The 54,805-nt window shown below is 56.0% G+C and carries 44 protein-coding genes and 1 tRNA gene; 8 read left to right on the top strand and 37 right to left on the bottom strand.

All coding sequences use genetic code 11. The features are described from left to right. The 3 genes from ffh to RUH64_RS14630 form a co-directional block, all read right to left on the bottom strand. The coding region (gene ffh, locus RUH64_RS14620) for a signal recognition particle protein (RefSeq protein WP_313814366.1) at positions 1-1,090 on the bottom strand (1,090 nt) is incomplete at its 3' end. A 399-nt stretch (positions 1,091-1,489) separates the two neighbouring features. Then, positions 1,490-2,968 carry a peptidoglycan DD-metalloendopeptidase family protein gene (locus RUH64_RS14625; protein WP_313814367.1) on the bottom strand — a complete coding sequence of 493 codons (1,479 nt, stop codon included), beginning with the start codon at positions 2,966-2,968 and terminating at the stop codon, positions 1,490-1,492. A 327-nt stretch (positions 2,969-3,295) separates the two neighbouring features. Further along, positions 3,296-4,537 carry an ammonium transporter gene (locus tag RUH64_RS14630; RefSeq protein ID WP_313814369.1) on the bottom strand — a complete coding sequence of 414 codons (1,242 nt, stop codon included), beginning with the start codon at positions 4,535-4,537 and terminating at the stop codon, positions 3,296-3,298. Positions 4,538-4,802: 265 nt separating this feature from the next. On the opposite strand from RUH64_RS14630, the gene RUH64_RS14635 reads away from it, so the two are divergent. After that, positions 4,803-5,453: a DNA-3-methyladenine glycosylase gene (locus RUH64_RS14635; RefSeq protein ID WP_313814371.1), complete on the top strand. Its 651-nt coding sequence runs from the start codon at positions 4,803-4,805 to the stop codon at positions 5,451-5,453. A gap of 329 nt (positions 5,454-5,782) precedes the next feature. Here the strand turns inward: RUH64_RS14635 and RUH64_RS14640 are convergent, their stop codons facing one another. Together RUH64_RS14640 and ftsY are read right to left on the bottom strand one after the other, a co-directional pair. Beyond that, positions 5,783-7,930 (bottom strand): acyltransferase family protein, encoded by a 2,148-nt coding sequence (locus RUH64_RS14640; protein WP_313814372.1) that lies wholly within the window; start codon positions 7,928-7,930, stop codon positions 5,783-5,785. Between the two features lie 350 nt (positions 7,931-8,280). Beyond that, positions 8,281-9,471 carry a signal recognition particle-docking protein FtsY gene (gene ftsY / locus RUH64_RS14645; protein WP_313814373.1) on the bottom strand — a complete coding sequence of 397 codons (1,191 nt, stop codon included), beginning with the start codon at positions 9,469-9,471 and terminating at the stop codon, positions 8,281-8,283. Between the two features lie 177 nt (positions 9,472-9,648). Between ftsY and RUH64_RS14650 the strand changes: the two genes are divergently transcribed. Beyond that, positions 9,649-10,884 carry an MFS transporter gene (locus RUH64_RS14650; RefSeq protein WP_313814374.1) on the top strand — a complete coding sequence of 412 codons (1,236 nt, stop codon included), beginning with the start codon at positions 9,649-9,651 and terminating at the stop codon, positions 10,882-10,884. An 86-nt stretch (positions 10,885-10,970) separates the two neighbouring features. On the opposite strand, the gene RUH64_RS14655 is transcribed toward RUH64_RS14650, so the two are convergent. Then, on the bottom strand, positions 10,971-12,446 hold the full coding sequence (locus RUH64_RS14655) for a glycosyltransferase (protein WP_313814375.1): 1,476 nt from the start codon (positions 12,444-12,446) through the stop codon (positions 10,971-10,973). A 79-nt stretch (positions 12,447-12,525) separates the two neighbouring features. Continuing rightward, positions 12,526-16,098, bottom strand: coding sequence for a chromosome segregation protein SMC (gene smc, locus RUH64_RS14660; RefSeq protein ID WP_313814376.1), 3,573 nt, complete (start codon positions 16,096-16,098; stop codon positions 12,526-12,528). Between the two features lie 153 nt (positions 16,099-16,251). Here smc and RUH64_RS14665 point away from each other — a divergent pair, with 153 nt between their 5' ends. Continuing rightward, a complete protein-coding gene (locus tag RUH64_RS14665; protein WP_313814377.1) occupies positions 16,252-17,064 on the top strand; it encodes a serine hydrolase in 813 nt (270 codons plus the stop codon). Positions 17,065-17,156: 92 nt separating this feature from the next. Here the strand turns inward: RUH64_RS14665 and RUH64_RS14670 are convergent, their stop codons facing one another. From RUH64_RS14670 to RUH64_RS14690, 5 genes are all read right to left on the bottom strand, one after another. Next, positions 17,157-17,738 (bottom strand): class C sortase, encoded by a 582-nt coding sequence (locus RUH64_RS14670; RefSeq protein ID WP_313814378.1) that lies wholly within the window; start codon positions 17,736-17,738, stop codon positions 17,157-17,159. An 84-nt stretch (positions 17,739-17,822) separates the two neighbouring features. After that, a complete protein-coding gene (gene mutM, locus RUH64_RS14675; RefSeq protein WP_313814379.1) occupies positions 17,823-18,743 on the bottom strand; it encodes a bifunctional DNA-formamidopyrimidine glycosylase/DNA-(apurinic or apyrimidinic site) lyase in 921 nt (306 codons plus the stop codon). An 8-nt stretch (positions 18,744-18,751) separates the two neighbouring features. Beyond that, a complete protein-coding gene (gene rnc / locus RUH64_RS14680; protein WP_313814380.1) occupies positions 18,752-19,450 on the bottom strand; it encodes a ribonuclease III in 699 nt (232 codons plus the stop codon). A 3-nt stretch (positions 19,451-19,453) separates the two neighbouring features. Further along, on the bottom strand, positions 19,454-19,657 hold the full coding sequence (gene rpmF, locus RUH64_RS14685; protein WP_141363176.1) for a 50S ribosomal protein L32: 204 nt from the start codon (positions 19,655-19,657) through the stop codon (positions 19,454-19,456). Positions 19,658-19,659: 2 nt separating this feature from the next. Further along, positions 19,660-20,181: a DUF177 domain-containing protein gene (locus RUH64_RS14690; RefSeq protein WP_313814381.1), complete on the bottom strand. Its 522-nt coding sequence runs from the start codon at positions 20,179-20,181 to the stop codon at positions 19,660-19,662. 356 nt (positions 20,182-20,537) lie between these two features. Here RUH64_RS14690 and RUH64_RS14695 point away from each other — a divergent pair, with 356 nt between their 5' ends. Then, complete coding sequence (locus tag RUH64_RS14695; RefSeq protein WP_313814383.1) at positions 20,538-21,752, top strand: CDP-glycerol glycerophosphotransferase family protein; 1,215 nt, start codon at positions 20,538-20,540, stop codon at positions 21,750-21,752. An 86-nt stretch (positions 21,753-21,838) separates the two neighbouring features. Here RUH64_RS14695 and RUH64_RS14700 read toward each other — a convergent pair whose 3' ends face one another. The 11 genes from RUH64_RS14700 to coaD all read right to left on the bottom strand — a co-directional run bounded on the left by RUH64_RS14700 (position 21,839) and on the right by coaD (position 35,005). After that, positions 21,839-25,576 (bottom strand): CDP-glycerol glycerophosphotransferase family protein, encoded by a 3,738-nt coding sequence (locus RUH64_RS14700; RefSeq protein ID WP_313814385.1) that lies wholly within the window; start codon positions 25,574-25,576, stop codon positions 21,839-21,841. A gap of 282 nt (positions 25,577-25,858) precedes the next feature. Next, the gene (locus tag RUH64_RS14705) at positions 25,859-27,118 is read right to left on the bottom strand and encodes a CDP-glycerol glycerophosphotransferase family protein (RefSeq protein ID WP_313814386.1); all 1,260 of its coding nucleotides are present in this window, start codon (positions 27,116-27,118) and stop codon (positions 25,859-25,861) included. Between the two features lie 68 nt (positions 27,119-27,186). Beyond that, positions 27,187-27,648, bottom strand: coding sequence for an adenylyltransferase/cytidyltransferase family protein (locus RUH64_RS14710; RefSeq protein ID WP_313814387.1), 462 nt, complete (start codon positions 27,646-27,648; stop codon positions 27,187-27,189). A 70-nt stretch (positions 27,649-27,718) separates the two neighbouring features. Continuing rightward, entirely contained in the window at positions 27,719-28,609 is an 891-nt protein-coding gene (locus RUH64_RS14715; RefSeq protein ID WP_313814388.1) for a glycosyltransferase, read from the bottom strand. Between the two features lie 36 nt (positions 28,610-28,645). After that, positions 28,646-29,467 (bottom strand): CDP-alcohol phosphatidyltransferase family protein, encoded by an 822-nt coding sequence (locus RUH64_RS14720; protein WP_313814389.1) that lies wholly within the window; start codon positions 29,465-29,467, stop codon positions 28,646-28,648. Beyond that, on the bottom strand, positions 29,464-30,501 hold the full coding sequence (locus tag RUH64_RS14725; protein WP_313814390.1) for a glycosyltransferase family 2 protein: 1,038 nt from the start codon (positions 30,499-30,501) through the stop codon (positions 29,464-29,466). The genes RUH64_RS14720 and RUH64_RS14725 overlap by 4 nt, the downstream gene beginning before the upstream one ends. 12 nt (positions 30,502-30,513) lie before the next feature. Further along, a complete protein-coding gene (locus RUH64_RS14730) occupies positions 30,514-31,233 on the bottom strand; it encodes an ABC transporter ATP-binding protein (protein WP_313814419.1) in 720 nt (239 codons plus the stop codon). A 148-nt stretch (positions 31,234-31,381) separates the two neighbouring features. After that, on the bottom strand, positions 31,382-32,260 hold the full coding sequence (locus RUH64_RS14735) for an ABC transporter permease (protein ID WP_313814391.1): 879 nt from the start codon (positions 32,258-32,260) through the stop codon (positions 31,382-31,384). 115 nt (positions 32,261-32,375) lie between these two features. Beyond that, a complete protein-coding gene (locus RUH64_RS14740; RefSeq protein WP_313814392.1) occupies positions 32,376-33,443 on the bottom strand; it encodes an LCP family protein in 1,068 nt (355 codons plus the stop codon). A gap of 115 nt (positions 33,444-33,558) precedes the next feature. Further along, positions 33,559-34,461, bottom strand: a complete 903-nt coding sequence (galU, locus tag RUH64_RS14745; RefSeq protein WP_313814395.1) for a UTP--glucose-1-phosphate uridylyltransferase GalU — start codon at positions 34,459-34,461, stop codon at positions 33,559-33,561. 73 nt (positions 34,462-34,534) lie between these two features. Continuing rightward, positions 34,535-35,005 carry a pantetheine-phosphate adenylyltransferase gene (coaD, locus tag RUH64_RS14750; protein ID WP_313814397.1) on the bottom strand — a complete coding sequence of 157 codons (471 nt, stop codon included), beginning with the start codon at positions 35,003-35,005 and terminating at the stop codon, positions 34,535-34,537. A gap of 112 nt (positions 35,006-35,117) precedes the next feature. On the opposite strand from coaD, the gene RUH64_RS14755 reads away from it, so the two are divergent. Together RUH64_RS14755 and RUH64_RS14760 are read left to right on the top strand one after the other, a co-directional pair. Then, entirely contained in the window at positions 35,118-36,326 is a 1,209-nt protein-coding gene (locus RUH64_RS14755) for an aminotransferase class I/II-fold pyridoxal phosphate-dependent enzyme (RefSeq protein ID WP_313814398.1), read from the top strand. 65 nt (positions 36,327-36,391) lie between these two features. Further along, positions 36,392-37,105, top strand: a complete 714-nt coding sequence (locus tag RUH64_RS14760) for a fused MFS/spermidine synthase (protein WP_313814399.1) — start codon at positions 36,392-36,394, stop codon at positions 37,103-37,105. On the opposite strand, the gene rsmD is transcribed toward RUH64_RS14760, so the two are convergent. From rsmD to RUH64_RS14780, 4 genes are read right to left on the bottom strand one after another with little or no spacing between them, the layout of a single operon-like run. Continuing rightward, a complete protein-coding gene (rsmD, locus tag RUH64_RS14765; RefSeq protein WP_313814400.1) occupies positions 37,073-37,666 on the bottom strand; it encodes a 16S rRNA (guanine(966)-N(2))-methyltransferase RsmD in 594 nt (197 codons plus the stop codon). The two genes, RUH64_RS14760 and rsmD, sit on opposite strands and share 33 nt — an antisense overlap. 20 nt (positions 37,667-37,686) lie before the next feature. Then, on the bottom strand, positions 37,687-39,876 hold the full coding sequence (locus RUH64_RS14770) for an ATP-dependent DNA helicase RecG (RefSeq protein WP_313814401.1): 2,190 nt from the start codon (positions 39,874-39,876) through the stop codon (positions 37,687-37,689). Then, complete coding sequence (locus RUH64_RS14775; RefSeq protein WP_313814403.1) at positions 39,866-40,834, bottom strand: DAK2 domain-containing protein; 969 nt, start codon at positions 40,832-40,834, stop codon at positions 39,866-39,868. Before RUH64_RS14775 ends, RUH64_RS14770 begins: the two co-directional genes overlap by 11 nt. A 24-nt stretch (positions 40,835-40,858) precedes the next feature. Then, on the bottom strand, positions 40,859-41,905 hold the full coding sequence (locus tag RUH64_RS14780; protein ID WP_313814404.1) for an LCP family protein: 1,047 nt from the start codon (positions 41,903-41,905) through the stop codon (positions 40,859-40,861). 117 nt (positions 41,906-42,022) lie between these two features. On the opposite strand from RUH64_RS14780, the gene RUH64_RS14785 reads away from it, so the two are divergent. After that, positions 42,023-42,493 (top strand): DUF3515 family protein, encoded by a 471-nt coding sequence (locus RUH64_RS14785; RefSeq protein ID WP_313814420.1) that lies wholly within the window; start codon positions 42,023-42,025, stop codon positions 42,491-42,493. Between the two features lie 91 nt (positions 42,494-42,584). On the opposite strand, the gene RUH64_RS14790 is transcribed toward RUH64_RS14785, so the two are convergent. The 6 genes from RUH64_RS14790 to leuC all read right to left on the bottom strand — a co-directional run bounded on the left by RUH64_RS14790 (position 42,585) and on the right by leuC (position 49,210). Next, positions 42,585-43,697, bottom strand: a complete 1,113-nt coding sequence (locus tag RUH64_RS14790) for a D-alanine--D-alanine ligase family protein (RefSeq protein WP_313814406.1) — start codon at positions 43,695-43,697, stop codon at positions 42,585-42,587. Further along, positions 43,697-44,731, bottom strand: coding sequence for an NAD(P)H-dependent glycerol-3-phosphate dehydrogenase (locus RUH64_RS14795; RefSeq protein ID WP_313814408.1), 1,035 nt, complete (start codon positions 44,729-44,731; stop codon positions 43,697-43,699). Before RUH64_RS14795 ends, RUH64_RS14790 begins: the two co-directional genes overlap by 1 nt. 30 nt (positions 44,732-44,761) lie before the next feature. After that, positions 44,762-45,526: a lysophospholipid acyltransferase family protein gene (locus RUH64_RS14800; protein ID WP_313814410.1), complete on the bottom strand. Its 765-nt coding sequence runs from the start codon at positions 45,524-45,526 to the stop codon at positions 44,762-44,764. Between the two features lie 13 nt (positions 45,527-45,539). Beyond that, positions 45,540-46,859 carry a UDP-N-acetylglucosamine 1-carboxyvinyltransferase gene (murA, locus tag RUH64_RS14805; protein ID WP_313814411.1) on the bottom strand — a complete coding sequence of 440 codons (1,320 nt, stop codon included), beginning with the start codon at positions 46,857-46,859 and terminating at the stop codon, positions 45,540-45,542. Positions 46,860-47,156: 297 nt separating this feature from the next. After that, entirely contained in the window at positions 47,157-47,762 is a 606-nt protein-coding gene (gene leuD, locus RUH64_RS14810) for a 3-isopropylmalate dehydratase small subunit (protein ID WP_313814413.1), read from the bottom strand. 14 nt (positions 47,763-47,776) lie between these two features. Then, complete coding sequence (leuC, locus tag RUH64_RS14815) at positions 47,777-49,210, bottom strand: 3-isopropylmalate dehydratase large subunit (RefSeq protein WP_313814421.1); 1,434 nt, start codon at positions 49,208-49,210, stop codon at positions 47,777-47,779. Positions 49,211-49,338: 128 nt separating this feature from the next. On the opposite strand from leuC, the gene RUH64_RS14820 reads away from it, so the two are divergent. Next, positions 49,339-50,064 carry an IclR family transcriptional regulator gene (locus RUH64_RS14820; RefSeq protein WP_313814414.1) on the top strand — a complete coding sequence of 242 codons (726 nt, stop codon included), beginning with the start codon at positions 49,339-49,341 and terminating at the stop codon, positions 50,062-50,064. Between the two features lie 30 nt (positions 50,065-50,094). Here RUH64_RS14820 and thiL read toward each other — a convergent pair whose 3' ends face one another. From thiL to RUH64_RS14840, 4 genes are all read right to left on the bottom strand, one after another. After that, complete coding sequence (gene thiL / locus RUH64_RS14825; protein WP_313814415.1) at positions 50,095-51,126, bottom strand: thiamine-phosphate kinase; 1,032 nt, start codon at positions 51,124-51,126, stop codon at positions 50,095-50,097. Between the two features lie 6 nt (positions 51,127-51,132). Next, entirely contained in the window at positions 51,133-52,776 is a 1,644-nt protein-coding gene (locus tag RUH64_RS14830) for a GTPase (RefSeq protein ID WP_313814417.1), read from the bottom strand. Continuing rightward, the gene (locus RUH64_RS14835; protein ID WP_313814418.1) at positions 52,773-54,542 is read right to left on the bottom strand and encodes a dynamin family protein; all 1,770 of its coding nucleotides are present in this window, start codon (positions 54,540-54,542) and stop codon (positions 52,773-52,775) included. Before RUH64_RS14835 ends, RUH64_RS14830 begins: the two co-directional genes overlap by 4 nt. Before the next feature lie 99 nt (positions 54,543-54,641). Beyond that, positions 54,642-54,717, bottom strand: a tRNA-Glu gene (locus RUH64_RS14840). Positions 54,718-54,805: the final 88 nt, after the last annotated feature.

A 54,805-nucleotide genomic window follows, 5' to 3' on the forward strand; every position in this document is an offset into this window, starting at 1 on the left:
CGGGCATCATGCCCAGCAGCTTCTTCATCGAGCCCATCTTCTTGATCTGGGCCATTTGGGCGAGGAAGTCGTCTAGAGTGAAGTCTTCCTGGTCGGCGAACTTCTTCGCCATACGCTCGGCTTCGCCCTTGTCCCAGTTCTTCTCCGCCTGCTCGATCAGGGTGAGTACATCGCCCATGTCCAAGATGCGGCTGGCCATGCGATCCGGGTGGAAGATTTCGAAGTCGTCCAGGTTTTCACCGGTAGAGGCGTACATTACCGGCTTGCCGGTCACGGAAGCCACCGACAGAGCGGCACCGCCTCGGGCATCGCCGTCCAGCTTGGACAGGACCACGCCGGTAAAGTCGACGCCCTCATGGAATGCCTGAGCGGTGTTGACAGCGTCCTGACCGATCATCGCGTCGATGACAAAGAGCACTTCATCGGGGTTGATGGCAGCGCGGATGTCCGCAGCCTGCTGCATCATTTCGGTGTCGACGCCGAGACGGCCCGCGGTATCAACAATCACCACGTCATGCAGCTTGGACTTAGCCTCTGCGATGCCGTCACGTGCTACGGCTACCGGATCGCCGGTCGGAGTGTCGAACTCCGACGAGACGCCCGGATGGGGTGCATACACCGGAACGCCGGCGCGTTCGCCGTTGATCTGCAACTGCTTGACTGCGTTCGGGCGCTGGAGGTCACAGGCCACCAGCATTGGGGTGTGGCCCTCACCCTTTAGGTGCTTGGCCAGCTTGCCTGCAAGCGTAGTCTTACCGGCACCCTGGAGGCCTGCAAGCATAATGACCGTCGGAGGGTTCTTGGCCAGGTTCAGGCGGCGGGTTTCGCCGCCGAGAATTGCAACGAGCTCCTCGTTGACGATCTTGACTACCTGCTGGCCCGGGTTCAGAGACTCGGAAACCTCGGCGCCCAGTGCGCGTTCCTTCACCTGGGCCACAAAGGCGCGGACCACCGGCACTGCAACGTCAGCATCCAGCAGGGCACGACGGATTTCGCGTACTGTACCGTCAATGTCTGCCTCGGACAGGCGGCCCTTGCCGCGCAGGTTTTTGAAGGTTGCTGTCAGGCGATCGGAAAGTGAATTAAACACGTGCCGGGCACTTCTTTCGATAGGTCTTGAGGTGCGCATGAAAATCGCACAGGACTCGACTTATAAGAATATCAAGAATCACGGCCCGAACTAACCCGATACACACGGTGAGATTGATCAAGGAAAGCTGAACACGCTTCTTGCCTTCGGCGACATAGGCGCGGGCTGTCTCGTGTGAGAGGGCTGCATCCGTTGGGGCACTTCCTCTCGCCGCTGCATCATCCCACCGGAAGTCAGGCCACGTGGACACCGATTCACCGGGCTTTGCATGTTCTCCGTGCACAGAATCAGCGGGTAATTTGACGCCCACCAGGCAACCTCCGCAGCTGAATATTAGTTGAGTTTGGATTTGACCGTCCGCTTGAGCGAGGTCCACCGGACCGCAGAATGCCTTGTGCCCTACCTTGCTGAAGTCGTCGTCACCCAGCTCTCAGGGGATACAGTCTCGGATACAGTCGATGATGTTGGTACAACGAAATTTCCGAAGTTGTCGACCGTGGAGCCGTTGTATGAATCTTCTGCGCTATTTGACGCGCTACTTTCAGTCGGAGATGAGTACTCATCTGCCTGCTTGCTCGTTGGATCCGCGGTGGTCACTTTGTCGACTGCTGGCGGACTGGATGGCGGCATGGAACTTGCATCTTCCGTTGGTTCCGCCGATGCCTGCGAAGGAGTCTGCCGACTCTCGGTTGGCTCAACGCTTGAGGTCGGTTCGGCGGGATGTGTGGTGTGTTGAGGACTTGGTGACTTGGAGGGTACATCCGTTGACGATGTGTTGGATGAAGGCTTTGGTTCGCCGTCCGGAGACTTACTCGTCGGTGCAACCGTACGTGGTGTCACTGTCGGCTTGGAAGTACGCGTTGGAGCGGGCGATCTCGTTTGGTTGTCCTTGTCGCGCTCCGCTGTGGGCTTGGCCTTGGCATCGGGTTCTTGAACTGTTGGCTTAACCTTTGGTGTCTTCTTGCTTACGCTGTTGGACGACTTCTTGACCGTTGGCTTCTTGTCTGCCGCGTTCTTGATATCGGAGCGATGGTCCCTTGGATCAACCACGTCTGGGTTGCTGCTCGTATCCTCACCATCACGCACCGGCGGCTGCCCACCATTACCCCGCGGAGCAGTCCCAGCATTCACCGTCAACCGCGAAGAATCAATCATCGCCTGACGCTGACCAGGAATCACCGGCAAATAATTCCGCGGATCATGCCAACGCCCATCAATAATCACCTCAAAATGCACATGACACCCAGTGGAATTACCCGTCGTACCAGCCAAGGCAATCAACTCACCCTGCTGCACCTGCTGCCCCACCTTCACCAACAACTTCGAATTATGGCTATACCCGGTCTGCACATTACTACCATGATCTACCGTCACCCGATTCCCCGAATGCCCAGCCCACCCGGACACCACCACGGTCCCCGCCTCACTGGCATACACCGGCGAACCACAAGCAATCGGATAATCCTGACCAATATGCACCTGATTACCCGCGCCCGTAGGATTCGCACGCCAACCATAAGGACTAGAAATCGTCCGCGTCGTCACCGGATGCATCAACTGCAAACCACAAGGCAGCTCACCGACCTGACCAACCTCACCAACAAGCTTGGTGCCCCGCGATTCGAAAAATACACGAGCTTTGCCGTGCGATGTTGATCGCGACGATGACTCTAGGAGCGCCCCTTGCTCGTCTTCTGTCAATGAAACGAAATCGACGTAGGACTCATTCTTGGAATTGAACCCAATGCTTTCGTTTCGAAAATAACCGTTGGACCCCGACCTGACAAGCACGGCGTCGTGCCCTGATTGGAGATCGCGAACTGCCTGAAGTTCAAACGTTCCCGATTCTGCTCGCACTGGCCCCTGATCTGCAGCCATAGGCCATGCAATCGAACAGGTAAGCCCCAAGGACGCAGCCAATGCGAGCGCACAGTGATTCCTTCGGCAATTGGAGACACGTGCCGATTTTGGCGCAGAAATATGCGAATTTTTATGACGTCGTTTCATGTCTTGCGAGTCCCCCAAAACTGCAATGCAACAACAGAGCTTCAGGATAGGCTCAGCACGGCGCATAATCTACTGTTTGCCAAAAACCGCCAGAATTTAGCGAGTATCGTTTCAAAACACAGGTATTTGGTTATGGATAATTCTCATCTGAAATGATGACCGATACCGGTGAACCGACGAACTCATTGCCGGTTCCTGTCACCGATTGTGCGAGTCCACCGGCGTACCGTTCAAGAGGTATCCGGATTCGTTGTGCTCTGAGGCATCAATACCCGCGACTTCAACGTCTGTGGGAACACGCCATGGGCTGATTCGGTCGATTACTGAAGCGATAACCCAAGTCATCGCGGCAGAGTACACGATGACGACCAACAGTGCTACCAATTGCGATACCAGTTGATTCCAGCCGCCTCCGTAGAAGAGCCCGCCGGTGCCAGCTTCACCGGGCAGTGCGAAGAATCCGAGGAACACGGTTCCAATGATGCCAGAGACCAAATGGACTCCGACGACATCCAGAGAGTCGTCATATCCAAACTTCCATTTCAGGTTGACCGCCCAGGCAGAACCCACTCCGGCCAATACTCCCAAGAGAATTGCCGCCCAAGGAGCAATGTTTGCGCAGGAAGGCGTAATGGCTACAAGTCCAGCGACGACGCCGGAAGCTACGCCAAGCGAGCTTGGTCGACTTCCACGCAAATGCTCGACGACGATCCAGCCCAAAACAGCAGCGCCCGGTGCGACGAAGGTGTTGATCCAGATGAGTCCCGCTTCTTCGACCGTAGTTGCTGCTCCGGCGTTGAACCCGAACCATCCAAACCACAGAAGTGCTGCTCCGAGCATGACCAGCGGGGTGTTGTGCGGCTGAGGGCGATCGTGGAAGTTGTAGCGCTGCCCCAGGCGCAGAGCCAATACAAGTGCTGCGATACCTGCGTTGGTGTGAACGACGGTGCCTCCGGCAAAGTCGATGGCCTCCCCAAAAATCTTTCCTAGCACTCCTTCGGCAGAGAGAATTCCTCCGCCCCAAACCCAGAACGCGACGGGTGCATAGACAACGGTAACCCAGACGGGCACGAAGGCCAGCCATGGAGCGAATCGTGCGCGGTCGGCGATTGCTCCCGAAATAATCGCTACCGAAATCATCGCGAAAGTTCCAGCAAATCCTGCGGCAAGTAACTGTTCTGGTTGCGTCTTACCCATAGCGAAATCGCTGATGGGGTTGCCGATTATTCCCGCAATTGCTGGTTCACCAGCCGAAACGGAGTATCCCCACAACACCCACACGACACCTGTAATGGCTGCGGCGAGAAAACTCATCAGCATCATGTTCACCACACCGGTTGAACGAGTCATCCCGCCATAAAAAAGCGCCAAAGCTGGAGTCATGAGTAGAACCATCGCAGCGGCGATGAGGATCCACAGGCTGCCCACGTCTAATGCCATTAGACCCACGTCCTTCTAATCTCTTGATGTTTTCACTGTTGGAGACTGACGGAAATCTGCTGTTCCGTATCTGGGTTTAATCTTTGAGCACTGATGTTTCTGGGAGCCCTTCACTGCGTTACATATAGATCACAAAGCCGGGTTGGGCGTAACCAGTTCATTCCGACAACATTTCAACCAGGTTTCAGACTCGAAGGACTGTGCATTTAGGGAACCTTTATCAGCAGATTCAATAAGCGTCGTTTCAACGATTCATACTGGAGTTATGGATCGATCCTTTTTCACCCCGGACGCCGTCGAAGTGGCGCCAAAGTTGTTGGGTACCGTGCTCGGCGTCCATGCTGAGGAAGGCACAGTTCGGATCCGGATCACTGAGGTCGAAGCGTATATGGGCCTAGGAAGTAGTGGCCGCTATGATCCAGGAAGCCATTCGAAGGACAGACTGACCGAAAGAAACGCTTCGATGTTTCTCGGCCCGGGTCATGCCTATGTGTATCTGAGCTACGGGATGCACTTCGCGCTCAATCTGGTCTGTTCTCCAGCCGGGGTCGCCTCAGGGGTGTTGATCCGTTCGGGAGAAATCATTGATGGAATGGCCTTAGCGCGCGAACGGCGACTGGCTAAACGTCCGCTGGGGTCTAACCCAACAATGCTCAAGGATCGGGACCTTGCCCGAGGGCCGGGAAATCTAACTGCTGCGTTGGGGATCACTCGGTCGAGTCATGACAGTCTCGATCTTTTCGCAGATCCGTTCGAGATTTCAAGCAATAAGTCAGGAAAGGTTTCATTCGCTTCGGGGCCGCGCGTGGGAGTTGCTGGTATCGCCGGAGGACCCGAATTTCCTTGGCGGTACTGGATCCCCGACGATCGTACGGTATCGGCCTTTAAGGCGGGGCGAAACGCACCCCGGGCATGATTAATGAACCTGGCCCGCGCTTTTTAAAGCATCCATGCTCCGCATAGACACACTGTGAAATGCTGTCTGAGCACTTAAGTACGGAGCAACCTGCCCTCTTCGGCTAGTCAACATCTTCCTGATGGCAGCGGCAAGAAAACAATCTGGAATTGCACTTGTAGCAGACCAAAACACTGACGATTCTGAATACTTTCACGCACCTGTGGTGGCGGAACTTGAACCCGTTGCTACGTGTTTGCCTAGATCACTTCAGTACGCTCGCGAAATGACCTTCAGAGAACTCGGCTGGCCCAAGTATTCATTCAAGGGCTTGTGTACGTCGCTGCCCACTACATCTGCTTTAGCAGGCTGCTATCCCCCATTTCATCTTCCATGCGGTGGCCGAGTTTTTTGCTCAGGCTTTGTGCAAAGGTTTCGCTCAAATGCGAGTGATCCCAGTAGGCAACGAGACCTCCAACCACCGAGAAGCAACGCTCATCCCGGCAGAGCTGATCATTCATGTCCACCGCGGCAATCCTCGGATCATCCAGTGCCTTAGCCGCTTCAAATTGAGGGTCGTCGGGAATCCAGGAATCAGCTTTTCCACTGCATTCCTCAAGATTGTCGGGGTTTTGCGCTACACAGTCCGGCACATTGTCAAGTGTGGTTCCCGGCCATGGGGTGTCCTTAATGACGACCACTTCGGCACCGCTATCAGACCACTTGCCCAGCAACTTTTCATAGGCTTCCCTGGCTGGCTCCGTCGACTCCTTCAGGCTATAGCCTTCAACCGGTACAGACTGGCGATTAGATGTAATCACCAGGTCATAGTCCTTGGCATCGATCTGGTCGGTCACCCAATCGCCGAGTTCCGCGCAACCTTCCGACTTGTCCTCCGTGTCGAACTTCTGAGCCTCCGCCATGATCGCACAACGGTTCGCGACGTAGGTATCAACTTGCCAGTCATTCTTCTTGGCAAGCTCCTCGACCGCAGGGAACCACTGGCCGGCGTGCGAGTTGCCTACCAACGCGACCTTCGTTTTGCCTTTTCCATAGGAACAGACAGGCTTGTCGCTAAAATCATTGCCCTGACTGGCGAAACAGTCGTCGGCATAAATCTCCGGCTTATCAGTTTTAGCTGCTACCGGAGCCGGTGCTAGATCATCATAGGTGGTGGACTCATCCTGAACATCGCCGCAGCCATCCGACAGCGCCTTCGCGCCGAGGCAGGATGCGCCAACCTCATCCTTTACCTGTGCAACGGCGGCCGGAATGTCCTGGCTGCGCTGCAATTGAACGCTGCTGTACTGGTAAAAACCACCCGCGACGATTGCCAACAACAGGCTTCCAGCGACCAGGAATCTCGGAGCCGAAAGATAGATGGATTGATCGATGAGCTTGCGGAAACGTACTTCGACCAGCTTTTGAGTCAGGACGGCAAGGACCAGCGTCAATGCCAACGCCACGAGCTTTTGGTACCAGTAGAAGTGGTCGAATGCGAATGGAAGCAGTACCAGCAACGGCCAGTGCCACAGGTAGATGGCGTAAGAATTATCGCCGAGGAACTGAACAGGCTTGATGGCAAACAGCCTGTTGGGAGAAAACGCGTGGCTGCTCTGGGCGAGGATGACCAGCGCAGTACCCAGTACCGGAAGCAGCGCAATGTAGCCGGGGAACAGCATTTCGGGAGTGAAGAAAAGAACGCTCAGCCCGATGGCCAGCAGACCACCCCAGGCTGCTAGCAGGCTGATGACGTCGTTTTTGGCGCGGAAGATTTCTGGCCCCAGCGCGGCGACCAACGCTCCAGCTGCGAATTCCCAGCTTCGGGTGAAGGTAGAGAAATAAGCCACGCCGGCGTAATTCATGGTGCTATAGGTCGAGTACAGCAAGCCACCGAGGAATACGGCACCCAGCACCGAAAGCAGCACACGCCTGCGTGGAAGATTGAATCTAACAGCAACCATAACTGCGGCCGCGATGAGAATGGGCCAAACGAAGTAGAACTGTTCTTCTGCAGACAACGACCAGAAATGCTGGAAGGGGCTTGGTGCGTCGGCCTCGGCAAGATAATCGACCTTGTTAATTGCAAGGAACCAATTCTGGAAATAGAACGTCGCGGCCAGCGCCTGCGATAGCCAGTCAGCCCACACCGTTTCAGGTGCCAAAAGCCAAATGCCGATCACGCTGGCAAAGATCACCAAGAATGATGCGGGAAGCAGACGCTTGACTCGCCTCATCCAAAAATCAGCGATGTCCTTGAACGACCGAGGGGGCTTGGAAATGAGGTGCGAGGTGATAAGAAAACCGGAAATCACAAAGAAAACGTCGACGCCGACATAACCGCCGGAGAGACGATTGGGCCACAGGTGATAGAGCACCACGGCTGAGACAGCCAATGCCCTTAGTCCTTGGATGTCTGCGCGGAAGCCCGACGGTCGAGCTGATGTCGCCGTTGGTTTTGGAGTTGCTGCTGCTTGTTTTTCTCTTAACAGTGTCACGCGCTGGGTGGCTCCCTGGAGTTTGTTTCCTCGTCCCAAGTTTCTTACATATCCCCTTGCAGCGGCTCGCACCGCGTGCATCCCCAGCTTTCTTGTCTACCTACCTAATCTGGATGTTTGCTCAAAACCCCAGCCTGTCGGGGGTACAAGACAATTCACTGAGCCGCCCGAAAAAGTCCATAAAAATCGCAGCTGACCAGTTGCTTCCCACTGCACTTAGAGTCGAACAGGGTCAATGACAAGGCTGACCTCGCACAAATGAGGATTGGGCGTGTCACGTAAATACAGCGGTAAACAAACCAAGGAGCCCCGTTTTTCGCAGGACTCCTTGGTGTCAATGTTCGAAGGTTCTAGCCTTCAAGCAGTGCATCGACGAACGCTTCCGGGTCAAATGGCGCCAGATCGTCTGGGCCTTCGCCCAAACCGACCAGCTTCACCGGCACGCCGAGCTGACGCTGAATGGCGACGACAATGCCGCCCTTGGCGGTGCCGTCCAGCTTGGTCAGCACGATGCCGGAGACGTTGACGACCTCTGAAAAGACCTTCGCCTGGGACAAGCCGTTCTGACCGGTGGTGGCGTCGAGGACCAGAAGCACCTCGTCGACGGTCGCCTTCTTTTCAACGACGCGCTTGATCTTGCCCAGCTCGTCCATCAGGCCGACCTTGTTCTGCAGGCGGCCAGCGGTGTCGATCATGACGATGTCGACTTCATGGTCGATACCAGCGCTGACTGCCTCAAAGGCCACCGATGCGGGGTCCGCCCCGTCGATGTCCGAGCGGACGGTCGGCACGCCGACACGGTCCCCCCAAGTGGCCAGCTGCTCGGCGGCGGCGGCACGGAATGTGTCAGCCGCGCCCAACAGGACATCCTTGTCTTCGGCGACGAGCACACGCGCCATCTTGCCGATGGTCGTGGTCTTGCCGACGCCGTTGACGCCCACGACCATGATGACGCTCGGGCGGTCCGGGTGAGGCTCGGGCAGGTAGTTCCGGTCGAGGGAAGGATCGACGAGCTTGAGCAGCTCTTCGCGCAGCATCTCCTTCACGCGCGCAGGGTCCTTGCTGCCTTCGATCTTGACGCGCTCGCGCAGGGCGTCGACGAGTTCAAGGGTCGGTTCGGTGCCCAGGTCTGCCAGCAGCAGGGTCTCTTCCACCTCGTCCCAGACATCCTCGTTGATGGAGTCTTGACTCAGCAGGGCCAGCAGGCCCTTGGAGAACATGTTGTTGGACTTGGTCAGACGGGCGCGCAGGCGTGCCAGGCGTCCCTGAACGGGCTCGGGAACATCCAGCGCCGGGGCGGCTGGCGCTTCCGGCTCTGCGGTGGCTGCGGCTGTACCGCCTTGGGCGCCATCGGTGGTTTCTCCGGTTCCAGCTTCTGCTTCACCGTCTGCGATCGTACCGGTTGGCACGTCGTCAGCGTCACGCTCAGAAGTGTAGGGAGTCTTAGGCTTGCGGCCCTTGGCTACGAAGGTGGCGACAACAATGCCGACCACGGCAACGACCGCGACAATGATGATGGTAAGTAATAGCGAATCGGTCACGCTTTTAATCGTCTCATACCCCGAAAGCTTTACTCCGCTTGTGGCAGATTTCACCGCTGCGCCCCTGGCGGGCCTCGACGTCATAGACTTAAGCGTTCGGCTCTTAAAGGTCGAAGTTGTTCCACGACGAAAGGCTGGCCGGGTTCATCTTGCGCAGGTGAGGCCTCGGCTGAACACATGGCATTCACATCCAAGGATTCACTCCGCCCCGCGATACCTCAAGAAATCCGGGTGCTACTGGTAGCTGCTTTCATCATCGCACTGGGATTCGGCCTGATTGCACCAATACTTCCGCAGTATGCGGTGAGTTTTGACGTGGGCGCTGCCGCTGCCACGATTATCGTGAGCATCTTCGCCTTCACGAGGTTGATCTTTGCGCCGGTGGCAGGTGTGCTGGTGGGCAAGCTGGGCGAACCGAAGATCTATGTCACAGGAGTTCTCCTGGTGGCGCTCTCCACACTGCTGTGCGCAGTGGTGCAGGACTATACGCAGCTGCTGATTGCCCGCGGCCTCGGCGGCTTTGGCTCCACCATGTTCACGATCTCCGCGATGGCGTTGATTGCACGCTTGTCACCCGAAGAATCACGCGGCCGTATCTCCGGACTCTACGCAGGCTCCTTCCTACTTGGAAACGTGGCAGGTCCGGTCCTCGGTACGGTGCTCGCCCCTTTGGGAATGCGCATTCCGTTTCTGATTTACGGTACGGCGCTGGTTGTCGCCGCACTGGTCGTGTACTTCGCGCTGGGTCGCCGCCGCGACCTGGACAAGAAATCGGATGGGGCTTCGGACAAGTCGCAGCCTATCGAGGTAGTCACCGTACGCCAGGCGGTGGCTTCGCCGACCTACCGCGCCGCACTGTTCTCCGGATTCAGCTATGGGTGGCTGGCCTTCGGCGTGCGCAACAGCATGATCCCGCTCTTTGCGCTTTTTGTCTTCGGCCAGGGCGAGGGACAAGGAGTGGCCGGTATTTCACTGGCCCTATTCGCCATCGGCAACGGCGCGGCGCTGCTCTTCTCCGGGAAGCTCACCGACCGCATTGGGCGCAAGATCCCCGTGCTCATCGGCATGTCGATCCTTGTGCTCTCCATCGGCGCGATGGGATTCTTCACCTCGTGGGCGGGCTTCATTTTCTGTTCCATCGTCGCCGGCTTCGGTGCTGGCACCCTTGGCCCTGCACAGCAGGCATCCGTGGCTGATGTCATTGGAGCCGGCAAGAACGGCGGCAAAGCCCTGGCAGGCTTCCAAATGTGCCAAGACCTTGGCTCGATCATCGGTCCCTTAGTCGCCGGGGCCATTGCCGACCTATGGAGCTACCAACTTGCCTTCAGCATTTCTGCGGTTGTCGGCCTCGTGGGCCTGACGGCCTGGCTCCTCGTGCCGCGGCCAATTTCCCCGGTAACCGTAGAGGGGTAGCTGCGAGCCATTCAACCCCAAGAAAATTGGCTCCGGCGGATTGCTTATTCAGCATTCGTCCGGAGCCAATCCCAGATCTGTTTCGATTAGGCGAATTTTGCCTTCTTCAGATCTATGCTCAAGGCACCTTTGACCGTGCGATAGACCCTGGCACCGTGGTCCTTGGTCTCCTGCACATCCTTGGGCACTCGAATTCGCCGCGTTTCGGCGTGCGCATATTTCACGTGAATATCCCCGATAGCCGGCGCCAAAGTCGATAGGGCTGAAAAAGTCAGCAAGACCGCGTGCTGACCGTTGCGGCTCGATTTATCGATGGGGAACTCCAACCTACGATCGCCGCCGCGTTCATTGACTAGCACAGCTTCTGGTGTAGGACCACTGACTGGGCTGGTGAACCGGAGTTCAAAGGCATCTGATTTAATCGCAGATTTGACGAGCTCAGGTTTCTGCGAAGCTTCAAGGTCAACGGCTGCCAATCGCTTGAGCTCTTCATAGTCGCCGGCGATAATCGCCTCCGTCTTCGCCGCGTCGTTAGCACTGAAGTACTCCTCGCGGCGCTCGGGAAGGTATTCGCTAATGTAGGGACCGAATGCAGAAATCCAAAGTTTGGCCCGGGCTTCTCGGTATTTTAGGAAGCGCTCGCCGACAAAGAATTTGAGCCCCTTGCGCTTGAACAAACCTGCTGTAAGCAATCTTCCCAAGTGTGGATCGTCAGCGGTGAGGTCCTTAATCGTTTGGCTGATGTGGGCGACAGAGTGGACGTAGCTGAACGGCTCGAATGGTTGGGCGCTAATATTATTGCCGTCCCCGCGCTCGCGAATGAAGTAATACTCGTAGTCGGCAAGGATGCTAACTCGTTTGGCCAGTAGGTAGACGGCTGAAAGCACCATGCCGTCTTCTAGTCGAACCTTTTCTTCACTGAATCGCAGATTGTTGTCCTGCAGGAGGCTTCGTCTGATCAGCTTTTGCGGCATGAGCGTAGCAAAGACCGATTCTAAGGGGGCATCGATCATGGTCTTTGCAAAAAGAGATGTCCTGATTACGCGTCCACCGGTTGGAACGAGTTTTGGTACTAGTACATCGACCTCGTGTTGGAAGGCAAAGTCTCGCATGCGTCGCAGCGCCTCGGTCCCCAAAGTGTCATCGGAGTCAGCATAGAAAATATACTCGCCTCGTGCTAAGTCGGTGCCAACATTGCGTGGCTTGCCGGCCCAACCGCTATTTTCTTGGTGGACCACTTTGAAGTTCTCGTTGCGCTTTGCATAAATATCCAGAATTTCTCCGCCAAAGTCGGAGGAGCCGTCATCCACGACGATAACTTCGTAGAATTCTTTGTCGAGGTCCTGAAGCTCTAAGGAATTAAGAAGCTCAGTGAGATAAGGCATTGAGTTGTAGACCGGAATAACGACGCTGATAAAAATGCCGCCTGGCAGTTCCGATAGATCATGCCTCGGCGCTTCTACCTCTGGCTCAAGGTCTACATCCGCAACAACTTTTTCAGGGGCCTTAACTTCAAGCTGTTCGTCAGATTTTCCGCTGGAACGCTTTCTAAAAAATGCCACTTCATCCCCAATTTAGAATACCAAATTTAATCAAACATTTAGCTGTCTAACTACTATAGGTCAGAGGAATACGATGAGCTCAGCTGGACTCGCGGCGATCCATTTTCTGACTAATCACAGTGGACACGCCGTCTCCACGCATTGTCACACCATATAATGCGTCAGCCACTTCCATTGTCTTCTTTTGATGCGTAATAACGATGAGCTGTGAAGATTCCCGCAATTCCTCAAAAATGGTGATTAGCCGCCCCAGATTCATATCATCCAACGCTGCTTCCACTTCATCCATGACGTAGAACGGAGAAGGTCGCGCCTTGAAAATTGCCACCAACAACGCGACAGCTGTCAACGACCGTTCACCGCCGGAAAGCAGCGACAACCTTTTGATTTTCTTGCCTGCTGGCCGTGCCTCAACTTCAATTCCTGTGGTAAGCATGTTCTCGGGATCGGTTAGCACCAACTGACCTTCACCACCGGGAAATAGGCGCTCGAAAATTCGTTTAAATTGAACTGCGGTGTCATTGAAGGCCTCGGTGAATACCTGCTCTACGTGGGTATCTACATCCTTGATGATTTGCTGAAGATCTGCACGCGATTTCTTCAGGTCTTCTAGTTGTCCGGCAAGGAACTTATGGCGTTCTTCCAAGGCTGCAAATTCTTCGAGGGCCAACGGGTTGACCTTGCCAAGCGCAGTGAGATCACGTTCGGCTTTCTTCAACCGTTTTTCTTGCTCAGCTCGGTCGAATGGAATGGTGCCAATAATATTTCCATCTTCGTCAACGTCTTGGCGTAGCTCTCCCCATTTGTCGGAGGGGTCAGCTTGTTGCGGAATCAGTTGGTCCGGGCCAAAATTCGCAATCAGATGCTCAGGAGAGTAACCAAGCTCCTCTAGAGATTTGGTTTCACATGCTTCGATTTTCATGCGCAGTTCGGCGCGGGCAAGTTCGTCTCGATGTGCAGCATCTGAAAGCCGTGATAATTCGGCTGTCAGCTGCTCCGCTTGGGTACGCTGCTCCCCTAGGTTCTCATCCAACTCTGCTTTCTGCACGATGAGTTCTTCGCGTTGTTCTGTGGCCGTGTTAAGTGACAACTCAATAAAGCGCAAAACCCTCTGGGCTGCCTGCTCTACGCGCAGTGCCTTTGCCGCTTGCTCCTTGCGCTGAGCCGCTCGTTGTTGAGCGGCTTGTCGATGGTTTCGTTCTGCGGCGGCGGTGCGGCGAAGTCCGTCGACGCGCGAACGCAGAGCAGTGACCCGCTCTTCGCAGCTGCGCAAGGCAAGCCGCGCTTCAAGCTCCTGTTGGCGCGCAGAAGCCGCCGCGTCAGCCAGCGCTGTACGGGCTGCCTCGTCGATGGTTTCATCCTCTTGGTCGCCTGAGGCCATGTCCATACGCTCGGTGATCTCTTCGAGCGATTCCTGCTCAATTTCGAGTTTCTCAACGACCACCTCAAGTTTCTGTCCGAGCGCTTCCTTTTCTGCGGTGGCGGAGCGCAGCTTCTGGCCTAGACGTGCAAGGTAATTGGACAATTCGTCAATGGCGGCGTCGGATTCGGCGAGCAGGGCCAAGGCGTCGCCGCGTTCCTGTTCCGCTTCCAAGAGCAATGGAGCACGCTGCGATAGTTGGAGTTGAAGCTCGGCGAGTTCTCGTTGGGCCGCGTCAAGCTCTGCACTGGTCTGTTCAATCAGGGCCTGTTGAGCAATGAGCGATGCTCCCTGGGAGTCGCCAATGGCACTATGAACGTGCGATACCGAGATGCCGTCCAGCGTTGTCAGTTTAGCTTGAGGGTGGGCTACCAGAATGGATTCTGCCTGAGAGATGTCCTCGATGACGTAGTGGTCTGCAAGCAGGTGATCTAGGAGGTTTGCGTACTCCGAGTCTGCCTCAACGACGTGGCGTGCAGAAATCACCGGCTCACCCAAAACCGGCGAGGGCTTTTGCGAAACCGAAGCGTGAAGGAATAAAGCGCTGGCCTTCTCGGTCTGTTCAAGGCCCGCAATAATTTCAAGCGCCCCGGCGACATCTCGGGCGACCAAGGCTTCCGCGGATTCCCGAAGGATCGAAGCTATTGCCTTTTCATAGCCGTCGGCCACCGTCATTAATTCGCCAAGGCGTCCGTGCAATGCTTCAGGATATTGCTGCAGTATTGCTGCCGATTGATCGTCTGCCTTGGTGTTCAACTGCAGCGCTTCCAAACGCGACTGCAGGCCAGATACGCGTACCGAAAGTTCTCGTTCACGCTGCGCCTGGGAATTCTGCTCGCTGTTCAGCAGTGAATATGTTGCGTCAGCGAGTTCAAATGACTCGTTCAGATCATGTTCTTCGCCGAATTTGGTTTCAAGCTCAAGTAGCACCTCGCGATGCGACCTGGCGTCCGCCGCCAAATCTGAGTCGAATGACTGCAGGCTGTCTTGCAGTCGAAGGATCTCAGCTCGGGTGACATCCACACGGCTGCGTGCCGAAGCTACCTGCGACGCCAGCCTGGACAAGCCTTCCCGGCGGTCGGCCGCTGCACGCAGCAACACAGCCATGCGCTGCTGCTCGGCCCTAGCTTGTTCCTCAGCCTGTTCTTTGGCTTCGATGGCTTCGGCAAGAATTTCATGGCGGTCTTCAAGTGCCTCCTGCAATCCCACCAGTTCTTCACCTAGCCGGTCAGCCTGGGCTTCGAGGCGTTCAGGGTCTCGGCTCGAATCAAAGTGCGTGTCATTGCTGACTAATAGTTTTCCGCGTTCGTGGGCCAATGCGCTTAGCGAACGGTAGCGCTCGGCTTGAGTCGAGAGCGAAACCCAGGTTTCCTGCATCAGGCTCAGGCGCGGTGTAAGAGTTTCGAGCCGGTCGTTCAACTGCGTGGTATATCGCTTCACATGCTCGAGGCGTTCCGTCGCTTCCTGTTGCGCGGCCTGTACTCGCGACTCGTCGCTAATGTCTTGAGCCAGTTTATTGTTCAGACCAACCAGATCATCGGCCAACAAACGTGCCTTGGCATCTCTTACATCAAGCTGCACGTTTTGGGCCCGGCGTGCAATTTTTGCCTGCCGGCCCAAGGGCGCTAATTGTCGGCGCACCTCGGCGCTCAGATCCTCAAGTCGATCGAGGTTTCCCTGCATGCCCTGCAGCTTGCGCAGGGTCTTTTCCTTACGCCGCCGATGCTTGAGCACGCCTGCGGCTTCTTCGATGAATCCGCGGCGGTCTTCCGCCGTTGCGTGAAGAATCCTATCTAGCTGCCCCTGTCCGACGATGACATGCATCTCCCGGCCTAGGCCAGAATCGGAGAGGAGTTCTTGAATATCTAGGAGTCTGCATGAACTTCCATTAATTGCATATTCGGATCCTCCTGCGCGGAAAAGCGTACGAGAAATCGTGACTTCCGCATAGTCGATCGGAAGTTTGCCGTCTGCATTGTCAATGGTCAGCGAAACGTGTGCGCGCCCCAGCGGCGGTCTTCCGGAAGTGCCTGCAAAGATGACGTCTTCCATCTTGCCGCCGCGAAGTGTTTTTGCACCTTGCTCCCCCATGACCCACGACAGCGCGTCAACCACATTTGATTTGCCCGATCCATTGGGTCCAACCACTGCAGTAACGCCCGGTTCAAATTCAAAAGTGGTCGCCGAAGCAAAAGACTTGAACCCGCGAACGGTAAGAGTCTTGAGATGCACGGCGTGAAATTCCTAAGGTCGGCCCAATATCGATATGGTTAGCATGAAGGTTGCAGACCATGTGGTTCGAAATCGATTCTATCGAAATGAGTGCGTGATTCTTGGCTTCTGCCCAACCTATCTAGGAATCAAAAACGAGGGATAGATCAACTTATGAGTGTCTTGGCTCAAATTGAACAGTGGCCAGTAGATAACGCAGTATCCGTAGTCTTGGATGGAAGCGGCCAGATTATCGGCCGACATGGCGACGAATCAAAGATCTATCCTCTTGCCTCGGTGACCAAGCTGCTGAGCACCTATGCGTTTCTAATTTCCCTGGAAGAAGAAGCAATCGGTCTTGCCGACCCGGCAGGTCCAGAAGGTTCCACCGTTCATAACTTGTTCTCCCATACTGCTGGCTATGACTTCGACTCTGATGCCATTCGTTTTCCGGTGGGCACCAAACGCGGCTATTCAAATGTCGGCTTCGAAAAGTTGGCTGAGCATCTAGAGCGTGAAACAGGAATTGATTTTCCTAGCTATGCGCAAGAAGCGGTCTTCGGCCCACTTGGCATGAACAGCACTGAAATTGCTGGCAGCTGCGCCAAGGACGGCAGGTCTACGGCTGCGGATCTGGCCAAGTTCGCCGCCGAGTTGCTGAACCCGACCTTGGTTTCTTCAGCCACCATGTCCGAGGCGACCCGCGTGCACTTTGAAGGTCTCGCAGGGATCCTCCCAGGTTATGGACGCCAGAATCCCAACGACTGGGGGCTGGGTTTTGAGATCCGCTCATCAAAGACCCCTCATTGGACCGGGGCAAGCCATCCTTCAGCTACATTCGGCCACTTTGGCCAGTCTGGGACTTTCTTCTGGGTAGATCCTGTGGACAGGATCGCATGTGTGACCTTGACCGATCGCAACTTTGGTCCGTGGGCGGCCGAAACATGGGCCTCGTTCAACGAAGCAGTGCTCAAGCAGTATTCCTAGTCCCCCGTCGGTCACTACGCCGCGCCGCGCTTTCGAGAGCGGCCGGCTAGGTATACCCAGGTGCCTGACCCGATCACTGCAGCGGCTAGCCCTCACGCCCACCAAGGATGGCCTAGAATATCAGGGATTTTCCCTGCCGCTTCAACGGGAGTCGGAGTGATTCGTTCTGCGGTGACCAACATACGATGTGTATTAATGCCCAGTGGTGTGCAGGTTACGAGAGTGACCAAGTCTTTTCCATAGACCGGAATCAGGGCCTTGGACTCGTCAGGTAGCACTGTCTGCGTCTCTTTGACCTCATACGTCAGGACTTCCCCAAACACCTCGGTGGTGAAGCGGTCCCCGATTTTCAGTTTTGGAAAGCCATTGAACAGCGTTGCGGAAGGGAGACCACGGTGTGCCGTCAAGACAGAATGCTGCGACTCGCCACCGACCGGCAACGATGTGCCTTCCAAGTGCCCTGCGCCCTTTTCTAGGGTGGTGGCCGCGGTGCCATGATAGATCGGCAAATCAACCTTGATCGCTGGAATCTTCAACCGCCCCATGAGGCCATCGCCACGGACCTTGAGCAGATTCTTGTAGCCGAGCTCGGAACCTGAACGTCCGTGTCCCGTCGGTACGTTACTTGAAGGTATTTCCCAAACGGTGATGCATAAAGAATACGTGTGCTTCAATGCACCAAACACAAGTTTGGCTAGAAGCGGACGACGGACAGAATGAACAGGCTGGAGCGCCCAATCCTTAACGTGAAACCGTTGCTATCGTCGCGGCCGAGGCTGACACTCCGGGCAAGTGTAAGAAGAACGCCCCATGAACGGATCTCGCCGAATGAGAGATTCACGCCCATTGTCTTGGCATCGAAGGCATGGCCTTCCTTCACGCCCATAGGCGTTCAGTGAACGTGCAAAGTAGCCGCTTGCGCCATTGACATTGACGTACAGCGAGTCGAAGCTGGTTCCGCCAGCTGCCAAGGCACGAGTCATGACGTCAATCAGCGCGTCATTCAGGCGCGAAACTTCGTTGCGGCGGATGGTTGCGGTATTCCGCAGGCCAGAAAGCCCCGCCTGCCACAAGGCTTCGTCAGCATAGATATTGCCGACTCCCGAGATGATTGCCTGATCGAGGATCGCGCGCTTGAGCTTTGTCGTTTTCCCGCGCAGCGATACATAGAGTTCTTCAACGTTTCTGACTGGGTCCAAGACATCCCGTGCAATGTGCGCCGCGGCCTGAGGTATGAAGGCAGAGACGCTCCCTGATCCGCCGGCATTGCCGTCGGAGGTGGGTATCAGGGTTGAAAGGAACATGCCACCGAATATTCGTTGGTCGACAAATCGGAGTTCTGCCGGCGAATCCGCCTGGCCGCTGAGCGAGAATCGAACTTTTAGATGTTTCTCATCTGGTGCGTCTGATTCTTCGATGAGAAGCTGGCCGCTCATTCCCAGATGGGCGACGAGTGCGGAGGGCCTGGCCAAACCGTCCAGTTCCATCCAAAGGAACTTTCCTCTGCGGACCACGCTGGCCACGGTGCAGCCGGTCAGGGTTTGCTGGAAGTCGTCCGGGCCGTCCACGTGGCGACGGGTTGAGCGTGGGTCCAGCACTTCGACAGCGTCAATTCGTCGATTGCGGACCCACTTGTCCAATCCTCTGCGGACTACTTCAACTTCGGGCAGCTCGGGCATCGAAGATTCTAGTCCTGTGGGATCTGTTCGCCAGGGTGGATCTGCAGCCAGGTGTTGCGGGCAGCTTCTTGCTCGGCTTCCTTCTTAGACGGGCCGTGGCCAACGCCGTATGCTTGGTCGGCAATGACCAATACTGCTTCGTAGCTGCGGGCATGGTCAGGTCCGGTACCAGTAACTTGGTAGTGCATTTCGCCCAGTTTTTTGGAAGCAACGTCTTCTTGGATTGCTGTCTTCCAGTCGGTGGTTGCACCCAGCAGCCGGGAATCCTGCAATAGCGGTGCGACAAAGCGCAGAACCAGCGAACGCGCGGCGTCCATTCCCTGAACCAGGTAGGTAGCGCCGATCAGAGATTCCATGGTGTCCGCCAGGATCGACGCCTTGTCGGCGCCATTTGACTGGGCCTCGCCGCGTCCAAGCAAGATGTGCTCGCCCACGCCGAGATCGCGGGCGATGATTGCAAGCGCGCGGGTGCTGACAATGGCAGCCCGCCGTTTGGCCAGATCACCTTCAGGCAGATCCGGGAACGTTTGGTACAGGTACTCGGCAATGGAGAACCCAAGAATCGAGTCGCCGAGGAACTCCAGGCGCTCGTTCGTGGGTATGCCACCATTTTCATAAGCATATGAACGGTGGGTCAACGCAAGACGAAGCGTCTCGGAATCAATGTCGATTCCGAGACGCTTCAAAAGTTCTTCTTTAGAAGACATGTCTTAGACGTCTGCGACCTTGCGACCCTTGTACTCAAGGAACAGCTCGGTACCGGCCGAGTCGGTGACAACCTTAGCCTGGTGAGGCAGGCTGTAGGTTACGCGACCGTTTTCAACGGTCTTCACCAGGCTCGGTGCGGATGCCTTCCACTGAGAACGGCGGGCACGAGTATTCGCACGGGACATCTTCCGCTTTGGAACAGCCACGACTACTTCTCTTCTCTCTTGTCTGACGTATTATCGTTTGTCACATCTTCTGCGACAATGTCGGCCAGCTGCGCAAGCGCTGCCCAACGTGGGTCCAGTACAGCATGCTGGTGCTCAGGGTCTTCGTTGAGATTTACTCCGCATTCACTGCAGAGCCCCAAACAATCTTCCCGGCAAACCGGCTGGAATGGCAGGGCGGTTACTACTGCGCTCCGCACCACCGGATCGATGTCAATCAAGTCATCGACTACCCAGTACTGATCCACTTCATCATCGTTGTCGAATTCCTCGCTCCCCTCGTAATAGAAGAGCTCCTGAATATCAGCCTCATAGTCGTACTCGATGGGCTCCAGGCATCGTCCACATTCCCCCGCAATCTGTGCGGTAGCGGTACCCGATACAAGGATTCCCTCATGTACGGCTTCAAGGCGAAGATCTAAGTCAAGCTCAGATCCTCCACGAACACCGATGAGTGCATTTCCCACATCCGTGGGTGCCAAAACCTGCTCATTAAGAACTTTCATCGATCCTGGCGAGCGGCCAAGATCTTTGGTTGATATAACCAAAGGCGAGTTGCGATCGAGTGCGCCGTGTGGCGATCGATCAGAACGCTTATCGCTAATGATGACTCCTATAGAACATAGTCCGACATTTCATCTTAGCGTGACCAGGCCCCAGTTCCCAAACCGATACAGGACCACCCTGCGCATTTCACTTGTTGCAATGGCCACACTCTCCTCCGCAGGCGCGAAACGGGAAGAAATTTTCTGCGTAACATACTGGATACTCTGCGACTCGCCCGGCCAGTAAATTCTCATTCTCCCCGGCAAGAACCTTAACCTTAAACTGTGCAAGTTTCTCTCATCTGGAAGGTGCCATCATGAAGGTAGTCGACTCCTTTGGCAATGCAGCATCCTATGCGACTACCCGACTGAAGGCCCGTGCGCACCGGAAGTACATCGCACAGCACGCTACCGAGCTGAGCCATCTGCCATCGGGCGAGGACCGCTACCAGGCTGCATTGTACTTCGCAGACGAGATGGTCAATGCCTATCAGATCCGCCAGTGGTACGAGCCGTTCAGGCAGCTTGCCGAGCACGTGCCGACAGTCGTGATTACCCGGCTTCCGGCCACAGCATTGGCGCTACGCGAAGAATGTCCGCTGCCGGTGTACTTTGCCCCGGCCATCGAAGACGTTGAGCGCCTGGTGGACACACAAGATCTCCGCTCTGTCTTCTACGTCAACCAGAACATCCGCAATTTCCAGATGATGCGCTTCAATAAACCGTGGCATGTGTTCATCTGCCACGGCGAGAGCGAAAAGGCCTACATGTGGTCGAACCAGCTCAAGGCCTACGACTACGTGTTTTCCGCAGGCCAGGCGGCCTCGGACCGGCTGACTAAGCACCTGCGCAATTTCGACGTAATGACCCGGACCTTCCCCGTTGGCAGGCCGCAGATCGACGTCGAGTACCTTGCGCCGTATTCGCTGAACGAGTCTCTGCCCACGGTGCTCTACGCGCCCACGTGGGAGGGCGACAGGCCGTCGATGAACTACGGTTCGGTGCGGTCCCACGGCATGTCGCTGGTCGATGCGCTCATCAAGGACGGAGGGTTCAACCTGATCTTCCGCCCCCATCCGCGCTCCGGCATTAACTCCGCCGAATACCGCGCGGCGGTGCAGTCCATTCGGGACAAGCTGCAGCTGGCAGATTCGACAGCTTCGGCACGATTCCTGTTCGACGACACCGCGCACTGGGGGTGGCAGTGGGCGAAGGCAGACGTCTGCATTACCGATATTTCAGCCGTTGCTTATGACTTCTTGGCCACTGGAAAGCCGATGTTCGTGACAACGCCGATATCTGCGGACGCGACGTTGATCGACTCCCCCGCTCTGGCCCGCGTCCCCGCCCTTGCGCAGGAGGACGCCGTCAACGTTCCAACGCTAGCCCGCCAAGCGATGGCGGAGAGGAACCTGGAGCTTGCAGAAGTCGTCGCGTACTACTTCGGGGACATCCAGCCCGGTGCGAGCATGGGGCGTTTCATCGACGCTTCGCTGCAGCTAATCCGCGGCGATGGGGCATCCGGCCAGTAGCCGCCGCCCCCTACAGAAAATGCTCGTGGGCCCGTCCGAAGACGGGCCCACGAGCGTTTTCTGTAGGGGTCTGCTGGACAGGGCCGCTAAACCTTGGCCAGCTCCAGCAGCTGCTCGAACTGGGCCAGCGCACCGGCCTGGTATTCGGCGGCGTCAAACTTCTTCGGCGCCTGGTAGCCGGCCAGCTGCTGCTCCATGCCGCCGACCAGGCCCTGTACGGAATTCTCCACGAGCAGGCCATAGCCTCCGACCAGGACACTGTGCGAGCCCACGACGTCGGTGGATACCGCCGGCAGGCCGAGCATGAGCGCCTCGACCATGGCCAGCCCCTGGCCTTCGTAATCCGAAGAGAAGACGAAGCAGTCCGCGCTCTTGAGGGTAGGGAACGGGTTGGCCAGTAGCCCGGTGATGGCTACGGCATCTTCCAGGCCCCTGGCCTCGATCTCGCGTTCCAGATCCGAGTGCAGCGGGCCGTCGCCGATCAGCAGCAGGCGGGTTTCCGGATGGCGCTGGTGGACCTCGGCAAAGGCTTCGAGCAGCTTGGCCTGTCCCTTTTCAGGCGATAGCCTTGCCATGTTGGCAAAGACCGTCAGATTTTCACCCTCGAACTCGTGGACCGGCTCGCCCAGCTTGGACCATGCCAGCGGCTTGTCCAGGTCCAGCAGGTTCTCCGAGACGGTGAACTGCGCCGGGTCCAGGCCGAAGCGCTCGGAAAGCTGCTCGCGGTTCAGGTCCCCCACGCTATCGGTCACCGAGACCAGCTGGTCGAAGTGCGGATAGGTGGCGAACAGGCCCGACATCGTGCCGAAGCGCAGCAGCCACTCGCCGACCATGTCATTGTGCAGGTACATCAGCGTCCGGTCTGCATGGGAGTGCGCGGCGGCGAACAACGCGGCCCAGAAGCGCGAATAGCCTTCAAAGTCGATGGCCGCGTCGAAGCGCAGGTCTCCGAATGAACGGTGCATTTCACGGGTCATGGTGCCCATGTGGATCTGCTCCGCGACCGGCGAAGCGTGGCCGCGCTGCGCATGGAACTGATCGGAGACCCAGCGCTCCTCTGCGGACATGGTAGTCGCCCCGGCGCGAGGCAGGATCCGCACGTGCTCCGGCAGGGATTCGAGAATCTGCAGGGCATCGGGGTTGTTGGCCACCGCATTGGTGTCCACCGCAATGGACACCAGATACTTCTGCGGATCCAGCGCGCTGATCAGGTTCGTGAAGGCGGTGGCGATGCCGTTGGGCTTGAACCCGCCCTGGTAGAACAAAAGCTTGGTGCGTTCTTCCACCGTCTGGTCCAGCAGGTGCGTATCGTCGCCAAAGAAAAAGAATTCGATGACCCGCCCGGTGGCGGCGCCGTCCTCCATCGGGGAGAACTCGGCGGCGTTCTGCGCGAAGTTGGCGTGGGCTTCCACGTCCGGGCCGGCCGTCAGGCGCTGCACCTCGGCGGCCACGTCCTGGATCTCGTCGTAGACATTTCCAGGCCACGTGTCGCGGTCGAAGTACAGGCCGCGCTCGGCCTCATAGGCTTCGTAGTCCGGGGTGTAGAAGACCACCGGGCGGTTCAGCGGCAGGTAGTCGTAGAAGATCGAGGAGTAGTCGGTGATCAGCACGTCGACTACTGCCAGCAGCTCGTTGGTGTCGATCGAGGCCGGAACTACCGTCGCATCCAAGTCTGCGTCGCCGATCAATTGCTCGGCAAAACGGTGGGCGCGGAAGAGCATGTGGTGTTCGCCCTCGGCCAGCTTGGCCAGGTCGTCGACGAGTCCCGCCACGTCATAGGAGCGGTCCTTGAGCTGGCCTCGCCAGGTCGGCGCGAAGAGCACGATCTTCCGGGAGCTGCCCGCGTCGATACCCAGCAGCTCCAGGATCTCGGCGCGGCGCTGGGTGCTGAGATTCAGCGTGCTGTCGATGCGCGGGCTGCCGGTCAGCGCGACCTTGCCCGGAAAGAGGCCGTCGAGGTCGTGGTCTACCGACAGGGTCTTGAAGGTGTGTTCGTTGGGCACCATCATGTGGGTGGTCGCCATGAAGTTGCGCTGCACGTTGCGGTGCTCAGCCACCCCGTCCTTGACCAGCTTGCCCATGAACTTCAACGGCGTTCCATGCCACGTGTTCAACACCTGCTGGCCCTCACGGCGCAGGAAGTAGGTGGGGAACGTCGCGTTGTTCACCAGGTACTTGGCAGTGCCCAGCATCGTGATGTACTTGTCCGAATGCTGCTTGACGATCGCCACATCTGTATCCTCGGCCAGTTGCTGCGGAATGGAGCTCTGGTCGTTGTAGACCCAGGCGTAGCGGAATCCGGCGAATCGTGGGTCCTGACGCATGGCCTTGTAGATGGCGAACGGGTGGCAATGCACGTTTTTTCCGTGGGAGGACTCGAAGAGCACCAGACGCTCATCCATGGGCTGCGTGTCGCGAGCATGGATGGCTAGGGCCCCGCGGCGCCGGCCCACGCCCTTGAGCGCGTCGCCGGTGCCTGCCACCGAGATTTCAGTGAACATGAGCATGTTCTCGAAGTAGCCGCAGGCAGTTTCGTAGTCGCCCAGCTTGGCAAAGGCGCGCCCGGCCCGGGCCTGCCAGCCGCGTTCGGTGGAGGAAGTATGCCACAGCGCCTGTGCGAACTGTTCGGCCGCTTCGGGCCAGTCGCCCGCGGTTTCCGCCGCCACACCCAGCTGGAAGTGCTCGTTGCCGCGAAGGCCTGCCCACTTGGAGTCCTTGTCCTTGCCGACGAAATGGCCCCACGCGTCGGCGGCCAGCAGGTACTGCTCGGCCGCACGCTCGAACTGGCCTTCACGCTGCAGCGAGTAGCCAAACCGGAAGTAGGGAACCTGAGGCTTTATCGCCTGCTGCTCGCCTAGTTCATAGACGAAGGCTTCATAGGCCGCCACCGCGTCGCGGTGCCTGCCGGCGCGGGCAAGCACGCGTCCGCGGGCGTAGCTGGACTTCACGCGGTCTTCCGCCGTGGCACCGAGTTTGGCCGCCGAGGCGTAGAATTCGGCCGCCTCGTCTAGCTTGAACAGGCGCGAGGCCACCTCGCCGGCCCGGTAGTTCAGGTTCCACCGCTTGACCGGGTCCCCGCCCAGTTCCAGCTGCCGCGTGTAGGATTCCAGCGCCTTGGCCCACTGCTCGTTGCGCTCGTGCAGCCTGCCGATGCCGGTCTGGTGCACCAGCTCGCTGTTGGAAATGGCCACGGCCTGGGCATAGGCCTGCTCCGCCTGATCGGCGACGCCCAGGGATTCCAAAGCCTGTCCCAGCGCGTAGTGGTACTTGAGTACATCGTCGTTCAGCTCGATGGCCTTGCGGTAGAAGCCTGCTGCCTGCTCGAAGCGGGACATGAAGCGCGCCGCTTCACCTGCGAGGTAGAACCATTCCGGCTCGCTCTCGTGCTGTTCCTGGTAGGCCTCGCGGATATCGAGCTCGCGCCAGCGCTGGCCGTGGTCCTTCAGGAAGGTTGCAATCGCGCCGCTGGCTTCGGGACTATCTGGGAAGTCGGCGAGCATCTGGTCCAGAATCGCCAGTGCCTCGTCGTTGCGGCGTGCTAGTCGGGCGCATTTTGCCCAGCGCACGCGCCAGGTGATCCGGTCAGGTTCGCCCTGGCAGGCGGCTTCGAAGAGTTCCAATGCGCGCTCATATTTCTTCATGCGCTGCATGTTCAAGGCCAGGCTCTGGATCCACCCATAGCGGTACGGCTGGCGGGCGATTGCCCCCTCAAGATGGACCACTGCATCCGAGTATTTCTTGCACTTGTACAGACTCAGGCCATAGGAAAACTGCACTTCAGGTGCCTTGGAGACTTTGAATCCCAGTACTTTCTTGTAATACAAGGCGGAAATTCTAGCCCTCTTGATCCGGTCAATCCGACGACCAAGGCTTAAGACAACACGGGTACGAAATGAGTTCACGAGCAACCTTCATGGTGAATAAAAAATTATGCTGCCAAGACTTTGAATCCGCCTGCAACTGAACCGGTCTTGAGCAAACATGAAATCTTCTCACATTCAGCTTGGTATTACCTTGAAATTAGAAGCTCTTTGCGTCAAATTCCTTGCTGAATGCAGTGTCCCCGGCGACTCATTGTCTCCGGGGACACCGGTGGTTTCCGAGTTCTAGCTATGCCATCCCTTGAATTCGGCCAGCTGGCCCTCGCGGGTTTCAATAAGATCGGCTACTACCTCTTGGAACCGTTCGGTGGACTGGCCCAGTTCCAGGTCGCCAAAGTAGAAATTGCGCATTTCCCGGCGCAGCTGGGCGTTTTCGTCCTTCAGCAGGCCGGTTTCCAGAAGTTCATCTACTCCGCCGATGCTGTCCTGGTCGATGACCGGGCAGGCTTGGGCGATGGGTGCATCGCGCAGCAGGCGTTCGCGGTTGCTGCGGCGGTCCGAGATGATCAGCGGCTTTTCGGGCTGCAGATACAGGTAGTCCAAGCCAACGCTTGAAACGTCGGTGATCAACGCGTCGGTCGCCTCGAACATTGCAAGAATATTGCCCCGCTCGGAGACGATGTGTTCGCCGCCTGCGGCATTCGCTTCGGCGATCAGCTCCATGATCTTGGCATGGCCTTCGGCAACGCCCGGGGTCTTGCTTTCCTCGACACGGGGATGCGGCTTGTAGATCACCCTGAACGCAGGGTTGGACAGCAGCGAAGCGACAATTGCCGTGCCATACAAGTCGATGGACGTGTAGTTGTTGTCTTCGTTCTCGCCTTCCCAGGTGGGAGCGTAAAGGACGTCGAACTTCCGGCTGGGTTCAAGTTCCGGCGCAAAGTTGATGTCGAGCTGCGGGCGGCCGACGACCACCAACTTGTCCAGGTCGAAATCGATCAACATGGCCTCGTGGCGCTTGATTGCCGCGGGGCCCGCGACAAAGACCTTGTCATAGGCCTTGGCCTTGTTCGACACCATTGACAGCTTGTCGCTCTCGCCATGGTTGACATGCACATGGACCAGGCGCGGGTGGTCCAGGGACTGGAAATTGCTACGCGAGTTGTTCACGTAGATCACCAGTTTGAGATCGTTGTCGTCATAGAGGTCCATCAGGTCCCCGAAGCGCCGGACGAAGGCGCGAGGCAGCGCGGAGATCTTTCCGGCGGCCTTATAAGCGCCCACGGATCGGAAGACCAGAAGAACTTCATGCTTTTCGTGCAGATCTTCAAGCACTGGAAGCCACTGGGTGAGCTGGTAGATCTTGTCCGCTCCATCGCCGAAATACACAGCAACGGTGCCAGGAATCGAGATGTTCGAAATTCCGACGCTTACCCCTGCAGGATTCGAGTTGAATCCCATCAGCTGCGAGGCACGCCGCACCAGCGGCTGGCGTCCCAGCGCATTGAGCGAAAGTCTGATACCGGCCTTGAACGAGGCACTCACTTCGTTGAACTTCCTTCTGTTTTCCTGGTCTTAGCGAAATTTCGATGGACGGGCTGCTGGTTAAGAACCTAGCTCAATTCCTTGACGATCTGGCTGAGCGTGTCAAGGGTGTTCTTCAGGGATTCGACGTGGCGTTCGTCGAATTCGCTGAGCACGCGCTTCATTTCGGTAGTCGAGATGCCTGCAGTGCGCGGCAGGTAGACGACCTCCACCTCATCGCCGAGGTCGTCGAAATGGCCCTTCCAGTCCTCGCCGATGCCGAAGACCTTTGCGTCGTACTTCTTGATGTCAAGACGCTTCTGCTCCCAGTTCTCCTCCGGGATCGCCAGGTCCACGTATTTGATGGCCTCGACGATCTGACGGCGCTGCTCGAAGGGAACCACCGGCTTCTTGCCCTTGATCGCGTTGAATTCGTCGGTGGAGACGCCTACAATCAGGCGGTCGCCCTTTTCCTTCAAACGCTTGAGAATGTTCAGGTGTCCAATGTGGAACAGGTCGAACGTGCCATAGGTCAGAACTGTTTTAGTCATGTTTACCTCCAAGCCACCTTCGTGGTGGATGTTCGTAGCTGTAGATTGTTCCGGGCTGTGCGCGGGGAACTCAGATGACCGGCGGCCTTCCGGCCAGGGTCATTCGAATCAAAGTCTTCCATTTAAGTTTAGGGCGAGGTTCCTTGTACCAAGGACTGCCCTTCCAGCCGGCGCGCCATCCGGACAGGTACTGCTGCACTGCGCTGCGGTTTCTGCGTTGGCGCAGGCATTCAATAAGCATCCAGGAGGTTGGGTATACCCACCTGAACGGCGCCGGCAGGTTGCGCCGGGCGAGCCACACGCGGTTGCGGGCATTCAGGCGGTAAAATTCGTCGTGGCGTCGCGGGTCGACGATCGGGTGTCCGATGCGCATATCCCCCGCATACCATACGTAGGTTCCGGTGTCCCAGACGCGCCAGGCTAGTTCGATGCCTTCATGTGCGTACCAGAATCCTCCGGCCCATCCCCCAGTTGCGTCGAAGAGTTCACGGCGGGTCACAAGACAGGTTTCCCCCACATGAAAAACCTTGCTCGGCTCGACTGCCGTGCGCTTATTCAACCGAGGGATCCACCGTGTCGGGTTCTGTTCTTCATGTTCTGGATCGGTGATGCGCGGCTGCAGCAGACCCATTTTCGGGTACTTTTCAAACCGGTGCACTGCGGTGATTAGGAAGTCCTCGTCCAGGAACCAGGAGTCATCATCGAGGAAACACAAATATTCACCCTGCACCTGACCGACGCCTGCGTTGCGTCCTGCCGGGATCCCTAGGTTTTCCGGAAGGAAGTGCGTCTTGAACGGTGCAGGGATATCAACCGGGTCCCAGCCGTTGCCGACGACCACGGCATCGATGAGCACGCCGCGCTGGGCCAAAAGCGAGTCGAGGGCACGCCGCAGTTCGGCTGGACGGTTTCCCATGGTCAACACGACCACGCCGATGTTCGGCTTGATTACTTTTGACATCAGTTCCTCAACGTTAAGTGGATGACTGCCGATGGGCTAGGCCTTCAGCCTGGCCGAGGCCATATTGGACAGGAAATGACCGATGTTGACCAGCACGCAGGCCGGCAGCAGAATCCAGATCATCCATTTCTCGGCCAGGCCCGGCACCCCAGCAAGCGCCGAAATGATAGCGCAGGCAAGGACGATCAGACTCAGTTCAACCGCGTGCAATAGTTTATGGAAAGGCATGAACCGGGCCAGCGACCGCATCCTGCCTACAAGGGTGGTTGTCGGTACGGCGCGTGCCGCCGCGGTATCCGGGAGCTTACCAAGTCCAGCCATGCCGCGGGCGGCATGAACCATCAGGGACTGCGAACGGTTCAGCACCAGTAACACCGACAGGCAGGCAGCCATGAACAGCGTCGGCCAAGCCTGGTCCGCCGGCGCCTCTACCACCGATAATTCCTTGAACACTCTGTAGCCCAGTGCGATGGGAATCAGAGCTTCGGTGGTGTGGTGGCCGACCATGTCGATGAAGATTCCACGCGGCGACTGCGTCCCGCGCCAGCGTGCAACCTCGCCGTCGGAGCAGTCGAAATACAGTTGCACTTGTGAAAAAAACACTGCGAGAAGCGGTCCCCAGACTCCAGGTATCAGCAATGCTAGCGACATAGACCAGCCTGCCAGGATCATCAGTCCCGTCACGCCATTGGCTGAGATCCTAGTGCGGACAAGTACGGCAGTGAGATAGATAGAGATATGGCGCAGATACAATTCTGCGGTCCAATGCTCGGCGTTCTTGCGGGCTCGGACCTCTGGCGGCTGACAAACTTCCCGTAGCTGATCCAAGGAGGGGTTCTTTGCTCGTTCCACGCTCACTTAACGCGGCCTCGATCCAGCGTGCCGGAGGCACCGACTAGACGGCCACGGACGTATCCGGCAGCCCATGGAAGGTGGATCAGTGGGTAGGCAACCGCGGTCAGCAACTTCTCTTTAAGCCCCTGTGCCGAACTGCGAAGACCGGCTACAAGGCAAACGCCCGCATATACAGCTGGCCCTGCTTGGGCAACGTTCATGAAAAAGTTCACGACTCCCGGGACAGAGTCTTGCACCACAGGCTTAACTAAGGTGCAGATAACTCCAATACTCAATACAAGAAGCATTAACGGCGGAATGTCATGACGCAGCGACTTTCCCTCTGGGAAACGGCGCGCGATTTCTCCTCGCCAGGTCCCGGAAGCGAATGACTGACTGATCAACGCCCCAAAGTTGTCCCGCGGATAATAGCCAACCTTCAGTTCAGGATCAAACCATACCTTGTAGCCTGCCTGGCGGATACGTAGGCAAAGTTCCCAATCCTGAGCCCGCCACATGGTCTCGTCGTAATATCCGACCTCATCAAAGATTTCACGTCGGAAAATACCCAAGTACGCTGATTCAGCTTCGCCCTCGGGCGCGCCGGAATGATACGCGGGGCCGCCGAAGCCGAACTTTGAATGATACGAAGCAGCGATGGCACGTTGCACTGGTGTCTTACCGCGGGCATCCATCAAACCGCCCACATCGTGTGCTCCTACCCTGAAGAGGGTATCTACTCCACGCTTGGTGTAATTCAGTGGAATCTCGCTGTGGGCGTCTACTCGAATGATGATCGAATGAACTGCCTGCTTAATTGCAAGGTTCAACGCCATTGGAGTGCGCCCCTGTGGATTATCAACCAAGCGGACTCGAGAATCCGCGTCAGCAATACGTTGAGCAACTTCGTCCGTGTTGTCGGTACTTGGACCGAGCGCCACGATGAGTTCCTTTGAACCTTCGTAATCTTGAGCGAGAATGCAGTCGATTGCCTCTTGCAGGTAATCGGCTTCGTTAAGCACCGGCATGATGTAAGAAACACCGGGATAATCAGTCATGCGTCCCTTACTTCACTTCTTGTGCTTCTGGTAGGCCTCGATCACCGTATCTGGATCGCCATCCATCTTCTGGACGCCCTTTTCAATCCAGATGACGCGGTTGCACGTGTCCTTGATGGAATTCATCGAGTGCGAGACCAGGAATACCGTTCCGGCATTCTCACGAATCTCACGAATCTTCGCTTCGCTACGCTTGCGGAATTTTGCGTCGCCTACGGCCAGAGCCTCATCAACAATCAATATGTCGTGCTCCTTCGAAGCCGCAATTGCGAACTTCAGGCGAGCGCTCATGCCAGAGGAATAGGTGCGCATCGGCAGGTCGATGAAATCTTCCAGTTCTGCGAACTTGGTAATCTCCTCGCGCATCTTTTCAACCTCTTGGCGGTTATAGCCAAGGGCCAATCCTCCGAGGGTAATGTTCTTGTCGCCGGAGAGATCTGGAATCAGCGCAGCGCCTACGCCCAACAGGCTTGGACGCGAACGCGCATAAACAGCGCCTGCGGCCGGAGGCGTCAGGCCAGTGATGGCGCGCAACAGCGTGGACTTGCCAGAACCGTTGGAACCAATGATTCCAATGGATTCGTTTTCATAGGCAACGAAGGAAACGCCCTTGAGCGCATGAACCGTGCGAACACCACGCATATTCGGTTGCATCAGACGACGCGCTCCAGCATTACCCACGGCCTTGCCACTTGAATAGACCTGATACTTGACGTGCAGATTATCGACCATGACCACGGGAACGCGCTCCGGGTCGACCTTGAGCGTTGATGTCTTGATGTCTTCCGGGCGAATGACATCAATAAACGAAGTGTCATCCGAGAAAATCGGTGCAGGTTCGTATTCGGGGTGTAGATCTGGATTGATCAGATCGTCAAAACTAATTGGCACGGCCGTAGCGCTCCTCTGCCTTCCAGAAGTACACCAGTCCAACGGCCAGCATCACTACCGACCAAACACCGACGACAACCCAAGCCATTGGATCATATGGGGCATCGTTCATGATCATTCCGCGGGCAATCTGAAGAAACTGGTACAGCGGGTGGAAATCAAAAAGTCTTACCAACCAAGGCCACTCGTTGAGGATTCGATCAACGCTGAAAAGCACACCTGAGGTATACATCAAAGCTCTGGTGATCAACGGAAGAATCTGAGTGAAGTCTCTTATATGTACGGTGATTCGCGCGCAAACCAGGGCTATGCCCATATTGAACACCGTCATCAGTGCAATGAGAGGAATAATCCCGAACCAGGACCACTTCGGTGTAGTTCCCAAAATCATGGCGTAAATGAACATAACCAATACCATTGGCATCAAGGTCAAGAGGTTCTGCGTGACCTGAGCAACCGGAAGCGTCAATCTGGGGAAGGATAACGATTGGACCAGCGCCTGATTGCCGGTAATCGACTTGGCCCCACCGTTCATCGAGGTGCTAAAGAACTCGAATAAGAACACACCGACAACCACGAAAACCGGGTAATCAGGACCCTTGGCCCCGCCCTGCAGGACGCCGAAGATCACGCCGTACATAATGGCGTTCATGGTTGGCTTAAGGACAACCCAGATCATTCCCAGACGGTTCTGTTGGTTCTGTCGTTGAACTCTGGCCTTTGCAAGCTCATAAATGAACTCACGACGTTCCCAAGTCTGCTTCAGATAGTTAGCCAAAGATGGTCGAGCACCTACGCGGTGCAAACCATACTGTTCGGCCTCCTCTGCGACTGTCATGTGTGAAATGTCCTCAATGTCTTCTGTCAACTACCATCTGGCCAAAAAGCACAGACACTTACTCAAAGTCTAGTAGATCTGAAGAGATTTCCAGATCACCACTCCCGATAGAACTGCCAGCTGTAGCGCCCATCACGCGAATCAATCACTCTTCCGGAGGATTGTCCTTCAGGTACTGGGCCATCGTGTCAGTTTTAAGTGCTTCGCTAATTTGCGCGATTGCGGCCTCGTTCGGCAACTCAATCGACTGCCCATCTAAGCTGGTTGATGAACCAGAGGTAGGCATCGTAAACATCTCCATATGGTCCGGATCAATGTTTTTCAGTTGCGTCCCCAAGCCAACCATGGTCGCCGCATCGAAGTTGTTGTCAAATGTGAGATACGGTGAGACTTTATCAACGATGTCATAGAGCTTGACCGGGTTGGTCAGCGTATCTTTCGATAGCATCTGGCTGGCGGTGGCGGCAATGAACTTCCGCTGATTGGCAACACGTTGATAATCGCCGTTGGTGAATGATTTGCGCTCACGTACAAAGCGCAACGCCCGGTCGCCCTCGAGTGTGATCTCACCTTTAGGATAGAAATAGTCGGTGTCGTTTGCAGTAAACGGGATGTCGTTTTTGACGGTTACTCCGCCGAGGGCTGTAGAGAGCTCTTTAAATCCATCGAAATCAATCATGGCGACATGGTCGATTTTCGTATCAAGCATGCCTTCAAGCGTCTGCATCAACAGGGGAACGCCTCCCAGGGACACCGCTGCGTTGAGTTTATTCTTGCCGTGTCCGGGAATGTCCACATACATATCGCGGACCGTTGACATGACATAGACCTGCGAACGATCTTCTGGAATGTGTACCAACATCATCGAGTCGCTGCGCTGGCTGACTGCCCCATCGAGTGCAGCAGATTGAGCCGAATCGTCGTCGGCGTGATCGACGCCGACAAGCAAAATATTCATTGAGCCATCGTCCGGGTCCTTGACCGGCCGCGCGTTTTCCTGCTCTTGGGTGAAGTTCAGGTCAACAGTATTCGACTTCGAATTAAAGGCATGCTGCAGGTTGAAAAGATAATATCCCGCTCCCAGGAGTGCCACAAGCACAACGGCAAGCAACGATAAGACTATGGCGCGTACCTTACGTTTCTTGCGTCGTGCTACTCCGAATTGGGCGCTTCTGGACGCAAAAATCTCGCGAGCTGGTTCTTCTTGTTTCATTCCTACCCCACCGGGAAATTCCGTGGAAGCCAACGGATCTTCCAGGTGACTTCGTGCAGTCAAAAAGACTACCCAAGATTATTGTGTGCATCCTGAGTAGTCTTTCCGCGTTTGCTTAGGCGTCGAGATTAGCGACAAATTCCTTGAGCCAGCTCTTCAGCCCATCACCGAGATCGTCATGGTCAACTGCAAGAGTGATGTTTGCCTGCAAATAGCTGAGCTTATCGCCCGTGTCATACCTACGGCCGTTGAAGATCACAGCGTGCACCCCCGAACCTTCGCCTTCCGCGGCAGCCAGTTCCTGAAGTGCGTCCGTGAGCTGAATTTCTTGACCCCGTCCCGGAGCAGTATGCTCCAAAACTTCGAATACACGAGGGTGCAGCAGGTAACGTCCAATGATTGCCAAGTTACTTGGCGCATCGACCATAGAAGGTTTTTCGACTAGGCCATTGACCTTGACATACTCTTCGCCTTCCACTGCGGTGACGTCGGCGCAACCGTAGGCACTGATTTGTTCGGGGGCCACTTCCATGAGTGCAATCACCGACCCGCCGGTCTTACGTTGCACCTCGGCCATGATCGTCAACAGCTCATCGCGTTCGTCGATGAGGTCATCCCCCAACAGGACAGCAAATGGCTCCTGTCCTACATGCTGCTTGGCACACAGTACCGCGTGACCCAGTCCGCGTGGATCGCCTTGGCGGACGTAGTGAATGTCACCGAGGTGCGTAGCTTCATGAACTGCTTCAAGCTTCTTCTTGTCGCCCTTTGCTTCCAGCGAGTATTCCAGAGAAGGGACACGGTCAAAGTGATCTTCCAGGGCACGCTTGTTGCGGCCAGTGATCATCAGCAAGTCGGTGAATCCAGCCCTGGCTGCCTCAGCAACAACGTATTGAATGGCAGGCTTATCAACTACCGGAAGCATTTCCTTCGGCATGGCCTTGGTGGCTGGAAGAAAACGTGTACCGAGCCCGGCTGCTGGAATTACTGCCTTGGTAATCGGTGAAGGGGATGTCATTTATTCAAATACCTTGTCTGTTGGAAGCTACAACTATTCAAGCATGCACATGCACCAGAAATAGTGCACCAACTCATTTCTTCAGTAGTCGTTTCATCACAGCACGGGGGAAATAGTCGGTAACGTCTCCGCCCAACACTTGCACTTCTTTGAGTAGCGAAGAAGAAAGATGCGTGAACCGCGTGTCTGCCTGCAAGAACACGGTTTCAACACCCGTGAGGTGGCGGTTCATTGTGGCCATCGGGATTTCATAGGCATAGTCGACCGTGCTGCGAAGTCCCTTGACGATGGCCTCGGCCCCCTGTTCCTTGCAAAAGTCCGCGAGCAAACCATTGCCCATCGGCAACGCTGAAACACCGCGCAGACCTCCGACGGTCTCTTCGACTATAGCGACGCGCTCCTCTTCGGTGAACCGATAGTTTTTGGCATAGTTGGTCGACACCGCCACGATAACCTCATCAAAGAGACTGGCGGCGCGGGCAATGATTTCTACATGACCGTTGTGAATAGGGTCAAAGGATCCGGGGCAAACGGCTCTACGCATAAGTCGAATGTATCAAGAACTTGCACGGAACAAAGATTGATCCCACCCACGACCCGCAAGCATTACGCTGACTGTAAGTTTATGTTTCGTTAACTGACTTCATAATGGACATATGAGCTTTGAATACACACCGTGGCAGCGCACAGCGGATTCAGCCAATCTCTTAGACTCCAATGGAACACCTCGTATCACGATTTTCGAAGAAATCACCGCGTTGGCGAATAAGCACCAGGCAGTAAATTTGGGGCAAGGCTTCCCGGACACAGAGGGCCCCGAGGAGATTAGGAAGATTGCTGTTGACGCAATTTTGAACGGCGCAAATCAATACGCTCCAGGATCGGGAATACTCGATTTACGCAACGCTGTGTGTGAACACCAGTTGCGGTTCTATGATCTGCCGCTGGATCCATTAACCCAGGTAGTGATTTCTACCGGCGCTACGGAGGCCCTCGCAGCTTCAATCCTTGCTTTTGTTGAACCGCAGGACGAAGTCGTGACGTTCGAACCATACTATGATTCCTATGCTGCGATGATCGGCTTGGCCAATGCCTGCCACCGGGTAGTTCAGCTTCGGCTCCCCGACTTCCAGCCGGACATTGAGCAGCTGCGTGCAACCGTGAACGACAAGACCCGTGTCATCATCGTCAATAACCCGCACAATCCCACCGGATCGATCCTCAGCGACGAGGTTCTGCAAGAGGTTATCAACCTCGCGCACCAACACGACTGTGTCATCATCTCCGACGAAGTCTATGAGCACCTTCGATTCGGCACTAGGCATACACCCATTGCCTCCCTGCCAGGAGGATTCGAACGCACCATCACCATTTCCTCTGCCGGCAAGTCGTTCTCCTTCACCGGGTGGAAGGTAGGCTGGGCCAGTGGACCGGAGCCGTTGATCACCGCGGTAAGAACTGTCAAACAATTTCTCACATATTCATCCGGTCCTGCATTCCAGCCGGCGGTGGCAGAAGCTCTACGCCTTCCGGAAGAGTTCTTCACCGGCTTCGCCCACCAACTCGGGCATGCCGGCGAACTTCTGGCTGCTGGTTTGGAAAATGCGGGGATTCCCGTCTACCGGCCGCAGGGTACCTATTTCTTGGTCGCTGATGTTGCGCAGTTGGGCTACGAGGATGCGACAGAAATTGCCCGTATTATGCCTGAACAACTTGGAGTGGCCGCGATACCAATGTCGGTATTTGTGCACGAGGAAAACCGAACTGCATATTCTTCCTTGCTTCGCTTCGCATTCTGCAAGAAAGAAGAAGTGATCGTTCAGGCAGTCCATCGTCTTCAAGGTCTTGGGGCGTTGCAGCGATGAGCGGAAAAATACCAACACGGTGGCTGGGCTTCGTCCAACAACACGCGACTATTTACGACGATGACTTGGTATCACATTCTAAGATCCTCGCCATTGGCGGGGCCGAACAATCACACGTGAACCTTGCACAGCCCCAAGAAGTGTTCTACGAATACCTAGCTCGCATCGCCAACCACATCAAGGTACTCAAACCGACCGGCGCTCCCCTGCGTATGCTGCATCTAGGGGCGGGCGCCCTGACGCTGGCGCGTTGGGCCAGTGTCGTTTACCCGCAAGCTACGCACGTTGCAGTGGACATCGAACGTGAGCTGCTTAATTTTGTACTTTCCGAGCTTCCGCTTCCGGCGAATTGCGTGCTGACTCCGGTCGTCGCCGACGCCCGTGAAGTATTTGACCAGGAACTTTTCGGCGAAAAATTCGACGTGATCATCGTTGACATCTTCAGCGGCCCGGAAGCTCCGGAGCATCTAACAGCTCCCGCCTACTATGCAGAATTACGCAAAGCGCTAGAGCCGGAGGGTCTGCTCTTTGTGAATATCGGCGATGATCCACCGTTGAAATTCACCGGCTCTCAGATTCAGGCGGCGCAACAACACTTCAACTTTGTCATGCTCTCTGCGCCGCCGCAGATGTTCACCCGGAAATATCCGGGAAACCTGATCTTGACCGCCGCCCAGCAGCCGTTGGATCCGTCATTGATATCGGCCTGTGAAGCTGCTGGGCCCTTTCCCTCTGAGGTCCGTTTCTCAGTTGAACTCGATGGGTTCGGCAAACCATAACTGGGTTTCGCCATATTTCTTGGAGGCGATGAGCTCGACTGACGCTGGCCAATTTGGCTGGGGTGAGCGACTAGAGCGTTCCACGATGAGGGTGGCGTCCTCTGCGAGGATGCGAGCTGCTTTGCCCAACGTGGTTTCCAATTCGGCATCGGTCAGCGGGTAGGGCGGATCCATAAGAATTACGTCGAAGGTTTTTCGAGGTGTATCGGTTGCTTCATCGAAATAGAGGTCGAGCACCGAGTCCACCGAACCCCTGTGGACGCTCACCGCGTCGGATTTCAGTACCTTATTGATCAAGGCAGCGTTCTGCTGGCACACTGCCACCGCCTTGGGGGCCTTTTCCACCAGCGTGACCTGACGGGCGCCACGGCTTGCCATCTCGATCCCCAGCGCACCCGAACCTGCAAACAGGTCCAGTACACGTGCCCCTGCAATAATGTTCCAGCTTTCTAGACGGGAAAATAGGGCTTCCTTGACACGGTCGGTAGTTGGTCTTGTAGCGTCACCGGGAACTGATTTCAGCGGGTTGCCACCGGCAGCACCGGCAATAATTCGACTCATTGTCTTAGACCTTTAGTTCATTAGTTCTTATTCAAGAATTCGCGGGTGGATTCATCGACCCATCCCATCACAGTTTGGAACAGCAGCGGATATTCAAGCTGCCATTGCTCGGTCCCGATGAGGGTCTGCACGTCATGCCGCGCTTGTTCGATCAAGGCTCGATCCTTGATGATACTCAATTCACGCAGCGTTGACTGGCTGCCCGACTGCTGCACGCCGAGGATATTTCCTTCCCTGCGTTCGAGCAGATCTGCTTCTGCAAGTTCAAAACCGTCCAGCGTCGATTCGATCACGCGCAGCCTGTTAACCGAAGCATGGTCTGCGTCCAGCCAGGTGGTCAGCAGGCACGTGCCAGGAAGTCCGCCACGGCCAACACGGCCGCGCAGCTGATGCAGCTGCGAGATGCCGAAGCGTTCAGCGTCCATGATGACCATGAGCGTGGCGTTGTGCACGTCCACGCCCACCTCAATCACTGTCGTTGAAACTAGGACATCTATGTCTCCTGCAGCGAAGGAGTCCATGATCTGCTGCTTGTCGAACGGGTCCAGTTGCGAGTGGAGGCTTTCGATGCGCACACCCTCAAATTCTGGCATGGAGTTAAGCATGTCAAACATCATTTCCACGCTCATGGTTTGGGCTGAGGTGTCCTCATAGGTGGCAAGCAGGACGCCCTGCTCCCCCGCGCTCTCGGTAATTCGCGGGCACACAACATAGACCTGGTGTCCCTTGCCCACCTCTTCACGGATTCGCGAATAGAGCCTGTCGCGGTAGCCGGTTAACTGCATAGGCACAATGTGGGTGGCGATCGGTGCACGGCCGGCGGGGAGACGTTTGATCGTGGAAGTATCAAGATCGCCGAAGACCGTCATCGCAACGGTGCGCGGTATGGGCGTTGCCGTCATCACCAGTGTATGCGGGACGTCGTCGCCGGCCTTGGCCCGCAGGGCATCACGTTGTTCAACGCCGAAGCGATGCTGTTCGTCAACGACCACAAGTCCAAGTTCAGCAAAGCGCACCTGGTCGGAGAGCAGCGCGTGGGTACCGATGATCAATCCCGTTTCGCCGCTAGCAATGCCCAGCAGTGCTTCACGGCGCTGTGCCGTTTTGGCCGAGCCCGTCAGCAGGGCAACTCCAGTGCCTTCGCCTTCACCGAAGAGTCCTGGGTCTGCCAGGGAACCGAGCATCTTGGTGATCGAAGCATAGTGCTGTGCGGCAAGCACCTCGGTGGGCGCCAGCAGGGCCGCCTGCCCTCCGGCATCGATCACCTGAAGGATCGCGCGCAGCGCAACAACCGTCTTACCGGATCCGACCTCACCCTGAAGCAACCGGTGCATGGGATGCTGCACCGAAAGGTCTGCGCCGATTTCATCCCCAACGGTTACTTGGTCTTCGGTGAGGGCAAATGGCAGGTTCTGATCAAACTTGTCTGCAAGTCCCCCCACGACGCGCGTCCGCGGCACAGCGCGCTGGCTGCCCAGTTGCGCGCTTTTCTGCGCCAACGATAACTGCAAGACGAAAGCCTCTTCATAGGCGAAGCGCTGACGTGCAATATAAGCCTGTTTGAGCTCCCGCGGATGATGGCGCTGCACGAATGCTTGCCATCTAGTTGGATAATGCCGGGCGTCCAACAAAGGCTGGGGCAGGAATTCAGGCAGATTCTGTTCGGTCATGTGTTCCAGGAGCACATTCATCAAATCGCGGATCCGCTTGTTCGGCATTTTTGCCGAGGCCGGATAGATGGGAATTGGCGTGGGGTCCGCCTGAGACGCCTCGTCGAGAATCGCATAGTCCGGCTGCGACAGCTGCAGGTGGTCTTGATACCAACCGACCTTGCCGCTGAACATGGCTATCGTCCCAATCTGCAGGTCTGTGCGCGCCTGGTATCCGTTGAAAAACGTCATACGCAGTTCTTGTCCCGCATCGCCCAGCTCATCGCTGACGGTCACTTCGAAGATGAAACCCTTGCGCGAGTGCATCTGCCGCTGGCTGACATTGACCACCTGAGCTACTACTGTCACATGCTCATCGAAGGGAAGTTCGGCAATGGGAGTCAACTCGCCAACCTCGACGTAGCGTCGAGGGAAATGATGCAGGAACTCGCCGACGTTCTGGTAGCCGAATGCCTTCTCAAGCGCTGAGGCATTTTTGGCGCCGAGCACTTGGGAGAGTTCTGTTTGTTCGAAATCTGCGGCGAGTTTGCTAGTTGTCATGAACGCAGAGATCGGTGACGCTGATGTTGACTGGCTCGCCCTGCTTCCTGATCAGCTCCAGGGCTGCCTCGGAGTCAGGTACGTGAACGTGGACTCGCCAGCGATAGGTGTCCTCCGAGAGCTGGTTGACCGGAGACATAATCACCGAGTCGCCGATGGAGTCCAATTGGCCGCGCAGGGTTGCAGCACCCAGGGCATCAAGGGTGACGGTGCACATGACTTCAATCCCCTGAGCATCTTCAAATTCCAGATGCACATGTGGGTCCTGGACCTGGTAGCCACGAAAACTTTCGTAGTTCTCAAAGTCTGCGTGTTCATTGCGCACCGCAGCGCACAACTCGTCAATAAGGATCATCATCCCTACCGCACCGGCATCTACCACGCCCGCTTTAAGCAGGGAAGGAAGCTCATTCTCTGTGCCCTGTACCGCCAGCCGGGCTGCTTGGGTCATTTGCGACAGCAGCGTGTCCAACGCGGCACGGCTTTCAAGATCAACCTTGAGGTGAGCAAGTGTGGAGGCCGCGGCAAGCGCCATCGCGTTGATGACGGACAGCATGGTTCCTTCAACGGGTTCGCTCAATGCAGACCAGGATCGGACCTTTGCTCGTTCAAGCGCCAGGGCAAGTAGCGGAGCGGTTAACCGTTCTTTGCCTTTCAGGGGCTCGCTCAGCCCACTAAGGAACACTGCGAGTAGCGTCCCTGAGTTGCCGCGCGCGGACTCCAATGCCGCGCGCGCGGCAATTTCAAGGAATGCCCCAATGTCATCACTATCCAATTTGCTGACCGCGTCATGCCCAGCCCGCGCCGTGAGGTACAGGTTGCTTCCCGTATCGCCATCGGCAACAGGAAAGACGTTGATGGCGTTGAGCCGGTCGGAATGATTTCCCAAACTCTTGACGCTTCGCGCAAGCCATACGTGTATGGCGCGAACCGACGTGTCAAGCTTTTGGGTGGTCATGATGAAGTGGCTTCCTTCGATTAGTTACTGCGACAGATCTGTGTTTGCTACAAACTCATCTACTGTATCGTTCTGCAACGCTTCACCAAACTTCTGAATCGTTGCCATGTCAGGCACTACGATTGACTGTCCGTCTGACGAACGGCCGGTCCCGTTGTTTGGCAACGTGAAGAACTCCATGTCGCTAGGGCGCACATTGATCATAGATGAACCAAGGCTTGCAATCTTTGCAGCATCTAGGGTGTCATCCACAGAAATAAAGGGTGCAAATTCGGAAACGATGTTCTGGACCTTGACTGGGTCGGTCAGGGTATCCTTTGACATGACCTCTCCGAGCAAAGCCTTGACGAACAGCTGTTGATTCTTCACACGCTGGTAATCGCCAGTCTTGAATGCCTTACGTTCACGAACAAAGTTCAGTGCTTCTTCCCCGTCGAGGGTCTGCTCACCTTCGGGGAATGTGATGCTCTTGTTGTGCACCGGGCTAAATGCGATCGGGTTGTTGATGGTCACGCCGCCGACAGCGTCAGTCAATCCCTTGAATCCTTCAAAGTCCACTGAAGCCACGTGATCGATTCGAACCCCGAAAAGGTTTTCCAGAGTTTCAACAGCCTTGGGCACACCGCCGTAGGCAAACGCAGCATTAATCTTGGCCTTACCGTGGCCCGGAATGTCCAGCCAGGTATCACGCATTATCGAGGTTACATACACAGCCGAGCGGTCCGATGGGATGTGAACCAGCATCATGGTGTCGGAGCGCCCACCGTTGGGAAGAGTTCCAAACTCTTCGCTGTTAGCGTCGATGTCGTCACGCTCAGCACGGGTATCGCTGCCAAGCAGCAGGATATTAACTGCGTCTTTCGAAGATTCTTTGACCTCCGGACGGTTTTCCTCTGCAGGAAATGCATTTTCAATCTTCTGGCTGTTTTCATTGAACGTCCGGCTGAGGTTCCAGACGTAGCCGCCTGCGACGAGCCCAGCGATGACTACCAATGCAATGATGCTCAGAAGCACTGCGCGCCCGGTGCGCTTCTTCTTGCGCGGAGGAGCGGCCTGATTTTCAAATGACATATGTGACCTTTCACAGTTTCAACTCAGTACATCTTATCTATCAGCAACGCACGGTACCCTTTAAACGTGTCGAAAATCAGCTTGACCCCCGAACCGTCACCGAATCGTAATCGAAAGATGGTACGAATCACATCCGTTGTCCTACTTGGAGGTTTCCTAGCCTCCACCATGGCATCGTGTGCTTCTGTGGCATCGGTGGATGCTGCACCCGATGCCGCGAACCCGGCCTGCGCCGAGATGATGGTAGTACTACCCGAAGTAATCGGCGACGCGGAGCGTCGCCCGACGTCTTCCCAAGCGACCAGTGCCTGGGGAGATCCCTCACAGGTCGTATTGCGTTGCGGAGTCGAAGTACCTGGCCCAACCACAGATCCGTGCGTGTCGGTCAACAACGTCGACTGGGTCGCACATGAGGATAAGTCTGGCATTTGGACTCTTACTACCTATGGTCGCACACCTGCCACTGAAGTTGTCTTGGATCCAACCGTGATTCCATCAAGTACTGTATTGGCAACTCTTTCTGATTCGGCATCGAGGATCCCCGCTCAAAAGCAGTGCACGAGCGTAGAAAAAGACGAAAAGTTCTAAGCGTCTCTCTACGAAAGCTCACCAGGAATAAAATTGTGGGCGCCCTGCTTGACTAGGTCAAACAGGGCGCCCACGAATTTATTCGGGATCTTTAGCGAAGGCCGATCTTTCGGTCCAGCGCCAACCCGATCAGCTCGTCGATTAGGGCACTGTATTCGATACCGGTCTTCGCCCACATTTGCGGGTACATGCTCGAAGGGGTGAAACCTGGCATGGTGTTAATCTCATTGATGATCCACTCCCCATCAGGAGTATAGAAGAAGTCAACACGCGACAGGCCCTCGCCATCCAAGGCATCGAATGCTTTGACTGCCAATTCGCGGATTTCCGCAGTGGCATCATCACTCAGGTTTGCCGGGCAAGTAAGCTGCGAGGCAGTACCATCTACATATTTTGCTTCGAAATCGTAGAAAGTATGCCCGCTGTCTGCCACGGCAACTTCGCCTGGCATTGATGCGCGAGTATGTAATGCACCGCGCCCTTCGAGAACACCGCACTCGATTTCTCTGCCGACAATGCCCTGCTCCACGATTACCTTTGGATCTTCCGCACGAGCAACTTCGATGGCAGCGCGTAGCTCAGAAAGTGCTTCAACCTTGGTGATTCCAACGGACGAACCCGCTCGGGTTGGCTTCACAAACAGTGGGAATTCAAGGTGTTCACAGCGAGCCAGCGCTTCATCACTGTCACGCAACCACTGCTTATTCGTAATGACGACGTATGGGCCGACATTGAACCCGGCGCTCTCGAACGCGACTTTCATGAAGTGCTTGTCCATACCGATGGCGCTGGCTGCGATGCCAGATCCGACATATGAGACGCCAGCCATTTCAAGCATTCCCTGAAGGGAGCCATCTTCGCCGAAAGGACCGTGCAGCAGCGGGAATACCACATCGATTCGGCCGAGATCAGTTACTCCCGCATTGGAAAGCGACAGCAGCGAGGTCTTGTTCGGGTCTGATGACAACTGGACAGGGTGGGAAACATCGGTAATTTCTGGAAGCTGACCAGTATTCAAGGCCCAGTCCTGAGGATTTTCCTCCAGAAGGGTCCACTGCCCCTGTCGGGTAATTCCGACAGGAACGATTTCAAAGCGATCCTTGTCGATGGCTTTCATGACGCCGGCCGCAGTGACACAGGACACTGAATGCTCCGAAGAACGACCGCCGAAAAGCAGCAGGACTCGTGGCTTATTGTCTGTCATTACTGTTGTTCTCCTTCAGACTTCAGTTCTCGTGATAGCAATCGCTGTGCCATGTTCTCAACACTGAGTGTTCCTTCAAGCACCATCACGACTGCCTCTGTAATAGGCATTTCGACATTGTTTGCGCGCGATAGATCAAGCACAGCCCGTGCAGACTTAATTCCTTCGGCGGTCTGCGACATGCGATCGTTCACTTCTTCCAAGAAGAGACCCTGCCCGAGCAACCGACCTGCAGTGTTGTTCCTCGACAACGAAGAAGAGCACGTTGCCACGAGGTCTCCCAGTCCCGACAAGCCGGACAAAGTCTCCATTCGTCCACCCAAGGCAAGCACAAGACGCATAGTTTCTGCAAGCCCTCGAGTAATTACCGTCGATTTGGTGTTATCGCCCATGCCCATGCCGTCACACATGCCTACGGCCAACGCAATGACGTTTTTGACGATGCCTCCGAGTTCAACACCGAGCACGTCGTCGTTGGTGTAGGGACGGAAGTACGCTGCCGAGCACAATTGAGAAATCCAAACGGCAGTACCTTCGTCTGAGCAGGCAATAACCGATGCGGTAGGTTGTTCACGAGCAATTTCCATGGCAAGGTTGGGACCGGAAAGCACTGCAATCCGTTCGCCAGGCAACCCGGAAACTTCGGAGATGACTTGACTCATACGCAGATCAGTACCGCGCTCCAGTCCCTTCATAAGCGACAGTACAGTTGCGTCTTGCTCAAAAAATTTCTTGAACTGGTCTAGTTCAGCACGCAGCGACTGCGATGGGATGGCGAGAACGACAAGATCAGCACCGGCAAGTACCGCCTGCTGATCCGAGGATGCAGTGACATTCAGCGGCAGTTTAGTATTGCGAAGATAACGGGAGTTCGTGTGGTTTTCCCGGATTTCTACCGCGGCGTCTTCGCGGCGAGCCCAAATTTCAACTTGAATATTGTGCTCAGCCACAGCGTCCGCCATGACCTTTGCAAAAGTGGTACCCCAACTGCCCGCACCCATAACTGCGATCTTGCGTGGAAGTGGCTTAGTCACAATTTTTCCTTTGGCCGTACTGACACGTTCTTATTCTGTGGGATTTTCAAAGCTCCGACCGGTACGGGCCTGGCCATGCTCGCTGGGGTCCCACAACTTTGCTGGTGGTAACTCATCGCGGATGTCCGCTTGAAGACTCGTGATCGAGTCCATGATGCGCTCCGTGGCTTCTTCCAGCACCTTGCGGGTTCTGGGCCCTGAGCGCAAGTCGTCCAAGTCCACCGGCTGACCCACTGACACTGTTACGTGTTTTCGCGGGAAGAGATAAATTTTTTTGGAGTAGCGCGGCAAAAATTCGTGGTCGCCCCAATGTGCCATGGGCACGACAGGTGCACCTGTCTGTAGCGCCAGCCGAGCAGCGCCGGTCCTTCCTACCATCGGCCAGAGGTCAGGATCGCGGGTGAGCGTGCCTTCCGGGTAGATGACTACGACTCCCCCGGCATCAAGCACCTTCTTGGCGGCCTTGAGGGATTCCCCAGCGCCTGAAGCGCTGCGGGCGACCGGGACTTGACCGGTTTCACGCATGATCCAGCCGAGTACCGGCGGCTTGAAAAGCGATTCTTTCGCCATCCAGCGTGGCAGCCGGCCATTGCTGTAAATCGCGTGGCCGACCACCAAGGGGTCGATCTCAGTAAGGTGATTGGGGCAGAGGATATATCCTCCTGAAGGAAGGTTGTCGAAACCATTCCACGTCTTGCCCATCAAGCTGTTCATCAATGGACGAACAATGGTTCCGAGAACCTTAAAGATGCGCTTGGTTCGCGGATCTTCTCCGGGAGCCGTGATTTTTACCATTAACCGAGTCTTTCTATTCGCTCAACTCAACGTTGGCGCCTAGCGCGGTCAGCTTGTCCATGAAGTGCTCGTAACCGCGGTTAATCAATTCAATGCCGGTTACTCGGCTGGTGCCTTCGGCAGCCAGCGCCGCAATAAGGTGGGAGAAGCCGCCACGGAGATCAGGTACATCAATTTCTGCGCCGCTCAACTGCGCGGGGCCAACTACCACGGCAGAGTGCTTGAAGTTACGCTGGCCGAAGCGGCAAGGGGTGGATCCGAGGCAGTCGGTGTGAACCTGTACGGTCGCGCCCATTCGGATCAACGCGTCGGTGAAGCCAAAGCGATTTTCATAGACAGTTTCATGGATGACCGAAACTCCGGACGCCTGGGTCAGCGCAACTACCAGTGGCTGCTGCCAGTCCGTCATGAAACCTGGATGTACGTCGGTCTCGAGGATCAACGGGTTCAGGTCCCCACCTGGGTGGTAGAAACGGATGCCGTTGGACTTGACTTCAAACTCTCCGCCGATCTGGCGATAGACGTGAAGGAAAGCAGTCAAGTCACGCTGCTGCGCGTCCTGAACAAAGATGTCCCCCTTGGTGACCAGTGCTGCAGAAGCCCACGAGGCGGCCTCATTACGGTCGGGAAGTGCCGAGTGATCGTAGCCGGACAGCTTGTCTACACCCTGAATGCGGATGATGCGGTCGCGGTGCACCGAGATGATTGCACCCATTTTCTGCAACAACGAAATGAGGTCTAAGATCTCAGGCTCAATGGCTGCGTTGCTGACCTCGGTCACGCCCTTGGCACGCACGGCAGAAAGCAGCACCTGCTCGGTGGTTCCGACGCTAGGGTACTTGAGATGAACCTTGGCACCCTTGAGGCCCAGCGGAGCAGAAATGCGAATGCCGTCCACTGCCTTGTCCACGACGGCACCGAATTCGCGGAGGACTTCGAGATGGAAGTCGATGGGACGATCGCCGATACGGCAGCCGCCTAGATCGGGGATGAAAGCCTCGCCCAGCGAATGGATCAGCGGGCCGCAGAAGAGAATGGGGATTCGGGAATCGCCCGCGTGGGCGTCAATGGCTTGGTTCGATGCTGACTTCGCCTGGCTTGGGTCCATGGTTAGATCCCCGGTCTCGGGATCCTGGTCAACCTTGACGCCGTGGATTTCCAAGAGACTACGGACAACGGTGACGTCCTTGATCTCAGGCACGTTCCGCAGTACAGATGGGGTGTCGCCCAACAGCGCAGCAACCATAGCCTTTGGAACTAGGTTCTTTGCTCCGCCTACTCGAACTGTGCCTTCTAATGGCACACCGCCATGGATCGTCAAGACCTTACCCATGTATGAATTACCTCATCGCGTAGTCGTTATTGTCTGCTGTGGCCTGCCGGCCCAGAACTAGCAGGACTAAGTAAGCATACCGCCTTCACAGGCTATACAGGACTCATATATGCCCGTGGCGCTGCGATTGTGAGCATGCTTTCAGGCGCAGAAATTAGGGAAGAAATCGAAGAAGTGAGATTAAAAGCAGAATCGACTCGTTCGCAAGTAGCACAAATCATGCGCGCTGTTGCGAACGAGCCGAGCCTGTAGGAATTCAGGATTAAATCACCAATGAGGCTCTAATTTTGCCGCGTTCTAATCCTCAAATTTGGCAGGAAGGGTTTTCGGCTTGTAGCCAGGTCGAGTTGCCTCGTAGGAAGTAATGTCTTCCTCATGCTGCAGGGTCAAACCGATGTCATCCAGGCCTTCCATCAAGCGCCAGCGAGTGTAATCATCGATCTGGAACGGCGCGGAAATCGAACCGCACTGGACAGTTCGGGATTCCAGATCTACGGTGATTTGCGTGCCCGGATTATTATCGAGCTCTTTCCATATCAGTTCAATGTCGCTCTGGGCCACCTCGGCGGCTACCAGTCCTTGCTTGCCTGAGTTTCCACGGAAAATATCAGCGAATCGGGCGGAAAGAACGGCCTTGAACCCGTAATCCTTCAAGGCCCAAACCGCATGCTCGCGCGAGGAACCGGTGCCAAAATCTGGACCGGCTACCAAAACGGAGCCAGCGTTGAACGGTTCCTGGTTAAGGATGAAGTTTTCATCACGGCGCCATCCAGCGAAAAGTGCATCTTCAAATCCTGTACGGGTGATGCGCTTGAGGTACACGGCCGGAATGATCTGGTCGGTGTCGACATTGCTTTGACGCAACGGAACGCCAATACCGGTATGGCTAACAATCTTTTCCATGTTCAGAATCCTTCCTAGACCGCAGCTGGGGTTTGTGCGAGATCGCTTGGGGATGAGAGTGTTCCGCGGATAGCGGTAGCGGCGGCAACCAGCGGCGAGACCAAGTGAGTACGGCCGCCCTTGCCCTGTCGACCTTCAAAGTTTCGGTTCGAGGTTGAAGCACAACGCTCCCCCTCCGCCAGCTGATCCGGATTCATGCCAAGACACATGGAGCAGCCGGCAAAACGCCACTCGGCTCCAAACTCCTTGAAGATCTGGTCCAGACCCTCCGCTTCAGCTTCCAAACGGACACGAGCGGAGCCGGGCACAACGATCATGCGAACGTTGGGATCTTTTTCCTTGCCCTTAATGATTGCAGCTGCTGCGCGCAGGTCCTCCATGCGGGAGTTCGTGCACGATCCCAAGAACACGGTATCGACTCGAATGTCCTTCATGGGAGTTCCGCCGGTCAGGCCCATGTAGCTCAATGCCCGTTCGCAGGCCTTGCGGTCGTTTTCATCTTCGAAGTCCTCAGGTGCCGGCACCCGGTCAGACAGCGATACACCCTGGCCCGGGTTGGTGCCCCAGGTGACAAATGGTTCCAAGTTATCGGCGTCGAGGAATACCTCTGCGTCAAACTGTGCACCTTCATCGGAGTGCAGCTGCTTCCAGTCTTCTACAGCTGCATCCCAGTCAGCGCCGGTAGGAGCATGTGGACGACCCTTGACGTAGTCGAAGGTCGTTTGGTCTGGAGCGATCATTCCAGCGCGGGCGCCTGCCTCGATGGACATGTTGCAGATGGTCATGCGGGCGTCCATGGACAGTGCGCGGATTGCCGAACCACGGTATTCCAGAACGTACCCCTGGCCACCGCCGGTGCCAATCTTGGCAATGACGGCCAAGATGATGTCCTTCGACGTCACACCTGGCTTCAGGGTGCCTTCTACGTTAATTGCCATTGTTTTGAAAGGCTTGAGGCTCAACGACTGAGTTGCCATGACATGTTCGACTTCGGAGGTGCCAATGCCGAACGCCAGCGCACCGAAGGCGCCATGGGTTGAAGTGTGCGAATCGCCGCAGACAACAGTCATGCCCGGCTGGGTCAATCCCAGCTGCGGTCCGACAACGTGAACGATGCCCTGTTCCTTGTCACCGAGCGAATGCAGGCGAACACCGAATTCCTTGCAGTTTTCCCGCAGGGTGTTGATCTGTGTGCGACTGGTCAAATCGGCAATTGGCTTGTCGATGTCCAGCGTCGGCGTGTTGTGGTCTTCGGTGGCGATAGTCAGGTCGGGACGTCGGAGCTGACGCCCGGCGATACGTAGACCCTCGAACGCCTGAGGGGAGGTCACCTCATGCAGAAGGTGAAGATCAATGTAAATCAAATCCGGCTGGCGGGACTCACCCTCACCTGAACCGCGGCGAACGACGTGCGCGTTCCATACCTTCTCTGCCAATGTCTGTGGCATTTGCGTTGCAGACATGCGACACACTCCTCAAGCTACGTACTTTTGATACTTCAACTTTGACACTTCACAGAAGGACTTTTCCAGTATGCGGACTTGAATCTCAAATAATGAGATAAGACAATTGAGCTATGACAACTGGTAGCGGTGTAGGCGTCCTCGATAAAGCAGCAGCGATTTTGAACGCACTAGAGAACGGCCCAACAACACTTTCACAACTCGTCGAACTCACGCAGATTTCGCGCCCGACGGTACATCGAATCGCACAGTCCCTGGCTCATCACGGACTCGTTGGACGAGACATGCATGGTCGATTCGAGTTGGGGAGCCGCCTTGTCGAGCTGGCCAGTTCAGCAGGAGAAGACCGCTTAGTCAGTGCTGCTGGACCAATTCTTCTCAAACTCCGAGACCAGACCGGCGAGAGCACTCAGGTTTTTCGCAAACAGGGAGAGTTCCGCGTTTGCATCGCAAGCGCTGAACGGCCAATAGGTCTGCGCGACACCATTCCCGTTGGAACGCAGTTGTCCATGAAAGCCGGTTCGGCCGCCCAGGTGCTGCTCGCATGGGAGGATAACGAACGAATGATCGAAGGGTTGCACCATGCGCGTTTCACCCCGACAATTTTGGCTGGTGTTCGACGCCGCGGCTGGGCACAGTCGCTTGGTGAACGCGAACCCGGCGTTGCTTCGGTCTCTGCTCCGGTTCGAGGCCAGTCGGGTCGAGTAATCGCCGCACTGTCCATGTCAGGTCCCATTGAGCGACTTACGCGTCAGCCCGGCAAGATCTACCATGAAGTCGTCGTTGCAGCTGCTCACGAATTGTCCGAACTACTGCGTGTCCAGAATGAGCATTCTTAAAAAGACCATCGGACAGCCCGGGACAACGTACTAAATTGTGCGCCGAGTCTTAAAGTGGTCGAATCCATGAGATCCGTTGACAACTTCACCATCAATTTTTGTCAGCGATCGTCGACCAGGTTGATGTTGCACCTCGCCGATCACGGCAAATTCTTCCGGGATCTCTGCTGCTGCAGGGAAAGTTGCCAGCAGCCCGAAGTCTTCGCCTCCTTCAAGAACCCAGCTGAGTGAGTCCTGTTTGAGCCACAGGCTCGCAGGTTCCAACCGGGCCTTGAAAGCTTCCAAGTCCCTCGAATTGAAGTTGAAGTTCACCTTGCTGGACTTGGCTAACCGTTCTGCATCGCGTAGCAGACCGTCCGAAATATCCATCATTGATGTTGCGCCCGCTTCGGCAGCACGAGGCCCTGATGCCAAGGGAGGTTCCGGCCGACACTGGGCATCGACCAGCCGTCGCACCGATCGGTTCCAGCTTTGCCACTGTTTGCTTGACTCAAGAACGGCCAAACCTGCACCTGCTGAACCTAATCGTCCAGCGACAGCAATAAGATCTCCCGTCCTTGCACCTGAACGTAGGACTTTGCCGTACCTGCATTCGCCGAGCACCGTCGTGGTAATCGAAATTTCGGTTGATCGCCCCAGATCTCCGCCGACAATCGCCATCTCGCTGGCACCCAATGATTCCACCGCAGCCGCTACCCCTGCAGCAAAGTCCTTGACCCACTCGACACTCAAGTCTCCTGGCAAAGAAAGTGAAACAACGGCTCCGGTCGGCACTCCGCCCATGGCATTAATGTCAGAGACGTTTTGCGCGATTGATTTCCAGCCAACATCATAGGCGCGATGTTTAAAACCGCTTGGCCATGACAGTCGAAAGTCCTGATTCTCTACCAAGGTATCGACGGAAACTATCACTTCCCCACCTTCGACCTTGAGCGCGCCTGCGTCATCGCCGGGCCCCAATGTTGCTTGTCGGGTAGCCAGCAACGGCAACATTGCATCAAGAATGCCTTGTTCGCCAAGTTCACTTACGGAAGGGAATTCATTGGTCTGACGATTGGTCACAGAGACTTAATCTGCTTTCTGCGCAGCCTTGTCAACGAGGGCTGCATAGCTGTTGTACTTATCTAGATGCATTTCGACAGGTTCTACGATGAGCCGTCGCACAACCTGTGAAACTGATCGTTCAAGGTTCCTTTGTGCACGCTTTCCTTTTATCTTAGCGACCATTCGATTGAGAAATGAGCCCAACAGGCCGAGAACGATTCCTAAGAGAATTCCGGCGGCCAACATCAGAGTCGGGATCGCGATTCCTTCAACTTTTGGGGCCGGGGGCAGCTGGAATTGGAGATAACCTGCTATCGCCAGTCCCCCGAGCCACAGTGCGCCGACGAGACCGATCAATAGCGATGCCCACTGTAGGAATTTGCCCATGGGCCACCACCATGACCGCTTGTCCATACCCAGGTCCGTGGAGGCGATGGCGGTATCAACGTTTTGCTCCAGCTGCTCGGTTTGAGTGGCCACTTCAGTCGCTAATGGTTCTCGCCAGCGTGCAGGCAGATCTTCGGTTGCGTCATCCAGATATTTGTTTATTCCTAGGTGGATCGCAGAGGTCTCGGCAATCGACAACGGCCCGCGTGAGGTGGCGGACAGTTCAGGATTCTTCCTGTTGCGGCCAAGATTCATGCGTTTAAGTGGATCGCTTTTGAGCTGGACCAGCCAGGTAGTTAGCGGCCAACCCGTACTCGCCGATGCGCGCAGACGATATGAGTGTTCAACGGCGTCGGCTATGACATGGGTACCGTTGGCGTGGGCGATGGCCTGTTCCAACTGCGATTGGTCAAGCTTGGTCGGCACCCGCGCCTTGACCACAAGCAGTTCAGAGGCGAGGATCCGTATAACCTCATCAACGTCGGTCTTGACCTTTCGAGTGGCCAGGGCCTTGTTGGTGCAAACCTTTCGAATAACCTCGGATAGCTCCTTGAGCCCTTCTCCACTACGGGCGGATGCCGTGATCACAGTAGGGGTGGATAGTCCCTCAGCCGACAGGATGCTGATGAGAGACTCTTTAACCTGAGCGCGCTCATCTTCAGCTATCTTGTCGATCTGGTTGAGAACCACAAGCATGTGGCCTTGATAATTCGTCATATCTGTAAGGTAGCCGTGGTGAATGGATGCGTCGGCGTACTTTTGCGGATCAAGTACCCAGATCATGAAATCCACCTGGGACGTGAGGCGTTCTGAAATTGCATGATGTTCGACGGCGGTCGAGTCCATATCCGGCAGATCCAACAAGATTAGACCCTGTCCAGATTTGAGGCTTTGAGTCAGCACGGATGGGGCGCTTTCCGCGCCCACCACATGTCGTTCGTCAATTTCAAGCCAGTCGAGGAGTTCAGCAGCCCCCTCAGCACCCCATATCGCAGCAACAGTCTTTTTGGTGGTCGGCCTGGTGACGCCGGTCCGAGCCATGTCGCTGCCTGCAAGTCTGTTAAAGAGGCTGGACTTGCCAGATCCTGTGGCACCAAATAATCCTATAACCACATGATCTGAAGACAAGGAGCGACGGACATCGGCCCGGGTCAGTACCTGCATTCCATATTCAACTATCTGCGGTTCAAGGTAGGGTTCACCAATTTCAAATGCGGCTACCAATGAATCAGTTTGCTCGTTGAGGCTCGACGTTGCTCGAATGACCTTGCGTTCGTTCACGAATGCTGACCTTTCTTACCCTGCTCCCGGACAAACTCTGTAAGTTGGGCGATGGACTCAGGCTGCTCATGAGATGCGATTACTTCAAGATACACACCTGAACTTCTTCGAATTAATTCGCTGGTCCGTTCGTCCAAAATAGTACGTGCCCTTGCTGCCATCCGGCGCACCGCATCTTCCCCGAATATCGCCTCCAAAAGCTTTTGACCCACCACGGCGGATCCGCCAGCAATACCGAGTTCGATGCCGGTCAACCCGGCTGTTGACGCAAAGACCACAACCATCAGGATCACAGCTACACCATTGACACCAATGGCGGCGATACGAGCACTTTTTCGTTTTCCGGCACCTTCTTGGCGGATCATTGCTAGTACGTCGTTCTGCCATGCTCTAATAGACTGCGCCGCTTGTTCTTCGAGATCAGCGGCCGGCCGATGCTCAGGAAGCGACTGCAATAGCGCTCTTCCGAAAGGTGTATTTTTCCATGTTTGATCAGTATCTTTGCAAGCCTTGGTAATCTCCGAGACAAAGATCGTATGCAGCCCCGACTCAATGGCTTGTTCGACTCGTTGCCCGGCCGGCGGTTTACCTGAGAAGAAAGATCCAATTCGATCTCGTACACGGCCCACGGTGCTCTCAATACCTCGAAGGAGTTCACCGGTACCCACGAAATCCTGCCAACGGGTCAGGATCTCGCCGCGCAGCATTGCACCGTCATTCAAAGCTTCAGATGATTTTTCCAGCGCCTGGTCGAATCTCTCTTCAACATTGAGTTTCAGCTCTTGGAGTTGACCTTCTTGCTCACGCAGCTCCGCCAGTAGTTCACTGATATCCGCGGCGGTACGTTTCAATGCACCGTCCAAGGTCTGTGCGGCGATTCGATGACGTACTTGCGCATCGCTGGCCAGAGACTCTATCCATGACTTCAGGTTGTCTACGTACTGAATGGGGATGAACCCATGCGGGTCGAGTTCGACCTCGGGAATCACGTGAAGCCGCGAGGGATCTAACTGATGTTCTTTAAGCAACCGTTGAAGGTCCGGGACGATTTCTGATTCGGCACCATCGGGTACGCGGTTAAGGACAATAAAAACCGTAATGTCTCTGGACCCCGCTTCGGTAAGCATGTCCCAGGGTAATGCATCTGCATATCGATTGGCGGTCGTCACGAAGATCCAAAGGTCAGCAGCATTGAGAAGCTGAGCAGACAAGGCACGGTTGGCATCGGAGACTGAATCAATGTCCGGCGCATCCAGCAGTGCTATACCTGTCGGTACTCGACCATTAGGAGCTAGTAATAGCCGGCTTGTCGCGGTAATCGTGCTGTTCCGGTCCGTTCCCGTGACGTAGACGCGCTGCAGTTCAGGAAGAATTCGTTGATCTTCAAACCACAAGTTGTCCTGCGGATTGTGCGCAAGAACCGGAACCTTAGTTGTAGGACGCACCGCGCTGGAAACACTGACACGGTCCTGGAGCAGGGAATTTACTAGTGTGGATTTACCCGACCCGGTTGAACCGCCCACTACTGCCAGCAATGGAGCGTTCAGGTTACAGAGTCGCGGGATCAGGTAGTCGGAGATCTGATGAATTGTCTTGATCCGCAGTTGATCGCTTGGGTGAGTCGATTGGTTGAGGTCCGTGAGCAAGCTCGTCTGTCGCAACACCGAGCGCAAGTCTTCCAGACTGGAGGATATAGCTGCTGCGTAGTCGGAGGTCTGCGCATCACTGTTGCTTTTCGCCGATCCCGGATCAAAATTTGCCGCCATGAGACCATCTTGCACTATTTGGTGTTCAAACTTTGGCTACTGGGCGGGCTTACTAGCAAATTAAACAAAACAACCACAGCTAAGGCTGTGGTTGTTTATTGGTGACCCCAGCGGGATTCGAACCCGCGTTGCCGCCGTGAGAGGGCGGAGTACTAGGCCGCTATACGATGGGGCCGTATGCTGAAGTTTCCTTCAGCTCACCAAATTTCTTTGGTGAAGCGCTGGGATACCAGGACTCGAACCTAGAATGACGGAACCAGAAA

The organism is Glutamicibacter sp., from assembly GCF_032154645.1.
Taxonomy (GTDB): domain Bacteria; phylum Actinomycetota; class Actinomycetes; order Actinomycetales; family Micrococcaceae; genus Glutamicibacter.

What these genes read in the sequence shown, in the direction of transcription:
- RUH64_RS14625 (WP_313814367.1), bottom strand. Translation starts at nt 2,968, where the DNA reads ATGGCTGCAGATCAGGGGCCAGTGCGAGCAGAATCGGGAACGTTTGAA.
- RUH64_RS14630 (WP_313814369.1), bottom strand. Translation starts at nt 4,537, where the DNA reads ATGGCATTAGACGTGGGCAGCCTGTGGATCCTCATCGCCGCTGCGATG.
- RUH64_RS14635 (WP_313814371.1), top strand. Translation starts at nt 4,803, where the DNA reads ATGGATCGATCCTTTTTCACCCCGGACGCCGTCGAAGTGGCGCCAAAG.
- RUH64_RS14650 (WP_313814374.1), top strand. Translation starts at nt 9,649, where the DNA reads ATGGCATTCACATCCAAGGATTCACTCCGCCCCGCGATACCTCAAGAA.
- RUH64_RS14665 (WP_313814377.1), top strand. Translation starts at nt 16,252, where the DNA reads ATGAGTGTCTTGGCTCAAATTGAACAGTGGCCAGTAGATAACGCAGTA.
- mutM (WP_313814379.1), bottom strand. Translation starts at nt 18,743, where the DNA reads ATGCCCGAGCTGCCCGAAGTTGAAGTAGTCCGCAGAGGATTGGACAAG.
- rnc (WP_313814380.1), bottom strand. Translation starts at nt 19,450, where the DNA reads ATGTCTTCTAAAGAAGAACTTTTGAAGCGTCTCGGAATCGACATTGAT.
- RUH64_RS14690 (WP_313814381.1), bottom strand. Translation starts at nt 20,181, where the DNA reads ATGAAAGTTCTTAATGAGCAGGTTTTGGCACCCACGGATGTGGGAAAT.
- RUH64_RS14695 (WP_313814383.1), top strand. Translation starts at nt 20,538, where the DNA reads ATGAAGGTAGTCGACTCCTTTGGCAATGCAGCATCCTATGCGACTACC.
- RUH64_RS14710 (WP_313814387.1), bottom strand. Translation starts at nt 27,648, where the DNA reads ATGACTAAAACAGTTCTGACCTATGGCACGTTCGACCTGTTCCACATT.
- RUH64_RS14715 (WP_313814388.1), bottom strand. Translation starts at nt 28,609, where the DNA reads ATGTCAAAAGTAATCAAGCCGAACATCGGCGTGGTCGTGTTGACCATG.
- RUH64_RS14725 (WP_313814390.1), bottom strand. Translation starts at nt 30,501, where the DNA reads ATGACTGATTATCCCGGTGTTTCTTACATCATGCCGGTGCTTAACGAA.
- RUH64_RS14730 (WP_313814419.1), bottom strand. Translation starts at nt 31,233, where the DNA reads ATGGTCGATAATCTGCACGTCAAGTATCAGGTCTATTCAAGTGGCAAG.
- RUH64_RS14740 (WP_313814392.1), bottom strand. Translation starts at nt 33,443, where the DNA reads ATGAAACAAGAAGAACCAGCTCGCGAGATTTTTGCGTCCAGAAGCGCC.
- galU (WP_313814395.1), bottom strand. Translation starts at nt 34,461, where the DNA reads ATGACATCCCCTTCACCGATTACCAAGGCAGTAATTCCAGCAGCCGGG.
- coaD (WP_313814397.1), bottom strand. Translation starts at nt 35,005, where the DNA reads ATGCGTAGAGCCGTTTGCCCCGGATCCTTTGACCCTATTCACAACGGT.
- RUH64_RS14755 (WP_313814398.1), top strand. Translation starts at nt 35,118, where the DNA reads ATGAGCTTTGAATACACACCGTGGCAGCGCACAGCGGATTCAGCCAAT.
- rsmD (WP_313814400.1), bottom strand. Translation starts at nt 37,666, where the DNA reads ATGAGTCGAATTATTGCCGGTGCTGCCGGTGGCAACCCGCTGAAATCA.
- RUH64_RS14770 (WP_313814401.1), bottom strand. Translation starts at nt 39,876, where the DNA reads ATGACAACTAGCAAACTCGCCGCAGATTTCGAACAAACAGAACTCTCC.
- RUH64_RS14775 (WP_313814403.1), bottom strand. Translation starts at nt 40,834, where the DNA reads ATGACCACCCAAAAGCTTGACACGTCGGTTCGCGCCATACACGTATGG.
- RUH64_RS14780 (WP_313814404.1), bottom strand. Translation starts at nt 41,905, where the DNA reads ATGTCATTTGAAAATCAGGCCGCTCCTCCGCGCAAGAAGAAGCGCACC.
- RUH64_RS14785 (WP_313814420.1), top strand. Translation starts at nt 42,023, where the DNA reads ATGGTACGAATCACATCCGTTGTCCTACTTGGAGGTTTCCTAGCCTCC.
- RUH64_RS14790 (WP_313814406.1), bottom strand. Translation starts at nt 43,697, where the DNA reads ATGACAGACAATAAGCCACGAGTCCTGCTGCTTTTCGGCGGTCGTTCT.
- RUH64_RS14800 (WP_313814410.1), bottom strand. Translation starts at nt 45,526, where the DNA reads ATGGTAAAAATCACGGCTCCCGGAGAAGATCCGCGAACCAAGCGCATC.
- murA (WP_313814411.1), bottom strand. Translation starts at nt 46,859, where the DNA reads ATGGGTAAGGTCTTGACGATCCATGGCGGTGTGCCATTAGAAGGCACA.
- leuD (WP_313814413.1), bottom strand. Translation starts at nt 47,762, where the DNA reads ATGGAAAAGATTGTTAGCCATACCGGTATTGGCGTTCCGTTGCGTCAA.
- leuC (WP_313814421.1), bottom strand. Translation starts at nt 49,210, where the DNA reads ATGCCACAGACATTGGCAGAGAAGGTATGGAACGCGCACGTCGTTCGC.
- RUH64_RS14820 (WP_313814414.1), top strand. Translation starts at nt 49,339, where the DNA reads ATGACAACTGGTAGCGGTGTAGGCGTCCTCGATAAAGCAGCAGCGATT.
- RUH64_RS14835 (WP_313814418.1), bottom strand. Translation starts at nt 54,542, where the DNA reads ATGGCGGCAAATTTTGATCCGGGATCGGCGAAAAGCAACAGTGATGCG.